Source organism: Sphingobium sp. DC-2, assembly GCF_000722555.1.
GTDB classification, from domain to species: Bacteria; Pseudomonadota; Alphaproteobacteria; order Sphingomonadales; family Sphingomonadaceae; genus Sphingobium; species Sphingobium quisquiliarum.
Window position 1 is genome coordinate 1 of the sequence record NZ_JNAC01000051.1, and the last position, 55587, is coordinate 55587.

57 protein-coding genes and 2 pseudogenes are annotated in these 55587 nt (G+C 62.9%); 22 read left to right on the forward strand and 37 right to left on the reverse strand.

Going from position 1 to position 55587, the window contains the following annotated elements:
* Positions 1-71 precede the first annotated feature (71 nt).
* Positions 72-451, forward strand: a pseudogene (locus ET21_RS0110740) (FAD-dependent oxidoreductase).
* A 54-nt stretch (positions 452-505) separates the two neighbouring features.
* The gene (locus tag ET21_RS0110750) at positions 506-1279 is read left to right on the forward strand and encodes a hypothetical protein (protein WP_162180701.1); all 774 of its coding nucleotides are present in this window, start codon (positions 506-508) and stop codon (positions 1277-1279) included.
* An 11-nt stretch (positions 1280-1290) separates the two neighbouring features.
* On the opposite strand, the gene ET21_RS0110755 is transcribed toward ET21_RS0110750, so the two are convergent.
* Positions 1291-1674 carry a hypothetical protein gene (locus ET21_RS0110755; protein WP_021239059.1) on the reverse strand — a complete coding sequence of 128 codons (384 nt, stop codon included), beginning with the start codon at positions 1672-1674 and terminating at the stop codon, positions 1291-1293.
* A gap of 20 nt (positions 1675-1694) precedes the next feature.
* On the reverse strand, positions 1695-2234 hold the full coding sequence (locus ET21_RS0110760) for a cupin domain-containing protein (RefSeq protein ID WP_030539674.1): 540 nt from the start codon (positions 2232-2234) through the stop codon (positions 1695-1697).
* Between the two features lie 207 nt (positions 2235-2441).
* Here ET21_RS0110760 and ET21_RS25775 point away from each other — a divergent pair, with 207 nt between their 5' ends.
* Complete coding sequence (locus tag ET21_RS25775) at positions 2442-3308, forward strand: SDR family oxidoreductase (protein ID WP_051768111.1); 867 nt, start codon at positions 2442-2444, stop codon at positions 3306-3308.
* Between the two features lie 58 nt (positions 3309-3366).
* On the opposite strand, the gene ET21_RS0110770 is transcribed toward ET21_RS25775, so the two are convergent.
* The 10 genes and pseudogenes from ET21_RS0110770 to ET21_RS0110815 all read right to left on the reverse strand — a co-directional run bounded on the left by ET21_RS0110770 (position 3367) and on the right by ET21_RS0110815 (position 12076).
* Complete coding sequence (locus ET21_RS0110770) at positions 3367-4542, reverse strand: MFS transporter (protein ID WP_030539676.1); 1176 nt, start codon at positions 4540-4542, stop codon at positions 3367-3369.
* A 130-nt stretch (positions 4543-4672) separates the two neighbouring features.
* Positions 4673-5728 carry a Rieske 2Fe-2S domain-containing protein gene (locus ET21_RS0110775; protein ID WP_030539677.1) on the reverse strand — a complete coding sequence of 352 codons (1056 nt, stop codon included), beginning with the start codon at positions 5726-5728 and terminating at the stop codon, positions 4673-4675.
* 61 nt (positions 5729-5789) lie between these two features.
* On the reverse strand, positions 5790-6194 hold the full coding sequence (locus ET21_RS0110780; protein ID WP_021239068.1) for a pseudoazurin: 405 nt from the start codon (positions 6192-6194) through the stop codon (positions 5790-5792).
* Between the two features lie 38 nt (positions 6195-6232).
* Positions 6233-6751 (reverse strand): annotated as a pseudogene (locus ET21_RS0110785) (hypothetical protein); the annotation flags it as partial.
* A gap of 37 nt (positions 6752-6788) precedes the next feature.
* Positions 6789-6956, reverse strand: a complete 168-nt coding sequence (locus ET21_RS0110790) for a cytochrome c (RefSeq protein ID WP_202807125.1) — start codon at positions 6954-6956, stop codon at positions 6789-6791.
* Positions 6935-7222: a c-type cytochrome gene (locus tag ET21_RS27050; RefSeq protein WP_081856676.1), complete on the reverse strand. Its 288-nt coding sequence runs from the start codon at positions 7220-7222 to the stop codon at positions 6935-6937. The genes ET21_RS0110790 and ET21_RS27050 overlap by 22 nt, the downstream gene beginning before the upstream one ends.
* The gene (locus ET21_RS0110800; protein ID WP_030539680.1) at positions 7222-8838 is read right to left on the reverse strand and encodes an FAD-binding oxidoreductase; all 1617 of its coding nucleotides are present in this window, start codon (positions 8836-8838) and stop codon (positions 7222-7224) included. The genes ET21_RS27050 and ET21_RS0110800 overlap by 1 nt, the downstream gene beginning before the upstream one ends.
* A gap of 8 nt (positions 8839-8846) precedes the next feature.
* Complete coding sequence (locus tag ET21_RS0110805) at positions 8847-9443, reverse strand: hypothetical protein (RefSeq protein ID WP_156029107.1); 597 nt, start codon at positions 9441-9443, stop codon at positions 8847-8849.
* A 44-nt stretch (positions 9444-9487) separates the two neighbouring features.
* On the reverse strand, positions 9488-10339 hold the full coding sequence (locus tag ET21_RS0110810; protein WP_051768113.1) for an SDR family oxidoreductase: 852 nt from the start codon (positions 10337-10339) through the stop codon (positions 9488-9490).
* A 27-nt stretch (positions 10340-10366) separates the two neighbouring features.
* A complete protein-coding gene (locus ET21_RS0110815) occupies positions 10367-12076 on the reverse strand; it encodes a CocE/NonD family hydrolase (RefSeq protein WP_030539683.1) in 1710 nt (569 codons plus the stop codon).
* A 217-nt stretch (positions 12077-12293) separates the two neighbouring features.
* Here ET21_RS0110815 and ET21_RS0110820 point away from each other — a divergent pair, with 217 nt between their 5' ends.
* The 4 genes from ET21_RS0110820 to ET21_RS0110830 all read left to right on the forward strand — a co-directional run bounded on the left by ET21_RS0110820 (position 12294) and on the right by ET21_RS0110830 (position 14776).
* Complete coding sequence (locus ET21_RS0110820) at positions 12294-12836, forward strand: helix-turn-helix domain-containing protein (protein WP_081856677.1); 543 nt, start codon at positions 12294-12296, stop codon at positions 12834-12836.
* 145 nt (positions 12837-12981) lie between these two features.
* A complete protein-coding gene (locus ET21_RS26570) occupies positions 12982-13893 on the forward strand; it encodes an NAD(P)/FAD-dependent oxidoreductase (RefSeq protein ID WP_051768114.1) in 912 nt (303 codons plus the stop codon).
* Positions 13869-14567: an NAD(P)/FAD-dependent oxidoreductase gene (locus ET21_RS26575; protein ID WP_051768115.1), complete on the forward strand. Its 699-nt coding sequence runs from the start codon at positions 13869-13871 to the stop codon at positions 14565-14567. Before ET21_RS26570 ends, ET21_RS26575 begins: the two co-directional genes overlap by 25 nt.
* The gene (locus ET21_RS0110830; protein ID WP_030539685.1) at positions 14564-14776 is read left to right on the forward strand and encodes a hypothetical protein; all 213 of its coding nucleotides are present in this window, start codon (positions 14564-14566) and stop codon (positions 14774-14776) included. Before ET21_RS26575 ends, ET21_RS0110830 begins: the two co-directional genes overlap by 4 nt.
* 115 nt (positions 14777-14891) lie before the next feature.
* Here ET21_RS0110830 and ET21_RS0110835 read toward each other — a convergent pair whose 3' ends face one another.
* The 3 genes from ET21_RS0110835 to ET21_RS0110845 are packed head-to-tail and all read right to left on the reverse strand — an operon-like array spanning position 14892 to position 17850.
* Positions 14892-15524 carry a glutathione S-transferase family protein gene (locus ET21_RS0110835; protein WP_030539686.1) on the reverse strand — a complete coding sequence of 211 codons (633 nt, stop codon included), beginning with the start codon at positions 15522-15524 and terminating at the stop codon, positions 14892-14894.
* Positions 15521-16666, reverse strand: coding sequence for a CaiB/BaiF CoA-transferase family protein (locus ET21_RS0110840; protein WP_030539687.1), 1146 nt, complete (start codon positions 16664-16666; stop codon positions 15521-15523). The genes ET21_RS0110835 and ET21_RS0110840 overlap by 4 nt, the downstream gene beginning before the upstream one ends.
* The gene (locus ET21_RS0110845) at positions 16666-17850 is read right to left on the reverse strand and encodes an acyl-CoA dehydrogenase (RefSeq protein WP_030539688.1); all 1185 of its coding nucleotides are present in this window, start codon (positions 17848-17850) and stop codon (positions 16666-16668) included. The genes ET21_RS0110840 and ET21_RS0110845 overlap by 1 nt, the downstream gene beginning before the upstream one ends.
* 96 nt (positions 17851-17946) lie before the next feature.
* Between ET21_RS0110845 and ET21_RS0110850 the strand changes: the two genes are divergently transcribed.
* Both ET21_RS0110850 and ET21_RS26580 read left to right on the forward strand, forming a co-directional pair.
* Positions 17947-18852: a LysR family transcriptional regulator gene (locus tag ET21_RS0110850; protein ID WP_051768116.1), complete on the forward strand. Its 906-nt coding sequence runs from the start codon at positions 17947-17949 to the stop codon at positions 18850-18852.
* Between the two features lie 18 nt (positions 18853-18870).
* A complete protein-coding gene (locus tag ET21_RS26580; RefSeq protein WP_051768117.1) occupies positions 18871-19935 on the forward strand; it encodes a transposase in 1065 nt (354 codons plus the stop codon).
* Positions 19936-19953: 18 nt separating this feature from the next.
* Here the strand turns inward: ET21_RS26580 and ET21_RS0110860 are convergent, their stop codons facing one another.
* The 3 genes from ET21_RS0110860 to ET21_RS0110870 are packed head-to-tail and all read right to left on the reverse strand — an operon-like array spanning position 19954 to position 21799.
* A complete protein-coding gene (locus tag ET21_RS0110860; RefSeq protein WP_030539691.1) occupies positions 19954-20496 on the reverse strand; it encodes a carboxymuconolactone decarboxylase family protein in 543 nt (180 codons plus the stop codon).
* The gene (locus ET21_RS0110865) at positions 20493-21236 is read right to left on the reverse strand and encodes an alpha/beta fold hydrolase (RefSeq protein ID WP_037470740.1); all 744 of its coding nucleotides are present in this window, start codon (positions 21234-21236) and stop codon (positions 20493-20495) included. The genes ET21_RS0110860 and ET21_RS0110865 overlap by 4 nt, the downstream gene beginning before the upstream one ends.
* Positions 21233-21799, reverse strand: a complete 567-nt coding sequence (locus ET21_RS0110870; RefSeq protein WP_021238994.1) for a VOC family protein — start codon at positions 21797-21799, stop codon at positions 21233-21235. The genes ET21_RS0110865 and ET21_RS0110870 overlap by 4 nt, the downstream gene beginning before the upstream one ends.
* Positions 21800-22085: 286 nt before the next feature.
* Here ET21_RS0110870 and ET21_RS0110880 point away from each other — a divergent pair, with 286 nt between their 5' ends.
* Both ET21_RS0110880 and ET21_RS0110885 read left to right on the forward strand, forming a co-directional pair.
* Complete coding sequence (locus ET21_RS0110880) at positions 22086-23306, forward strand: acyl-CoA dehydrogenase family protein (protein WP_051768118.1); 1221 nt, start codon at positions 22086-22088, stop codon at positions 23304-23306.
* Positions 23307-23358: 52 nt separating this feature from the next.
* A complete protein-coding gene (locus ET21_RS0110885) occupies positions 23359-23742 on the forward strand; it encodes a nuclear transport factor 2 family protein (protein ID WP_156029110.1) in 384 nt (127 codons plus the stop codon).
* 134 nt (positions 23743-23876) lie between these two features.
* Here ET21_RS0110885 and ET21_RS0110890 read toward each other — a convergent pair whose 3' ends face one another.
* Positions 23877-26543, reverse strand: coding sequence for a TonB-dependent receptor (locus ET21_RS0110890; protein ID WP_030539695.1), 2667 nt, complete (start codon positions 26541-26543; stop codon positions 23877-23879).
* 382 nt (positions 26544-26925) lie between these two features.
* Here ET21_RS0110890 and ET21_RS26585 point away from each other — a divergent pair, with 382 nt between their 5' ends.
* Positions 26926-27852 (forward strand): AraC family transcriptional regulator, encoded by a 927-nt coding sequence (locus tag ET21_RS26585; protein ID WP_156029113.1) that lies wholly within the window; start codon positions 26926-26928, stop codon positions 27850-27852.
* Positions 27853-27865: 13 nt separating this feature from the next.
* Entirely contained in the window at positions 27866-28396 is a 531-nt protein-coding gene (locus ET21_RS0110900) for a VOC family protein (RefSeq protein WP_030539697.1), read from the forward strand.
* A gap of 48 nt (positions 28397-28444) precedes the next feature.
* Here the strand turns inward: ET21_RS0110900 and ET21_RS26590 are convergent, their stop codons facing one another.
* Positions 28445-29059, reverse strand: coding sequence for a TetR/AcrR family transcriptional regulator (locus ET21_RS26590; protein WP_162180702.1), 615 nt, complete (start codon positions 29057-29059; stop codon positions 28445-28447).
* 171 nt (positions 29060-29230) lie between these two features.
* On the opposite strand from ET21_RS26590, the gene ET21_RS0110910 reads away from it, so the two are divergent.
* Positions 29231-30187 (forward strand): mycofactocin-coupled SDR family oxidoreductase, encoded by a 957-nt coding sequence (locus tag ET21_RS0110910; protein WP_081856679.1) that lies wholly within the window; start codon positions 29231-29233, stop codon positions 30185-30187.
* Positions 30188-30369: 182 nt separating this feature from the next.
* Positions 30370-31137, forward strand: a complete 768-nt coding sequence (locus ET21_RS0110915) for a Crp/Fnr family transcriptional regulator (protein ID WP_030539700.1) — start codon at positions 30370-30372, stop codon at positions 31135-31137.
* A 1-nt stretch (position 31138) separates the two neighbouring features.
* Here ET21_RS0110915 and ET21_RS27055 read toward each other — a convergent pair whose 3' ends face one another.
* The 3 genes from ET21_RS27055 to ET21_RS0110930 form a co-directional block, all read right to left on the reverse strand.
* Entirely contained in the window at positions 31139-31510 is a 372-nt protein-coding gene (locus tag ET21_RS27055) for a response regulator (protein WP_030539701.1), read from the reverse strand.
* On the reverse strand, positions 31507-33852 hold the full coding sequence (locus ET21_RS27060) for a PAS domain S-box protein (RefSeq protein WP_081856680.1): 2346 nt from the start codon (positions 33850-33852) through the stop codon (positions 31507-31509). The genes ET21_RS27055 and ET21_RS27060 overlap by 4 nt, the downstream gene beginning before the upstream one ends.
* A gap of 110 nt (positions 33853-33962) precedes the next feature.
* On the reverse strand, positions 33963-34736 hold the full coding sequence (locus ET21_RS0110930) for a Crp/Fnr family transcriptional regulator (protein ID WP_030539703.1): 774 nt from the start codon (positions 34734-34736) through the stop codon (positions 33963-33965).
* Positions 34737-35406: 670 nt separating this feature from the next.
* On the opposite strand from ET21_RS0110930, the gene phbB reads away from it, so the two are divergent.
* Positions 35407-36129: an acetoacetyl-CoA reductase gene (gene phbB, locus ET21_RS0110935; RefSeq protein WP_021238981.1), complete on the forward strand. Its 723-nt coding sequence runs from the start codon at positions 35407-35409 to the stop codon at positions 36127-36129.
* A 28-nt stretch (positions 36130-36157) separates the two neighbouring features.
* On the opposite strand, the gene ET21_RS0110940 is transcribed toward phbB, so the two are convergent.
* The 5 genes from ET21_RS0110940 to ET21_RS0110960 all read right to left on the reverse strand — a co-directional run bounded on the left by ET21_RS0110940 (position 36158) and on the right by ET21_RS0110960 (position 40084).
* Positions 36158-36502, reverse strand: coding sequence for a Rap1a/Tai family immunity protein (locus ET21_RS0110940; protein ID WP_237751540.1), 345 nt, complete (start codon positions 36500-36502; stop codon positions 36158-36160).
* A 26-nt stretch (positions 36503-36528) separates the two neighbouring features.
* Complete coding sequence (locus tag ET21_RS0110945; protein WP_030539705.1) at positions 36529-37227, reverse strand: hypothetical protein; 699 nt, start codon at positions 37225-37227, stop codon at positions 36529-36531.
* A gap of 84 nt (positions 37228-37311) precedes the next feature.
* Entirely contained in the window at positions 37312-37614 is a 303-nt protein-coding gene (locus ET21_RS0110950; protein WP_030539706.1) for a hypothetical protein, read from the reverse strand.
* Between the two features lie 238 nt (positions 37615-37852).
* Positions 37853-38989 (reverse strand): FAD-dependent monooxygenase, encoded by a 1137-nt coding sequence (locus ET21_RS0110955; RefSeq protein ID WP_030539707.1) that lies wholly within the window; start codon positions 38987-38989, stop codon positions 37853-37855.
* Positions 38990-39016: 27 nt separating this feature from the next.
* Positions 39017-40084: an aromatic ring-hydroxylating dioxygenase subunit alpha gene (locus ET21_RS0110960; RefSeq protein ID WP_021238976.1), complete on the reverse strand. Its 1068-nt coding sequence runs from the start codon at positions 40082-40084 to the stop codon at positions 39017-39019.
* 118 nt (positions 40085-40202) lie between these two features.
* Between ET21_RS0110960 and ET21_RS0110965 the strand changes: the two genes are divergently transcribed.
* Positions 40203-41165 carry an AraC family transcriptional regulator gene (locus tag ET21_RS0110965; RefSeq protein WP_030539708.1) on the forward strand — a complete coding sequence of 321 codons (963 nt, stop codon included), beginning with the start codon at positions 40203-40205 and terminating at the stop codon, positions 41163-41165.
* Between the two features lie 10 nt (positions 41166-41175).
* On the opposite strand, the gene ET21_RS0110970 is transcribed toward ET21_RS0110965, so the two are convergent.
* The 3 genes from ET21_RS0110970 to ET21_RS26600 are packed head-to-tail and all read right to left on the reverse strand — an operon-like array spanning position 41176 to position 43598.
* Positions 41176-42243, reverse strand: coding sequence for an aromatic ring-hydroxylating dioxygenase subunit alpha (locus ET21_RS0110970; RefSeq protein WP_030539709.1), 1068 nt, complete (start codon positions 42241-42243; stop codon positions 41176-41178).
* Positions 42244-42297: 54 nt separating this feature from the next.
* On the reverse strand, positions 42298-42954 hold the full coding sequence (locus ET21_RS28770; RefSeq protein WP_030539710.1) for a TetR/AcrR family transcriptional regulator C-terminal domain-containing protein: 657 nt from the start codon (positions 42952-42954) through the stop codon (positions 42298-42300).
* Positions 42951-43598, reverse strand: coding sequence for a TetR/AcrR family transcriptional regulator (locus ET21_RS26600; protein ID WP_030539711.1), 648 nt, complete (start codon positions 43596-43598; stop codon positions 42951-42953). Before ET21_RS26600 ends, ET21_RS28770 begins: the two co-directional genes overlap by 4 nt.
* A 130-nt stretch (positions 43599-43728) precedes the next feature.
* On the opposite strand from ET21_RS26600, the gene ET21_RS0110985 reads away from it, so the two are divergent.
* From ET21_RS0110985 to ET21_RS27065, 3 genes are read left to right on the forward strand one after another with little or no spacing between them, the layout of a single operon-like run.
* On the forward strand, positions 43729-44310 hold the full coding sequence (locus tag ET21_RS0110985; protein WP_030539712.1) for a hypothetical protein: 582 nt from the start codon (positions 43729-43731) through the stop codon (positions 44308-44310).
* A gap of 28 nt (positions 44311-44338) precedes the next feature.
* Positions 44339-45961: an FAD-binding oxidoreductase gene (locus ET21_RS0110990; RefSeq protein ID WP_030539713.1), complete on the forward strand. Its 1623-nt coding sequence runs from the start codon at positions 44339-44341 to the stop codon at positions 45959-45961.
* 4 nt (positions 45962-45965) lie between these two features.
* Positions 45966-46349, forward strand: coding sequence for a cytochrome c (locus ET21_RS27065; RefSeq protein ID WP_081856683.1), 384 nt, complete (start codon positions 45966-45968; stop codon positions 46347-46349).
* Positions 46350-46375: 26 nt separating this feature from the next.
* Here the strand turns inward: ET21_RS27065 and ET21_RS0111000 are convergent, their stop codons facing one another.
* Positions 46376-46609: a hypothetical protein gene (locus tag ET21_RS0111000; protein WP_021238968.1), complete on the reverse strand. Its 234-nt coding sequence runs from the start codon at positions 46607-46609 to the stop codon at positions 46376-46378.
* 274 nt (positions 46610-46883) lie between these two features.
* Between ET21_RS0111000 and ET21_RS0111005 the strand changes: the two genes are divergently transcribed.
* Positions 46884-48038: a S9 family peptidase gene (locus ET21_RS0111005; RefSeq protein WP_030539716.1), complete on the forward strand. Its 1155-nt coding sequence runs from the start codon at positions 46884-46886 to the stop codon at positions 48036-48038.
* A gap of 49 nt (positions 48039-48087) precedes the next feature.
* Here the strand turns inward: ET21_RS0111005 and ET21_RS0111010 are convergent, their stop codons facing one another.
* Positions 48088-49158 (reverse strand): VOC family protein, encoded by a 1071-nt coding sequence (locus ET21_RS0111010; RefSeq protein WP_051768122.1) that lies wholly within the window; start codon positions 49156-49158, stop codon positions 48088-48090.
* A 105-nt stretch (positions 49159-49263) separates the two neighbouring features.
* Complete coding sequence (locus ET21_RS0111015) at positions 49264-50301, reverse strand: aromatic ring-hydroxylating dioxygenase subunit alpha (RefSeq protein ID WP_030539718.1); 1038 nt, start codon at positions 50299-50301, stop codon at positions 49264-49266.
* Positions 50302-50431: 130 nt separating this feature from the next.
* Between ET21_RS0111015 and ET21_RS25800 the strand changes: the two genes are divergently transcribed.
* Positions 50432-50872 carry a helix-turn-helix domain-containing protein gene (locus ET21_RS25800; RefSeq protein ID WP_030539719.1) on the forward strand — a complete coding sequence of 147 codons (441 nt, stop codon included), beginning with the start codon at positions 50432-50434 and terminating at the stop codon, positions 50870-50872.
* 21 nt (positions 50873-50893) lie between these two features.
* Here the strand turns inward: ET21_RS25800 and ET21_RS0111025 are convergent, their stop codons facing one another.
* From ET21_RS0111025 to ET21_RS0111035, 3 genes are all read right to left on the reverse strand, one after another.
* The gene (locus tag ET21_RS0111025; RefSeq protein ID WP_081856686.1) at positions 50894-51916 is read right to left on the reverse strand and encodes a LysR family transcriptional regulator; all 1023 of its coding nucleotides are present in this window, start codon (positions 51914-51916) and stop codon (positions 50894-50896) included.
* 12 nt (positions 51917-51928) lie between these two features.
* Positions 51929-52858 carry an NAD-dependent epimerase/dehydratase family protein gene (locus tag ET21_RS0111030; RefSeq protein WP_030539721.1) on the reverse strand — a complete coding sequence of 310 codons (930 nt, stop codon included), beginning with the start codon at positions 52856-52858 and terminating at the stop codon, positions 51929-51931.
* A gap of 101 nt (positions 52859-52959) precedes the next feature.
* Positions 52960-55413, reverse strand: a complete 2454-nt coding sequence (locus ET21_RS0111035; protein WP_030539722.1) for a TonB-dependent receptor — start codon at positions 55411-55413, stop codon at positions 52960-52962.
* Positions 55414-55587: the final 174 nt, after the last annotated feature.

A 55587-nucleotide genomic window follows, 5' to 3' on the forward strand; every position in this document is an offset into this window, starting at 1 on the left:
GGCGGCGTGACTCAAACCAACCAGCCTCCGGCAAACCCGGCGCGGTTCAGGAGCCCGGTTCACCGGAGGATATCGCCGCCGCGCTCAAGGAAGCGGGACGGCGCGGCGTTCCCGTCACCGTGCGCGGGCTGGGCCGGTCCGTCTATGGCCAGACGGTCGCGCGGCCCGGCGGCGTGCTGATCGATATGTCCAGCCTCAATCGGGTTCATGCGATCGAACGCGACCAGTGCGTCGTGGATGCGGGCGCAACCTGGGCCACAGTGGTCAAGGCGGCGCTGGCCCAGGGCCTGGTGCCGCCTGTGCTCATCGACTTTCTAGACCTGACAGTCGGCGGCACGTGTCCTGGGGCGGCATGGGCATGACGTCCCGCCGCTACGGCCTTCAGGCCGACAATGTCCTGGAACTGGAGGTGGCGACGGCCGACGGGATGCTCCACCGCTGTTCGCCCTAGCAGGAGAGCGATCTGTTCCATGCCGTGCTGGGAGGAATGGGCACGGTGGGCGTGATGACGAAGGCCACGCTGGGCCTGATCCCTGCGCCGGAGCGGGCGCTACGCGTTCAGATTCCCTACCCCGATGCCGCGGCGATGACCGCCGACCTGATGCAGTTGGCCCATGATGACCGGGTCGACGCCTTTCAGGGGATCGTCGCCGCGCCCGATGGTCAGTGGGTGCATCTGATCGAGGCGACGGCCTTCTACAGCGGCGAACGCCCGGATGTTGGCTGGGTGTGCGAGGGGCTGAACGGCATGATCGCCCACGCCAATCCGATCGACAGCAGTTTCGAAGACTTTCTGTTCCGGCTGGGGGATATGACCACGCTGCCTTGCCAGGCAGCCGGTCCGCATGCCCATCCCTGGTGGTCGACCCAGACATCCGCAGAACGCGCGCCCGCTTTCGTCGAGGAGCTGGAGCAGTTTTTCGATCCCGCCACGGCCGGTCCCTTCGACCTGTTCATCGTCTATCCGATGCTCACCGGACGATCGCGAACGCCGTTGCCCAGCCTGCCGCGTCAGGATTGGTCAGTCGTGGTCGCGACCTTCTGGTGCGTAAGCTTCGACCGGCAGGACCAGCTTGCGGCGGTGCTGGCCGAAAACCGCCGCCTGTTCGAACAGGCGGCGGCTGTGCATGCGCCGGGCAGCGTGGACCCTGTGGCAGCGGTGGATTATTCCCCGGCGGAATGGGCCGCGCATCTCGCCGATGCCTGGCCTGCATTCGATGCGGCCAAGCGCAAATATGACCCTCAGGGCGTGCTCGACAAGGCCAGGCGCATATTCTGAACGCGGGCGGATCAGGTCCTGAAACGCGCCGAAAGCTTTTCGACATGCGCTGCGAAGGTCAGAAAGCGCTCACGCACATGGTTCGCCGACAACAGATAATCCTCGATCCCCGTATCCAGAGTTGCCGCAGGCCAGCTTGCCTGATGATGGGCAAGGATGGTGCGCATGTGGAAAAGCGCTTCCTTCATGTCGCGCACCTCGCCCGGAGCCGCCGGGTTGGCCAGCGCCCTGCTCAACAGCATTTCAAGATCGCAGATCAATGTGATCAGCCGCCGCCGCTGCCGCACGAGTTCCAGGCGCCAATTGCCTTCGCGCTGGTGGATGATCTCGCGGATCTTGTCGTTCGAAACGGCCAGTTCGCGCGCCTTGTCCAGAAGTTCGGTGATGCTGTTCATGCCGATGGGCCGTGATCCGCCTATGCCGCCGCCGTGAAAGGGCGGGCTCCGATAAGGATGAAGATCATTCTGGCGGGAACGTCGCCGCGATTGCGCCACGCATGGCGCGTGCCGTTTTGAATGATGACGTCGCCCGCACGCAAATGTTCGGTCCGGCCTTCATCCAGTTCAAGCCAGATCTCGCCGGACATGACGATGCCGTAATCCACCGAATTGGTGGTATGCATTCCAGGATCCTCCACCTCGAACGTTTCCGCGACCCCCGGCGCCCAGCGAAGATTTTCCTCCGCAGCGGCTACTGGATCGAACGATGGCGACATCATGACGTGATCGGGCGGAATGACAAGCATTTCAAACAGCGTGCCACCTGGCTCAGGGATCAGCGAGGTGCCCCTGACAGGCTCGCTGAGAGGCATGTTGAGGTCCGGCACGGCAGGCGTGCGCCAAAGCAGCGTCAAGTTCATGCCCGGAATATGCTCGAACTGATGCCCTTCCGCCTCTCCGGCGGCCCAGAAGACCGAACGTCCATCGGCGGTCCGCTGCGTAACGACTCGTTTCATGCGCCTCTCCTTTCCCAAGCGATCATATGCGCCTTTGCGGCTGCGCTTTCCGGCCGGGGAACGAAGCCCTTGGCTCAAGGGCGGATTTCCCCGGACGATCGTACTATGTTCTTGCCATAAATACCGTACGATCGTACTAATTTTCTGTCAACCGGCGCGATTCCGCCGGTCTCTGAACAGATCTACGTAAAGGGAGAAGATCGCATCATGCCTCAAAGTGATATCGTCATCGTGGGAGCGACCGGAACAACCGGCAGCGCCCTTCGCGCCGAATTGCGCAACCGCAACGTCGCGGCGCGGGCGCTCGTCCGTTCCGAAGCGAAGGGCGCGCAGATCAGGGACAGCCTGCTTGAACCCATCACCGGGGATATCGGCGATCCCGCCTCGCTCGACGGCGCGTTCCAGGGGGCGCGCGCGCTGTTCGTGGCGCTTTCTCCCAGCGCGGACGCGCTTGCATTGAACCGCAATCTGTTCGCTGCGGCCAAGCGGCAGGGCGTCAGCCACATCGTCCGCATTTCGGGACTGCATCCCGACCCGCAGTCGCCTTCCCTGCTCGTGCGCCAGCATACCGCGCTGGACGAGGAACTTCGGCAGTCCGGCATTGACTTCACCATCCTGCGGCCCAACACCTTTTACGACAATCTGCTGCGCCATGCCGCGCATATCCGCGAATATCGCGTGTTCCATTCGCCCATGGGCGACGCGCCGCAAAGCATGATCGACGCGCGCGACATCGGCGCCGTGGCGGCGGCCGCGCTTCTGGAGAAAGGCCATGCGAACAAGGCCTATGACCTTACCGGCCCCGAAACGCTGACCAACACGATCATTGCGGGGATATTCACCCAGGTGTTGGGCGAAACGGTGACGTTCCAGCCTGTGCCCTTCGCCGCCGCCCGCGCGGGCATGATCGCCAATGGCTTGCCGGAAGCGGATGCGGACGCCGCGATCGAGCTGTTCACGCTGGTTTCCAAGGGAGGCGAAGGGGAAGTCTACCCGGATGTCGAGCGGGTTCTCCAGCGCAAGGCGATCCGGTTCGAACAGTTTGTGCGCGACAATCTCGCCGCCTTCAAATGAACGATAACGGCGCTCACGCCCTGGCATGGCCGGGACGTGAGCGCCGCCCCCCCTCGGATCAGACGTCCGCGTTCGCGCCTGGAGTGATCCGGCGGTCGCTGAGCCAGAACAGCCCATTCACGACACAGCAGGCGAGCGCCAGCAGAGCGACTCCCTCCCGTCCGCCCAGAGCGAAGGTGCCGAAGGTAACGGGCGCGCCCAGAAGCACGCCGAGATTGGCGAATTGAAGCATCAGCCCCGAAGTCGCGCCAATGGCGTCGGGGCTGGGCGCCACATGCGGAAAGCGCGCGGCGGACATGCCGACCAGGACGCCACCGCCGGCGCAGAACAGGAACAGGCTGATCACCGCGCCGGTCAGTCCGAGGACAGGCAGATAAGCCAGCGGCCCGGCGACAGCGACGATCACCAGCGTCACCACGAAGATCGCGCGCGCGCTGACGTTGCGGGCGAGCATCACCCCCAGCAGGATGCTGCCGATCACGGAGGCGGGATAGCTGGCGAGCGAAAAGAGCCCGGCGGTCGCTGGGCTGAAGCCGAATGCGCCGATCAGGAATGTCGGGAACAGCGCGCCCAGGCCGAACTGCGCGATCGTCAGCACGGCGAGGCCCACGGACAGGCGGATGGGGCCCCGCAAGCGCAGGACGTCGATCCAGCGGGTGCCGCCATGTTCGCTCTGCACGGCCTGCGACTTCGACAGGGCGAGCACGAGCAGCAGACCGGCGAGCGCGGCCACCGCATGAATGACGAAGACGATCGGCCAGCCGGGCCCTGACGCAAATCCCGCCAGCGCCGCTGAAAGGCCGATACCCACCGGCACCGTCGTGGAAATGAGCGCCATCGCCAAAGGCTGCCTTGCCCCGGTGGTGGTGCGCGCCACCATCGCCAGCGATCCGAGCGACACGAAGATGCATCCGCCGCCTTCGATAAGGCGCGATACGGTCAGCGATGCGAAGCCGGGCGCGTAATAGTCGCCGATATTGCCCGCGACGATGATGGCCATGCCCAGCGCCATCAGGCGGCGGTCGCCAATGCGTTCGGTCAGCGAACCGCCGAGCGGCGCCAGCAGCACGGCCGCGGCGGCGATGCTGGAAATGCACCATGAGACAGTCCCCGCGTCGACGCCCATCGACGATGCGACATCGGGAATGAGCGGCAGGATCTTGCCGATCGAAGCCGCCGCGATAAGCCCGACGAAAAATATGGTGATGATGCTGGTCCAGCTTCCCGGTTTCATTATCAGGCTCCTCCCGTTGCGGCCGCTGAGGGCGGCCCATTGCTTTCGGCCTGCGCCCATCGTTCCAGCCGGACAGCGTCAGGCCGGAACGAGGCGAGCGCAGGCCGCCCCCTTTATGCAGATACCGGCGTCAGGACAGCGGCCCGGCGGACTCGCTGTCCTCGCGCGCGGCTTTGGCCATCAGGCGCTCGAACAGCGTGATGGCCTTGTCAGCGGCGTTGGGGACCATCACGATGTCATCGGGCGTGCTATCGATGATGCGTTGCTGCGCCTCGATCATCAGCCGGTCCTCCTCGAACGCGCGCCCTGCGATCTCCAAGCGCATGCTGGCGACCTCTTCCGCGCCGGGAATGGCCCTGGGCACGCCCCAGGCATAATAATAGCGCGCCGTGCCCTCACCCGTAGCGCAGACCGACTGCGCGTTGTAATCGCGCACCACCGGCTCGATCGAGGGCGTGCCGAAATCACAGGAGCGGGCGGTGTTTTCGGGATAGAATTCCATCATCATCGAAAGATGGCCCGGTACGGTATATTCATACATCAACAGCTGATCGACGACACGCACCTCCAGGCGAGTCTCGTGCGCCGGTATTATCGCGCCGGGGACCCACCATGTGACCGATATGCCGTTTTCAACCGGCGTGATCTTCGAACGGGCTTCCTTCCATGAATCTTCGCGCGCGCCGAAGCTGGCGGTGTGAACGAAGGGAAGATGCGTGAAATCGAGCAGGTTGGCGTTTATCTGGCTGGCCGCCGCGCGATAATCCATCGCGCCCTTGGCGAAGGTGAACTCGCCGCCCTCCAGCGGCAGGAAATTCGGCAGGCGTCCGGGATCGGCCCCGGCGGGGTCGCCGCCCCATACGAACACCCAGCCGCTACGTTCGGCCACGGCATAGGACTGGATGCGGGCTTGCGCTGGCACCTTGTCCTGACCCGGAATCTGGATGCACTGGCCGGTCCGTTCGAACAATGCGCCATGATACATGCAGCGAAGCATGTCGCCTTCGCAGCGTCCGCGCGACAATGGCGCGAAACGATGGCTGCACCGGTCGTCCAGCGCGACCAGATCACCCGCATCGGTGCGATACACCACGATCGGCTTGCCGATGATCTGCCGCGCCGCTGGCGTACCCGTTTCGAATTCCTGCGAATAGCCGATTGCGTGCCAGGCATTTTTCACGAACATTGGCTCTCTCCTGATTATGCGATCCGCTCCCGGTCCTGCCTTCAGCGGATCGCCAGCCCGGTCACTTCACGCGGCCGAGATATCCGTTCATCCGTTTGGCCGCGAGGCCAGGCAGGCGCACCGCCCTGGCGGCCGCGACGCTGGCGGCTGGCACATCGCCCACCTGGACCAGCGCGACCATGCCCATGCCGTAATGGGGGAGACACTTGAAACCATAGAGACCCGGCGTCGTAACCGGCACGGCCAATTCCTTGTTGATCATGCCTTTTGCCGGTTTGACGCTGGCGGGCCACATAGCTGGAATGGTTTCGGCATTGTGGCTGGGGTCAGTCGGAACAAAGCGAATGACGTCGCCCGGCGCCGCTTTCACGAAAGCGGGTTCGAACACCATCGATCCTTCCGCACCCTTATTCTTCATATGGATGACGATTGTCTTGGCCTCGGCCGGGACAGCGGCCAGCGCCATCCCAAGACACAAAATTCCGCGAGCAACGAAATTAACCATTATCTTTCCTCTACTAGAGATTGTTCGGCGTCCATCATCGCCTGCAACATGCGGCGGCCTTCGACGGCCGTTCTATCGGTTCGGATGAGCAACTCCCTGGGATTTTCCCCCACGATCGCGAGCATCTTTTCGATCTCTTCGGTCGCGAACTTGTCTTCCCCTATGACTGGCCGCAGATAGTCTTCCATCTCGTCCAATATTCCGTGATCAGTGCTGGCCATGGCGAAGAAATAGGCGCAACTCTTCGCTGTTTCGGGCATCACGGCATGAAACAGCCGGGTGCGGAGAATGGGCTTTCCATCCTCCTTGCGATAGACGACGACCGGCTCGTTCAGGATGGTGCGGCCCAGCGGTTCACGCCCCACTTCTTCCGAAAAGGCCGCGACATACCAGCAGTCGCGGGCAGCAAATGATCCTTCATTGAAGGGGTACATTCGACGCCTCCCGGCTGCCCGTCGCGATCCGTCCCGGACGCGTTGCCGTGCCCCGGAACGGATATGACAGCCATGCATGCTGCGATGGAGAAGGGAGTGCCGACATGGCGCTGTCGCCTGACTATTTCTTCGCCGTTGAGGCCCGGCCGTTGTTGCGCATCAAATAGGCGGACAGGTCCTTGAGATCCTGATCGGACACCACGGTTTTGCGGAACTGCGGCATGATCGATATGCCGTTGCGCACATAATATTCGATCACCTCATGGGTCAGGTCGGTCCTGTCCTCCAACGCGGGCGGTACGGCATTTGATATTTGACGTAGATCGCGAGCGTGCCCGGCAGATATTTCCAATGTTCGCCAGTCAGATAATCGTCGCCGCCCGATCCATGACCGTGACAGGCGGCGCAATTCGTCTGGAATATCTTGTCGCCGCGCGCGATCTGCGCGGCGGGCCCGTTTGCCGGGGCCGGAGCAGGCTTGCGCGCGCTGGCTAAACCAGCAGCGCCGAGGAACAATGTGCCGGCGATCGCAACCAGCGCGGTGTAACGAGCCATTATTTAGCCTTTCTATATCGGGCGGGCCAGATGCCGCCGCGGCCGGGCGACAGAATTCCGTTGGGATCGACCGCGTCCTTCATCGTTTCCGCGAACCGCAACAGGGCATTGTTGTTGAAAGAATAAGTGCGCGCGATCTGCTCCTGGAAGAATGCGGGCGCGCGATATTCGCCATAGCCCGCCTTCGCGGCCTCCAGGAGATAATGGCCATAGAGTTCACGCGTTTCCCGATTCTTTTTCGGGTCGTCCCTCGACAGCATGAAGATTCCCAGCATCATGAAGCTGCGGGGCTGCCATGCCATCGGCGGGTTGAAACGGGTCACGACAGAAGGAATGTTGAACCCCTTCGCCGCCTCGATGAACATCTTCTGTGCTTCGAACACAGCCTCCGCGCTCTTGGCGATCATCGTCGTGAAGCCGAGATGCCCGTCCGCGGGAACCGGCGAGCGTTCGTTTCTGGCGCCAAGGGCGAAGACGTCGAGCGCCGGGATGCCAAAGGCGCTCTTGCGGAGGAGGTTTTTCTTCTGATCCTCGGTAAAGGGAAAGCTGAATTCATTGATCAGCTTCGCGCTGCTTCCGGGAATGGCGGCGAGAATCCTTGCCTGGGATGCTTGCCACGCCGCACGGACAACATCCCGATTGCCGTAGAATTGCAACTCGACCGTCCAGGCCGGAACGCCAAGGTCAGCGGCAAGCTGGTCGAGCTGTTCATCGGGGACTGACAAGTCCCACGCGACCTTCTGCACGCGCGGGTCCATCATCTTGCCGAGCAGCGGGCTGCTATATTGCGGCGTCGTCGCCGTCCCGGTATTTTCCAGATAGTTGACGATGTCCACAAGCGGCGCAAAATCGGCGCGGCGTTTCACGGAAATGAGGCCGGAAATATAAGCCTCCGGCTCTGGCATCAGCCAAAAGCCCATCTTTGTGACGATGCCGAAATTCGCTTGCCCGAACAGCCCATCGACATAGGGACCATAGCCATAGCGATATTCGGCGAAGGTCTTGGATCCCGGCATTGCGCCCATGCCAGTGCGCATCACCTCGCCATTGGGCAGCACAACCTCCATCCCGCTGTGCGCGCCGAAATGATCGCGATAGGCCTGGAGCGTATAACCAAGGCCGTGATCGAGAGCGTTGCCTATCGGGCTTCCCCAGCCGGGATCGGGAATATCCAGCCACACCTTGAGCTTACGCTCCTGAATATAGCGGTACAGATCGAAATAGGAGACGCCCGGTTCGACGATTGCGAAATGACGCTTGTCGTCCACTTCGATGATGCGGTTCATCCGCTTGAGATCAACGATCACGCTGCCGCGCAGATTGGGCGAGGACCCGCCATAGCCCAGGTTCATGCCCGTCGAAATGGTATAGAGAGGAACCTTGAAGCGGTTGGCGATGCGCACGACCGCCTGCACTTCCTCAACGGTCGACGGGGCGACGGCGGCGGAAGGGATCAGTTCATCGGGCTCGTCCCACAAGGGCGAATAGGCGTCCCGATAGAGCATCACGTCTTCTTCGGACGTGAACACCCATTGCGAACCAACTGCCTGCGCGAACTGTTCGAGCGCCTGCTTGAAGTCAGCGGCGGAAACCTGGGGCGGCAAAGGAAGGGCCATAGCGGTCCTCAAGCTCGTGTTGGAAGAAGATGCTTCGGGCCGACGACCCAGGAAATCATCCGGCACGGATCATCATCCGGGAAGAGGCCGGGTCCCGAAGCCACGGTGCAGCGCTGATCCCCCAGCGCCGCGCCGCGCGCAATCTCGCCGAACCGCTGCGCCCAGACATGCGCGGGGCTTTCCGCCGTCAGGCTGAGGCCGGGATTGTTCCTGTTCCAGATCGCTGCCTGGCTGCGGCCGTCGATCCCCGCATGTTCAGTCGTGAACAGCACCCGAAAGCCGCTGATCCGCGCAAGTTGCTCCATGCAGAAGAAGGGGCCATGCGCCGTCACACCGGCGATGGGCGCCATGTCGTTGGACCAGCGGCGGTGAAGCTGCTTCACCCAAAAGCCTGTGATATCGCCGGTCATCGCATGAACCGTTTCACCGCGCCGGGCGGCCTCTCGCCCGAACAGGACGCTGCCCGGCAGCCGATCATCCACCACGACGCGGAAGAAGGCGGGCCGGGGATCGGCCAGCGACGCGGCGAAGGCGGGCGCCCCGCTCGCCGTGACGGCGACACCGGCCGCCACGCCGCCTTGCAGAAAGCTTCTTCTATCCGGCATCAGTTCCATCCCTCTTTCCTGTTGGCGCATGCTGTCCCCACTCGTCATGAGTGAACGGGGTCTTGCGCGAACAGCCGTTCGCAGGCGGTGATCGCGTCGCTGATCTCGGCGGCGTAGCGGGACGCCTGCGGCTGTGCCATGGCGACATGCGTGAAGATGTGCGGCAGACCCGCCTCCATCCCAGCGATGATGCGTTCCGCAACCGCGCCCGCATCTTCGCCATTCAACGGGTTGAGGAAGCCGGGCAGCTTTGCCGGAGCGCCATCACCGGCCGGGCGCAAATCCCTGGATCGCTGATCGATGTCCGTGCTCGTCAGGCCGGGATAGATTGTCGAAACGTGGATCGGCGCGCCGGTCAGACTATCGCGAAAGCCCTGCATCAGCGCGGGCAGCGCAACCTTGTTCGCGCAATAGACGCCCATGTCGAAGCCCGCGGGCGTGTTGAGCGCGGCGATCGACGCTGTGCATAATATATGTGCGGGCTTTCCATGCGCCCGCATCGAGGGCAGCAGCGACTGGATGGTGTGGAACACGCCGAACACATTGACGCCGAAGGTCCACTCCAGCTCCTCAGGCCGGACAGCGTCCATCGAAACGCCGGTGAAGCCTACCCCGGCATTGGCGAAGAGGTAGTGGACCTCTCCATGTGCGGCGAGGACCTCCTGCGCGGCCGTTTCCACCTGCTCGCGCCGCGCGACATCGACTACATGGGTGGTTACGCGCGCCGCACCTGCCGCAGCGGCGTCCGCCTGGGTTCCGGCCAGTCCCTCGCGCGAGATGTCCACCAGCGCGAGGGCCGCGCCGCGCCGTGCGAAGGCGAGCGCAAGCGCGCGGCCGATGCCGTTCCCTCCGCCCGTGATGTAAACCGTCTTGTCCCGGTATGCCTGTGTGTTCACTGATCGTCACCCATATCGAAAGCCTGGTTAAGCGGCGGGAAAGGCGGCGCTGACCGCTTCTGCCGTCATGCCCACGGTCAGCCGCACCATGGCCCCCTGCTCGCCCCCCAGCTCCAGCACCTGCGTCGACGATGGCACCGTCTCCACCAGCCAGGGATCGACCCCCGCGCCGCCGTTCGGCACGAATTCGGGGAAGTCGCTGCTGAAAATCTGCAAGGCCAGCCGGTGCCCGGCCGCAAGCCGGTATGCGGTCTGCATGGACGGTACGTGGAACGGCGTCAGTTCACCCGCGCCGGGAGCGCGCACGCCTTCGACATGGATCTGTCCGCGCGTGATCTGGCGCTGCGTCCCGTCAGGCGCTTCGTCCAGCAGGCGGACGAAGATGTCGGTGCCGTCCAACGTCGATCCGATCCGGCCGAACAGATCGACCGGCCCGGCCAGTTCGACATCGGCGCGCATCGGCGCGCTGCGGAAGCTCACCACGTCCGGGCGCTTGCTCATCTCCGCAAAGTCGGGCCATGCCATGAACAGGGATACGCTGCCCGGCCCTGCGGGCGCATCGGCAAATCCACCCACAGAGGTGATGAGATTGTTGCCGTCATGCTCCCACTGCACCTGCGACGGCGCGCCCGGCGCGAGCGCGATCGTGCCCGCCCCGTCCTGCGCCTGATCCAGATATAGCTGCACCGCGCGGGAGGGCTCCGGCGGCCAGCTTCCGCTGGCCTTCATGGACCCGTGGCAGACTTCGTAGCGCACGCGCGGGACGGGCGGGCCGCCGCGTAAATAGTGATTGAAGAAGGCAATTGCGGGCGGCATCATGCGGTCGAGCATCGCCTGGCGCACCGCCGGATTCATCCAGTGCAGATCGGCTTCGGTCATCGGCGCCTGATCGAGACTGTAGCCGTCATGGTCGATCGCTTCGAGCTGGAGATGCAGCTTGCCGGCCCAGGCCGGTGATGCGCTCAGGCGGTCGATGTCGGCCCAGGACTGGCCAGCGGAAAAATCATACCACCCGACAGTGTAGAGCGTCGGAACCGGATGAGACAGAAGTTGCGCCGTGGACAGGCCGCGTTCCCGGAAATCTTCCTTGAACGACGCATCGAAATCAGCGGAACGGTATCCGATTTCATCAAAGAATTCATCGAACAGCTTCGAGAGGGGCAGCTTCTTCACGTCCAGCTTGTAACCGAACAGGTCGTTTTCGACATAGGCCTGCCCATAATACCAGCGCGACAACAGCGGCTCGACTTCGCGCGATCCGTCGCGATAGCGCAGATTATGGGCGAGCTGCGACCCTGTAACCCGCGGCGCGATCGCCTTGAGCGCGGGATGGCCGGAGGATGCGGCGGCCAGCGTCACGAAGCCATAATAGGAAATGCCCCACATGGCGACCGAGCCGTTATTCCACGGCTGACGCGAAACCCAGTCGATCACATCATAGCTGTCGTCCGCCTCGTGCTTCTGAAATTCGGTCGCGCCTTCGGACCGGAACTTGCCGCGCACATCCTGCACCGCCACCGAATAGCCCGCCTCGACAAAGCGCCGGGCGACCTGCGGCAGGCCGTGGATCGGACCGCATTTGTCATAGGGCGTGCGGATGAGGATGGTCGGCGACGGCTTCGTTTCATCTATGCCATAGAGATCGGTAGCCAGCTTGACGCCGTCGCGCACCGTAACCGGCTGGCTGACTGCGTCATCAGGTAAGGGGGACGGGCCAAACCGCTGAAATTCCATCATATCCTCTCTTCATTGGCCGCATGGGCCCGCCGTGAATCGCTTGCGATCCGGCAGGGCTTGCCTTGCCTTATTCGTACGACTGTACTGTTACCGCGTCAATATGCTTTGTACGGTTGTCCTATAAATGCGATCGTTATAGGCTGTCCCGGATGGATCCGCGGGAGAGTGGCGCGAAGCCCATCGCAGCCGCGTTCCCGGACGTGACGGCGCGACGCGGGTGCCGGAGAATGATCAGGTGGAGAGGACGCTGCACATATCGGCACATCACGCGGATGCCGCGCTCGGCAGCCTGATCGGCGAGTTGCATAGCAGCCTGATCGACCACGATCCCGCGCGGCGGGACAGGCTTGATTCGATCCTGTCGACTGTGTTCGGCCATTCCCTTGGGCAAGGGTCGCATATGGTCGAGTTACTGCAACTGGTAGGCGACAGGTGGTCGGCGCTGATCCTGACCCTGCTGGGCGCGGGCACATTCCGCCCTTCCGAACTGCAACGCGTCGTCAACCTGCTGTCGCGGCTGGGCGGCGCCAATGACATCTCGCATCGCGTGCTGACCGCGAAACTGCGCGTCCATGAGCGGATGGGCCTGCTGGAGCGGACCGTCCGCCCGACCGTGCCGCCCAGCACCTATTATACCCTGACGCCCCTTGGCCGCGAACTGGTCGAATGGATCGATGGCATGGAGCGATGGTGCTTCCGCAACGAAGCCCGGTTCCATGCCGCGCAACAGAGCTTTGACGACGCCGATCCCGGCGAGTGAAGCGCTGCATATGCGCGTCACGACGAGGTGGTTACCTGAAGGTGCGTTACCCACCTGAAAGTGCGGTCTTCCCGGCGATTGCCCTCCCCATCTAATAGGCGTGCGAGGCCATCCGCACGAAAGCGCCTGCCAGCTGAGAGGGTTTATGAGCAATATCTACGACATCGCCGTGATGGGCGCCGGGCAGAACACGCTTGGAACCGCGGCTTACCTTGCCAAGGCGGGCAAGAAGGTCGTCGTTCTGGAACAGCATGACTTTATCGGCGGCGGCACGGTGACGATCGAGCGCGGACATCCCGGCTTTACCCATGACCTTCATTCGGTGCACCATTATCTGATCCAGCCCAATCCGCTGATCCGCAATGACGAATTGAACCTGCTGTCGAAATTCGGTCTTGAATATGTGCATCCCGGCGCGTTCCAGACGACGATCCTGTCGGACTTCAGCACGCTGGAAGTGTTCGACGATCTGGACCGGACCTGCCAGTCAATCGCGCGCCATTCGGAAAAGGATGCGGAGGCCTATCGCGATCTCGCCATGCTGGGCGCGCGCGTTCTGCCGATGCTGATGGCTGGCATGTACACGGTGCCGCTGCCGCTGCATGTGACGCTGGGCATGCTGAGCGGAAACGAGGACGGACGCCGCATCATCGACATGATGTTTCGCAGCCCGCTGCAAGTCGTGGATGAGTTGTTCGAAAGCGATCATATCAAGATTCACATGATCCGGTCGGCGACCGAACATACGCTGGGCTTTCCCGACGACATGGGCAATGGGCTGTGCGTATTGCTGACAACTGCGCTTCAGCATAATTTCAAGGCAGGCATGCCGATCGGCGGCAGCGGCGCACTGGCGGCGGCGCTGGCGCGATGCATCGAATATCATGGCGGCACGATCATCAAGAATGCGAAGGTGGAGAAGGTGCTGACCAGCGGCGGACGGGCGACCGGCCTGCTGACCACCGATGACGAGGAATATGCCGCGCGTGACGCAGTGGTCGCCTCCATCCATCCGCGCAACCTGGACAGTTCGTGGATGGCATCCCGGATACCGTAGTTGCACGCGGCAAGCGGACCATCCAGAGTCCATACGGCATCATCAAGATCGACGGCGGGTTGAAGGAGCCGCTCAAGAAGAACATGCCGTCGCACATCAGCGAGGACAGCATCGTCAAGTGGATCTTCGCCGACAATCTGCGCGATTTCCTCAAGGCCTTCGACCCGATGCGCCATGGTGAGATCAATTATGAGCGCCCGCTGCTCGCAGGCAGCGACATGCAGATCCCCGGCCGGTCGCCGGAGGACAACCCGTTGCTTTACCTGCTCCAGCACGTCCCCTACAAGCTGGCGGACGGCGGCGCGCAAAAATGGGACGAGATCAAGGAACGCGTGGCCGACAACATGATCGAGAAGGCGGCCTACTTCATGCCGAACCTGACGCCGGACAATATCCTGTTCCGCGTCGTCGACAGTCCGCTGGACATGGAGCGCCATTCACCCAACAGCATGGTCGATGGCGACGCATGCGGCCTGGGATTCCATCTGTTCCAGTTTGGCGGCATGCGTCCGACGCCGGAACTGTCCAACTATGCCGTGCCCAATGTCGAGGGATTGTATCTGAGCGGCCCGTTCATGCATCCGGGCGGCGGCGTGTTCAGCATCGGCCGCCCGGTCGCGATCAAGATGTTCGACGACATGGGCATCGATTTCGACAAGGTGGTGGCGCAGTGAAGCTGTTGGACGGGACCGGTGCCGAACTGATGCAGGTCGGCAAGCTGGAGCGCGATGGCTCCGACCTGCTGATCAAGGGCAAGATTTATGGGTCGATGCCGATGACCGCGCGGCTGACGCCGCAGGAGGCGCGAGGCCTGCTCAAGCTACTCGACGCGCGTACGGCGCTGTTCCTGGTGAGCCTGCTGTTCCGCCAGGGCAAGGCCTGACACGCTCCTGCGGAGGCAGGAGCCCAGGTCCGGGACCGGGTTGCTGCCTCTATATGGTTTCGGAAAATGGGTTGAAGCGGGATGGTGCAGGCAGAGGTCTGGCGCGGCCGGGCATTCAGTTCGCGCCGCGCCGTTCGGCCTCGACCGCGCGCGCGACGGGCGGTTCCTGCAACATCCGCCGCGCATGATCCGCGAAGGCGCGATAGGGGGACAGGTCCAGCGGCCCGGCCATGGCGCGGTTCCATATCCAGAAGAGATAGCCATCGAGCAGCGACCATTGATCGAGCCACCAGCCGCCCCCCGACAGCCTCTCCTCGATCAGGGCGAACTCGTCCGGCAGCAATTTGGCCGCATATTCCGCGACCAGCCGCTGGCATTCCGCATCGTCCGTGATCCGTTGCGGCACGAGCATGCGGGTCAGCAGCGGATGAATGCCGGAGGAGAACCACGCCAGATCGCTCAGCACCGGCACCCCTTCGGCCGTGCCCAGATCGGGAAGAAGCCGCTTTTTCGGGGCGCGGCCAGCGATCCACGCCAGAATGGCCGCATTCTCCGTGATCGTCCCCTGCGGCGTGACGAGCACCGGCACCTTGCCGCGTGGATTGACCGCCAGATAGCCGGGCTCCCGCTGCTCCCTGGCCACGAGATTCAGCCAGATCGCGCGATAGGCGATACCGGCCGCTTCCAGCGCGATCAGGGTCACGAGCGAGCAGGCGCGTGGCGCGGCGTAGAGAGTGACTTCGGTCATGTGAAGGTCCTTCGATGATCATGCGCATCGTCAAGCTGCGGCGAAGCCGCCCCGCATGCAAGCGGTGCGCCGGAGAAGTGGAGCGGCGTCACCAGCCCCGGCACGCTGCCGCCGCCTTCACGCGTGAAGGACCGCACGATGCCGCGCGCCGCGATCTGCGGGTCGGCCAGCGCCTCCGCGACGCTGTTGATCGGTCCGGCCGGGACGCCCGCCGCCTCCAGCCGCGCGAGCAGATCGTTGCGCTTCGACAGCTTCGTGGCCGCCGAAATCATGTCGAACACCTCCGCCCGCGCCGCGACGCGTCCGGCATTGGTGGCGAGGTGCGGGCCGGGCGCGATCCCCAGCACGGCCGATACGCGCGCGAACTGCGCATCGTTGCCGGTGGCGAGGATGAACCATCCATCGGCCGCAGGATAGACGTCATAGGGCACGATATTGGGATGCGCGTTGCCCAGCCGCTGCGGCGATTTGCCGGAGATCAGGCAGTTCATCGCCTGATTGGCGAGCGTCGCCACCATGACGTCGAACAGGGCAGCGTCGACATGCTGGCCGCGCCCGGTGCTTTCCCGCTGGATCAGCGCCGCCTGGATGCCGGTGACGGCATACAGGCCGGTCATGATGTCGGCATAGGCAACGCCGATCTTTTGCGGAGGTCCTGCCGGATCGCCGGTCAGGTCCATGATCCCGCTCATGCCCTGGACGATGAAGTCATAACCGGCGCGCGCGGCATAGGGACCGGTCTGGCCGAAGCCGGTGATCGAGCAATAGACCAGCCGGGGATTGAGCGCGGCAAGATCGTCAAAGCTGAGGCCATATTTTTTGAGGCCGCCGACCTTGAAATTCTCGATCAGTACATCGGCTTCGACGGCAAGACGCCGGACTTCCGCCTGGCCCTCCGGCGTGGTGAAGTCGATCGCCAGCGACCTCTTGCCCCGGTTCGCGGCGTGGAAATAGGCGGCGTCGCGAGTGCCGTCGCCATTCTCCACGAAGGGAGGGCCCCAGCGGCGGGTGTCGTCACCGGAAGGGCTTTCCACCTTGATCACGTCCGCGCCCAGATCGGCGAGGAGCTGGCCCGCCCATGGCCCGGCGAGAATCCGGGCCAGTTCCAGCACCTTGATGCCCGCGAGCGGCGGCCCCGCCATCAAAAGGCCGCGATGCCGGTGATGGCACGACCCAGGATCAGCGCATGAATGTCATGCGTCCCTTCATAGGTGTTGACCGTTTCCAGATTGACCAGATGCCGCATCACCGGGAACTCTCCGGATATGCCGTTGCCGCCATGCATCTCCCGCGCGGCGCGGGCGATGTCCAGCGCCTTGCCGACATTGTTGCGCTTGACGATCGAGACCATCTCCGGCGCGAACCGTCCTTCGTCCATCAGGCGGCCGATGCGCAGCGATGCTTGCAGGCCAAGCGTGATTTCGGTCAGCATGTCGGCAAGCTTCTTCTGATAAAGCTGCGTCGCGGCGAGCGGGCGGCCGAACTGCCTGCGGTCGAGCCCATATTGCCGCGCGGCGTGGAAGCAGGCTTCCGCCGCGCCCATCGCGCCCCAGCTAATGCCGTAGCGGGCGCGGTTGAGGCAGCCGAAGGGACCTTTCAGCCCCTCGACTTCGGGCAGCAGGGCGTCCTCGCCCACCTCGACATCGTCCAGCACCACCATGCCGGTGATCGATGCGCGCAGGCTGAGCTTTCCTTCGATCTTGGGCGCGGACAGGCCCTTCATCCCCTTTTCGAGCACGAAGCCGCGAATGGCGCCGCCATGCGCGTCGCTCTTGGCCCAGATGATGAAGACATCGGCGATCGGCGAATTGGAAATCCAGGTCTTCGCCCCCGACAGCACATAGCCGCCCGCCGTCCTGCGCGCGCGCGTGGTCATCCCGCCGGGATCGGAACCCGCGTCCGGCTCGGTCAGGCCGAAGCAGCCGATCCATTCGCCGCTGGCCAATCTGGGCAGATATGTGCGCTTCTGCGCTTCCGACCCATAAGCGTGGATCGGGTACATGACGAGGCTCGACTGCACGCTCATCATCGAGCGGTAGCCGGAATCGATACGCTCCACTTCGCGCGCGACCAGGCCATAGGCGACATAGCTGGCGCCGACGCCGCCATATTCTTCCGGGATGGTCGGGCCGAGCAGGCCGATCGCGCCCATTTCGCGGAATATCTCCGGGTCGGTATGTTCGCTGGCGAAGGCTTCGGCGGCACGTGGGGCCAGCCGGTCGAGCGCATAGGCGCGCGCAGTGTCGCGCACCATCCGCTCATCGTCGGTCAGCTGATCATCGAGCAGGATCGGATCGTCCCACGCAAATGCAAATTTGTCCGGCATCAATTCACGCTCCCATGTTCGGGGCGATGTTGAACTTCGCCGCTGATCGGTTAAACATTAGAAATTGCATTCTATGATCTTTATGGAGATCAATGCTTGATAGACAGTCGGCAGCTCCGTTGCCTGATCGCCGTGGCGGAGGAGGCGCATTTCGGGCGCGCGGCCTTACGGCTGGGGCTCGCTCAATCCGCCTTGTCGGGGCAGATCAGGCGGCTGGAGGACAATCTGGGCGCATGCCTGTTCGAACGCGGACGCCGCGCGGCGGTGCGCCTGACCCCGTTCGGCGCGATCTTCCTGGAGGAGGCGTGCGCCACGCTCGACCGCATGGACCGGGCGGAACGCATCGGCCGGGCGGCGGCGCGGGGGGAGGCAGGCCCGGCGCGACTGCACTATGTCTTTTCCGCGGCGCTGTGCGGAATATTGACCGAAGCGCTGAAAGGGGTTGCCGGGCGGCTGCCGCTGCTCCACGTCAACTGCGTGCCCATGGAAACGCCCGAACAACTCGCCGCACTGAGCGACGCGCGCGCGGATGCGGGTTTCCTGCGCCCGCAGGACGATTATCCGCCGGGCGTGTCGGCGCGCATCGTTCATAGCGAGCGCATGATCATCGCGATGAGCGCGGCGCATCGCCTCGCCCGGCAGGAGCGTTTGCGCTGCGCCGATCTGGCCGGGGAGACGTTCATCATCCCGCAGGCGGCGCGGAGCATGGGATTGCCCCGCTTCGTGCAGTCCCTGGCGCAGGCAGGCGGCTTTGCGAGGCCCCCCTTCATCGATTGCAGCGATTTCCTGACGGCCGCCTGCATCGCCGCGAGCGGAGGCGGCGTGGTGCTGGCGCCGCGATCGCTGACCAACATGAATATCGGCGGCCTGTGTTTCCGCCCGCTCGACGATTTCGAGGCGGGCGTGGACCTGGCGCTTGCCTGGCGCGAGCCGCGGCCGCCGATCGCCGCCGTGATCCTCGACGTACTGGGGCAGCCGTCGCCCGATCGTCCGCATGGCTGACAGGGACACGGACAGGGGATGATTTCCGCCACACTCTGGAAGGAGATAGAGCCGCTTCTGCCGCGCAACGGGCGCGCCGCCGATCGCGTGTACAAGCGCGCGGAAGGCGGCGGCCGCAAGCGCAATGACGACCGGCTGATGTTCACGGCGGTGCTGGAAAAATTCGCGACCGGGCAAGCATGGCGCGACCTGACCGGCGATGTCTATGGCAGCGGCAGCGCCGTGCACGCGCGTTTCCGGCAGTGGGAAAAGGCCGGATTGATCGAAGCGCTGGAACGTCAGGGACTGCTCGACCATCCTGAACTGAGGCCCTTGCGCGATGCGGTGGCCATCCGCCGCGCGTCGGACATGCAAGCCGCGAAGAAGCGAAGGGAAAGCGCGCAATTCCCCCTTCTGCCGATTGCCAGCGCAGAACCGCTGCCCATCACCGCGCGCGGCCGCCGCATCCGGCTGGAGATCATCGCGGCGGCGCAGAGACTGTTCCATCGCAATGGCGGCGAGCAGGGCGGCGGGTTCGAAACGACGACGGCGGAAGCGATCGCAGCGGAGGCCGGAGTGTCGACCCGCACCTTCTTCCGCTATTTCCAGAGCAAGATGGATGTCATCTATCTGGATCTGAGTTACGGCCTGCGCGACCTGGGCATGGAGCTTGACCGCCGCCTTCCCCATGACGAGCCGGTCGAGCAGGTGCTGATCGCCTGGTTCACCAGCACGCTGGCGATGACCCACTCTGAAATCAACCGCGACCGTATGCGCCGGGCCTATCGTTCGCCCAATTTCCTGGCGCGGCGCGGACTGTTCATCATGGAAAGCCAGTCGATCATCTTCGAACGGCTGAGCCGTCAGCAACCCTATAGCGGCCACGGGCCGATGTGCAGGCTGATATCGGGCATCCTGGCCAGCATGCTGGACATGATCAACGAAGCCTGGGCCCAGCGCGGCGCGGTGCCGGACGAGGAGATGCTGACCGACATGCAGCAGGCCTTTTCGGCCATCGGCGAGGTTGACCTGGCCCACGTGCTGGACAAGGCCCTGCGCGAACATGCGCTGACGCCACCCACGCCGATCCGCAAATTCCTCTGAACGCCTGGCCCTTGCAGCCTACAGGCGGGTGAAGCCGGGCTCGTCATCCAGGTCGAGCGGCCCGGTGACGCACGCCGTCATCTTGTACCAGCCCACGGTGAACAGCACCGCCAGCGCAGGCCCGGAGCCAAGATGGCGCTCCACGTCCCGCCAGACATCTTCGCTCACCTGCGCCGGGGCGCGCGCCGTTTGCCGGGCGAGCCGCAGCACCGCCTTTTCCCTCTCATCGAAATGGCTGGAATGTTCGAAGCCCCAGATCGCGGCCAGCTTGTCCTTGGGCACACCCATGCGGACGGCGATATTCCAGTGCCGGTCCTCTTCATAAGAGGAACCGATCGTCAGGCAGGTCATGATGATGACCAGTTCGCGCAGCTCCGCATCCAGCCCGCCCGCGTCGCGAATGGCGTTCGCCATGGGAATGAAGCGGTCCAGAACGTCCGGCAGATTGGCTATGGCGCGGAAGATGTTCGAATTGGGGCGCTGCCGCTCCCGCTCCAGCATGTCCCACACATGCTGATGGTCCGGTTGCGTTTCCCGTGATTGCAATTCGATACGCGTCATGAACGAGCCCCGTTGTGAACGATGTTTTCCAGAATGTCCGCCACCTGCGCGGGATGGGTCACCATCGCGTCGTGCCCGGCGTTGATTTCAATATAGGTCCAGTCATCCCTGCCCTTTGCATAAGCGGCGCTTTTCGCGACGGCCGCAAGCTGCGGCGCCATGCAGGCAATGTAGGTGGCGGGGACGCCGTTCCCCAGCGGATTGTTCAGCACGAGCGCGGTCCTTTCCGGCCCGAACGGCTGGGGCGTCATGCGGCGGTCGACCCAGGCGGCAAGATCGGGATCGGCAATGCCGAATTCGGCCGCGGACGGACCAGTCACGCTGATACCGCCGTCATGCTGCATCGCCTTGGCAATGCGCGCCTCCCGCATTTCAGGCGTCATGCCTTCAAGGCGGCTTTGATTGTCAAAGGCAAAGCCGCCGTCGAGATGAACGAGATGGCGCACACGTTCCGGCATGCGGTCGACAACGCCATTGCAGACGCGCGACCCATAGCTGTGCGCGACCAGGATCACATCCTCCAATTCCTCGACAAGGATGACGTTGACGATATCCTGGACGAACGTTTCCATGGTGAGATGGGCGGACAACAGGTGGCGGCGTTCCCCCAGTCCGGTCTGGGTCGGCGTGAAGACGTCGAACCCGCTGGCGCGCAGCCGCCGCGCGACATCGCGCCAGCACCAGCCGCCATGATAGGCGCCGTGCACCAGAAGGAAGGGGGGCGGATTCGCGTGGCTCACGCCTCCTGCCCTGCCCGCTGCCTGATCTTTTCATTGATGCTGGACGACCAGTCGGCGAAGGGGCGGAAGCTGGGGTCGGCCCGCACCATCTCCTCCGTCCTGCGCATGATTTCCTCGTCTGACAGGCTGAGGTCAAGCGGATCGCCGTGCGGCTGGGAGATGTACCAGGGCAGGTCCATATAGATTTCCAGGCCGTTGCCTTCGGGATCCTCCGAATAGAGCGAGATCGAAGTGCCGTGGTTGATCGGCAGCAGCTTCGTCACGCGCTCCTGCTTCAGCCGGTCGTGGATGTCGCGGATCTGGGGGAGCGATTCAACCGCGAAGGATAGCTGGTTGACGGTGCTCGGCCCCCGCTCCATGCCTTCGGGCCACTGCAACAGCACAAGCTGGTGGTGCGCACTTGCGTCGGCGCTGAGAAATACGATCGGCGCATTGCCATAGCGCGCGACCTCACCTGTGTCGGTTTCGACCATGCCGAGCACGTCGCCATAGAAGCGGCGCATGCGTTCAATATCCGCAACATAGACTCCGACATGCTTGAGTTGAGGGGGTGAACCCGCCATGCGCTCTCTCCGTAACCAGGTGAACCGGCGCCCGCCGCTCACGATTTTTTCAAAATCCCATCGCCACTTTATTTATGGACGATATGTGGCAACGCTCTCGTCCTGTTCATCATTTACTGCCAAACCGTACGGTTGTCCAGCGACAGTTCGGCTATTGTCGGGCATTTTCACGCCCCGGCGGGCATGGCCTTGCATATGCCATTAATGTCATCCATGTTTTGAAACAAGAATCGGCGCAACGAATCGCCGATCCGGGGAATGCCCCGATCAAAGCTGGAGAAGATCAATGACCGCCACATCAGCCGCCCGGTCCGTTCCAACCGAAGCGAACGGCTTCATCTCCATGGCGGAGGGACTGAGGACGGACTTGCGCGCCAGCGCGCCGGAAACCGAAGCACTCGGCCGGATTCCCGACGCGATCTTCGACAAGCTCGATCAGGCAGGCGCGTTCCAGATGCTGAGCCCGGCAAAATATGGCGGCGCGCAGGTCGATTTGCAGACCTATCTGCGCACCATCGTCGAAACGGCGCGCGGCGACATGGGCGTCGCCTGGGCGCTGAACATCATCAACATTTCCAATTGGGGGGGCGCGATGATCCTGCCCCGTGAAACCGCCGATACGATCTTTTCAACGCCGGGCGGGGCAAGGCTGGCCGGCGTATTTTCCGCCCGTACGCTCAAGTCGCGCCAGACGGCCGCCGGACTGCATGTGGAGGACGGCATCTGGGCGTTCAACTCCGGCATCAATCACGCGAATTGGGACATGCTGGGCGTACCGATCAAGGATAGCGACGACCAGGTCATTGACGAAGGCCTGGCCCTGATCCCGTGCGGGGAACTGGAGATTCTGGACGATTGGGACGTCATCGCACTGCGCGGGTCCGGCAGCAATTCGGTCAGGCTGCGCGACTATGTCGTCAAGCCCGATTATATCGGCGCCTTCGGCAAGATGCGCCGGGAAGGCTATGTGTCGCCGAACGTGGAAAATGAGCTGCTGTACCGGATATCGGGAACGGGCTGGGGCGCATTGGTCCTGACCTTCCCCATCATCGGCGGCGGGCTGGGCGCGATCGATCACTTTCTGGAAAAGGTCGAAAAACGCGGCATCCAATATACCCAGTATCTCAGGCAGGCGGATGCGCCGGTCATCCATCAGCATCTTGGCCGTGCGACGGCGAAGGTCAACGCCGCCCTGACGATCGCGTCCAGCGCCGCGCACCTGCTTGAGGAAACCGCCCGGCGCGGCGACACGCTGACCCATATGGAAAGTTTCGCGATCAGGCGCGATTGCGGCATGGCGGCGTCGATGGTGTGGGAAGCGGTGGACCTCCTCGCCTCCGCATCCGGCGGGTCGTTCATCGCATCCTCCCATCCGCTCAACCGCGTCTGGCGCGATGTCCGCGCAGGGACGCAGCATGGCGCGATCAACATCGATACGGTGATGGAGGCCTATGGACGGCAGCTTTGCGGCTTGCCGTCGAACATGACGATGCCGGGCACCGAATAAGGTGCGGGATGGGAATGCCGGGGGCGGCGGCGCTTGTGCGCCTGACCTGGGCATGATGCAAGATCTGGAAACGATATTGGAGCAGCGCGGGGGAGAGCGCCGCGCCGCCCTCATCGCGCAGGACCGGCGCGCGTTGGAGGACTTGCTCGCGGACGATCTGATCCACGTCCATGCCTCTGGCGCGGTCCAGAACAAGGGGGAGTTCCTGACCTATGCGCTGGAGGTCATGCGGTTTGTGGACATCGCCCAGCATGAAGCGGCCGTGCGCCCGGCCGGAGACAATGGCGCGATCGTCAGCGGCGCGGTGACGACATCCCTGATGCGGCGGGCCACGGGCGAGCAATTGACCAGCCGCACCTTCGCGACGCAGGTCTGGCGCAGAGAAAGCGGCGGGCTATGGCGGCAAGTGGCCTATCACGCGACGCGGCTGCCTTAGCCTCTAGGAGAAACAGGGCCTTCTGATGGGAAGCTACTGCGGTTCGTTCAGAATGGGGCCGCCGCAGCACAGGAAAGGAGCGGAAGCCGCCTGGCTACGCTCCTTCCTTGTCATCCGGCGATGAATGCCTTGCCTTATTGCTCGCCGAAGCGGTAGCGGATCGACAGGCCGTACATGCGCGGTTCGCTGTAGATGCTGGTCGAATAGCCCAGATTGTTGCTGTCGCCGTTCGAATTGCTGATCCGGTAGGTTTCGTTCGTCAGGTTGGTGACGAAGAAACGCGCGTCCAGCGAAGTGCCCATCATGCCGTTCCATTCGACTGACGCGTTGAAGACGTCATAGGCGTCGACATAACCGCCCGGCTCGCTCGCCACGGTCGATGCGGGCGCGGTCCAGGACTTGTCGGCATGGGTGTATCCGCCCGAAAGGACGAATGTGCCGACCGAGCGATCCATTTCATATTCGTAACGCGCGTTGATCGAGAACTGGTTCTTTGGCGTAAAGGGGAAAGGCGTGCACGACAGGTCCACGGTCGTGGGCGGAGCGCCCGGCCCTTGCGGGATCGGCACCGGGCCGTTGCACGAGTCCTTCACCCCCTGCTGCGGGCCGGTGACCGGATCGGGCGGCACGTCCAGGAAGTAGCGCTTATATTTGGCGCTGGTGTAGGAATAGCCGCCGGACAGCGTGAATTCCTTGGTCAGACGGGCCGTCAGTTCCAGTTCCACGCCCCTGACCCGCGCTGTGCCTGCGTTGAACGTGCGCGCGCCCTGGTCGATGCCGGTCGTGTTGCAGAAGGGATTGGCCGGATCGGGACAACCGTTCGCGACATTTTCCGAGAAGGTGCGCTGGATGCCGTCATAGTCCAGATGATAGGCCGAAATATTGGCCCGCACCGGCACGGCGCCCAGGGTGAAGTCGGTCTTCGCGCCGACTTCATAGCTTTTCACATATTCCGGCGCGAAGGTCAGGCCTGCCTGCTGAACGGCCGCATAGTTGAAGCCGCCCGCCTTATATCCCTTGGTGACCTTGCCGAAGAGGAGGACGTTGTTCATCACCTCATAATCAAGGCCAAGGGTCCAGGTGGTCGCGCGCGTCTTTTCGCTCGCCGCGCCAATAGGCAGGACGACATAATCCGGCGAGATGCGGCTGCCGGAATAGCTATCCTCCGTCCGGCGGATACCGGCGGTCAGCTTCAGGCTGTCCAGCGACGGGCTGAACGCCCCGAAATCCAGCGTGCCCTGCGCGTAAAGCGCCTTGCTCTTGGTCGTGATGGCGAAGAAGCCGCCACCGTTCGCGGCCCCGTTATAGGACCCGGTCGCCTGCAATCCTTCCGGCTTCTGCTTGGAATAGAAGGCGCCCAGCACGAAGTTCAGGCTGCCATCCAGCAGCCTGCCTTGAAGCTGCGGTTCTTCGGTGATCAGGCTGACATTGGTGACGTGGGCGACGTCACCGGCTTGCGCCCCATAGACATTGCCGAAACGCGTGATCGCCGATTGCTGCACGACACCGGGCACCTGTGCGAGCACGGGAAGGAAGCTGCCGTCCAGATCCCAGCTATAGGACTGCTTCATCCGCTGATAGCCAAAGACATTGCGGAAGGTGAGTTGATCCGAAATGTCGATGGTGAGGATGTCGGTGATGGCCCAGTTCGTCAGCCGGTAGAATTGATCATTGTTGAGGATCACCCGGCGGGGACCGCGCGCCTTCTGCGCCGCCAGAACGGCTTCGGAAATTGTGGAGTCGGTCGCATCGAAGGGAATGCCGGTGCCGCTGCCATTGCCCCAGCTATTGGCGACCAGGTTGATGAGGTTGCTGCTGGTCGTATTCACGCTCGTCAGCACCTGGCCGGAACCGTTATTATGCGCCTTGGTATAATAGCCGACCAGATAATTTTCGACGCCATCGACAGGGCGGAAGGTCAAACCGGCGCGGACGGTCCAGTAATGACGGTCGTCATAATCCTTGCCGCGGTAGCCATTGTTCGTATCGGCCGGGCCCGGCAGGCCGTTGACGCCGGAATTGAGCCGGTTGCCGGGCAGCACCTGTCCGGGCGCCTGACCGATGAAGAAGGGCGGAGGCTGCGTGAAATCCTGGAACGGCAGGGTCGTGACGACGCCTGCCGGGCCGACATCCTTGGTATAGCCGTCGCGGTCGACCTTCTTCCCCGCGACGCGCAGCAGCAGCTTGTCGGCCACGAGCGGGACGTTGAGGACGGCCTCGAACTCCCGGTCGTCATAATTGCCGATCTGGGCCTGAACATAGCCGCCAAAGGAATCCTTGGGCTTTTGTGGACCGAGCAGCAGCGCGCCGCCGGTGGTGTTCTTGCCGAACAGCGTGCCCTGCGGACCACGCAGCACCTGAAGCGATTCCAGATCGAAGAAGGTGCCCGGCCCGCCCTGGTTCGCGATGATCGAACCCTGGATCAGCGGCACTTCGGCGAAATAGTTCACGACGCCCACCGGCGCGAGATAGCTTTGGCCCTGACCGCGAATGGTGATCGTCTCCGCATCGCGCTGCGTGCCGTTGGAGGCGACGTTGAGCGAGGGGATGCGGCCGAGCAGGTCGGTGGGGCTGGAGATATTCTGCTCGCGCAGCGTCTCGTTATTGAGCGCGGTGATGGCGACCGGCACGCTCTGGATCGCTTCCTCACGGCGGTTGGCGGTGACGATGATGTCGGCGATGCCCGTGTCGGCCGGGGCGGCGGCGCCCGCTGCGGGCTGCTGCTGCGCCAGAGCAGGCGAGGCGGCGGCAAGCGCGATCGACCCTGCGGTAGTTAAAAACAGCGTGCGAGACTGAAACAAAATGCCTCTCCCTTTTCCCAATGTCCGGTTTTTTGCCGCCCGTTGGTCCGGGCGGTCGATCAGGGGAGCCTATGCAGGCTGCATCCGCTTGGCAGCTACGCAGATGTGACAAGTTTTTGCATTTGTGCGAAAATCGCATGTGCCGGAGCAGGCCAGCCCGTTGTTGCAGCCGCACCTGGAAAGGCGGGAGCATATCCTGTGAACATGCTCCCGCGCTCTCCCCCTTATGATGCGGACAATATTCCCCCGCCGGGTGGGGAGGCAAGTTCGTCTCTGTGCTTATCTTTCTCTTCTGTTACGCATTTACATGCATTTGGGCCGAGATTCATGTTTATCATGACGGTAAAAGCCATTAAACAATACGCAACGATGGGAGAGGGAAGTGGCTGTTTCACCTGGGTTGTGGACGGTTCAGTCTGCGCATAAGGCGCCGCTCGCGACGGTGCAGCTGCGCCACTATGATTTTCCCACGCCCCATGAGGTGATAGAGGATGAGGACCGGCCCATCCTGTCCTTCACCTATCCAAGGGCAGACGGCCCGGATGGCAAGGGCCGCTTCGTGCCCGCGCTCGACACATGGTCCGACCTTGGCGCGGTGATCCTCCGGCCGCCGGGGCATCCGCTGCATGCTTATGGGAAGGGCGGGCCGTCCCGGATCCTGATTTGCGAATATGATGCGGCGTCCTTCAAAGGGCTGACGGGGCTGAACGATTGGGACCCGGCCCGCCTGCGCCGCTGCATCGACATCAGGTCGAACAGCATCAGCCGCAGCATCAGGCGGATCAGTCAGGAACTGGAACAGCCGGGATTCGGAAGCGAGATGCTGATCGAATCCCTGCTGCGAACGATGCTGGTCGATCTCGCCCGGCTGTTTCAGGCGGACGCGCGCGAGGAGGATGACGGGGCCAAGGGCGGCCTGACCGGATGGCAATTGCGCAAGATCAGGGAAATGCTGCATGAAACGACGGGTGACTGGCCATCGGTCAACAGCCTAGCGGATGCGTGCGGCATCAGCCGCTGCCACCTGTCGCGCAGCTTCCGCCAAGCGACCGGATCGACGCTGGCGGACTATTCCGCGATGATCAGGATATTGCGCGCAAAGACTCTTCTGGCGCAGCAGCAGTTGCCGATCGGAGAGGTGGCGAAGCAGATCGGTTTCAGATCGGCGAGCAGCTTTTCCACCGCGTTCAGGCGGGCCACCGGCCTGTCCCCGGCCAGCTTCATCCGGGCGCAGGGACATGCCGGACCGGCAGTTTACAACCGCGCAATAACCGGACGCGACATGGCGGGAGAGCGAATATTATCATGACAAGGCTATCATCATGACTCAGGCAAAAATGGGCCGGATCGATCAGATCGGCATCATCGTCGAGGATCTGGACGCGGGCGTCCAGTCATGGATGACGCGTCTGGGCATCGGGCCGTGGACCCTGTTCCGCAACGTGACGATGAGGGGCCAGTATCGCGGAGCCGACACGCTCGTCACCTGCGACGTCGCCATGGGCTATCAGGGGGAGACGCAGGTCGAACTGATGCAGATCACCAATGACGCGCCCTCGCCCTATCGGGACGCATCGGGCGCGCTGTTGACCGGCATGCATCATATCGCCTGGGTCGTGGACGATCTTGATGCCGCAGTCGCTGGCGCGCAAGCCGATGGAATGACGCTGGCATTCATGGCGTCCAGCCCCGGCACGCGCGTCGCCTATCTGGAATCGGAAGGCCAGCCCGGCATGATGTACGAGTTCATCGAAAGCCCCGCGACGCGCGAACTGATGGATTCAGGGATTGCCGCGACGCGGACATGGGACGGCACCAATCCGGTGACGGTGATCGACATGAAAGCCAGCTGATGAGGACTGTGGCCGCACCCGAAGAATGATGGCTTGGGGAAGATCGGGTCAGGAGGATCGGCAGCCGTGCCAGTAAAGATCGCACAGCGCTTCTATGCGTTCCTTCGTGTACCAGGCGCGCAGCGACGATATGCCCGGCTGCGAAACAAGGCCGATATAGCGGCCGAGCAGGACATTGATGAAGGCTTCGGCCAGAAAGGAAAGCCGGTCATCGGACGCATCCGGCAATTCCCGCGCGAAATAGGCTTTCAGGGGCGCGCTGATGTGGATTTCGGTGATTTCAGCGGTGATCTGCTGCAACTCCGGGAAGGACGCGCCTTCTCGCATCAGCAACTGGTTGAACTGGAGCGCGTGGCGTTCGAACGCGCCTTCCACGATCGCTTCGGCCCTTCGGATCAGGCCCTCGCGCCCCGGTCCGGGGTCACCGAGCGGCAGCAATTTGCCGCGCCGTTCCGCGATGCTTTGATAGACCGCGCGGAACAGGCCAGCCTTGCCGCCGAACTGCGCGTAGATCGTCTTTTTCGCCACCCTGGCCTCCGCGGCGACAGCCTCGATCGATGTCGCGCGATAGCCCCGGTCAAGGAACATTTCCGCCGCGACGCCCAGCAGGTCGCCCGTCAGCACACGCGATTCTTCCTTTGTCGGCCGCCCCGTCCTTTTCATGCCGCTCATCTCACATTGGGCGGGCGCGAAAGCAAGCATGCTCTTGCCTGTATGGAAACGCGATCGTAGACTTTTTACCGCAGAGGAATCGCCTGCGGAGACAGGGCCCTGTAGAGATAGGGCGATGACCGGCGGCTGATTTGAACGCCGCCATTAAGGGAGGATGAAGCCATGGCTGAGGACGACCCCAGCATCTCGCGCCGCCAGTTCGTTGCGTCGGCAGGTCTGGTGGCCGCCGCGTCGGCATCCAGCGGCGCGGCCGAAGCCGCAGCGCCGCAACGGCCCGCCGGGCGCTTTGCCGGAAAAGTGGCGTGGATCACCGGCGGCGCGCGCGGCCAGGGCCGCAGCCATGCCCAGCGCCTTGCGGCGGAGGGCGCCGACATCATCCTGTCCGACAGCATGGCTTCGCTGCCGACGATCGACTATCCGATGGCCACGCAGGCCGATCTTGACGAGACGGCGGATATGGTGCGCGCGGCGGGGCGGCGCGTGCTGGCGCTCAAATCGGACGTGCGCGATCCCGCCGCCGCTGCGGACGTGGCGCAAAAGGGCGCACGGACGTTCGGCAGGATCGACCTTTTGATCGCGAATGCCGGGGTGTACGGCACCTCTCCGCTGGCGTCGATGAGCGATGCCCTGTTCGACGACATCCTTCGCACCAACCTTTACGGCGTGTTCCACAGCATGCGCGCGGTTCTGCCCGGCATGGTGGAGCGCCGGTCGGGCCGGATCGTCGCCGTCGCATCGCTCGCCGCCCGGACCGGCCAGCCTAACACGGCCGCCTATTGCGCGTCCAAATGGGGCGTCATCGGCATGGTGAAGGCGACCGCGCTCGAAGTCGCCAGAAGCAATGTCACCGTCAATTGCGTCTGCCCCACCGCGGTCAACACGCCGCTGCTCAACAATGCCGCCGCCTGGAAAAGGGCCCTGCCCGGCGACCCGGCGCCGACGCAGGCGAAATTCGAAGCGAAGATGCGCGAAAACCCCTTCGCGCCGCAGGGTGTGCCGTGGGTCGAGCCATCGGACGTCAGCGACAGCGTGCTGTTCCTGCTGTCCGACGAAGCGCGGCATATCACCGGTTCGGCGATCGATGTCGCGGCGGGGAGCATGGCTGGCAACGCCGCCTGACCGCGACTGCGCCTGTACCTTCGCGCCTGACCCGCACCACAGGGCGCACATCCGCTCAAGCAACCGGGAGACCGGCTGAACGGCCCGTCGCATGCCTGTCATCCATGTGAGACCGTTTCGGGTTTCGCGCGTTGTGCCGGTATCCCCACCTTGCGGGTGCCGCTGCACAGTTGGACAGGATCATGAGTTTTGCTCCAGCCACTGAAACCTTTCAGCTTTTCCTGAACAAGGTCCAGGTGCGTTCGCCGCTGTCGGCGGAAGAACAGGAAGCGGTGCTGCGCCTTCCCGCGCGGCCGCGCCAGATCGCCGCGCATGGAGAGATCGTGCGGCTTGGCGAGCAGGTCAGCCACTCATGCCTCGTCGCGAGCGGGCTCGTGTCCCGCTTTTCGCAGATGGAGGATGGAAGACGCCAGCATATATCCTTTCACATCGCCGGGGACATGGTCGATCTATATTCGCTCATGCTTCCGGCCGCGCCATCGGCGCTGGTGGCGCTGACGGCGACGACGATCTTCGAAATACCGCATACTGCCTTGAGCGAACTGGCATTCCGCTTTCCCGCTCTCGCGGCGGCCTTCTGGCGGGAATGCGTGATCGACGGGAATATCGTGGCGCAGTGGCTGGTCAGCGCGGGACGGAGGGATGCGCGCGGCCGTCTTGCCCATCTGCTGTGCGAAATGGCGGTCCGGTCGGCCCAGATCGGCAAATATGTGGATGGCAGCTTCCCCTTTCCGATCACCCAGGAACAGATTTCCGACGCGCTGGGGCTGACATCGGTGCATGTGAACCGGTCGATCAAGGCGCTGCGCGAAGAGGGCCTGATCCAGACATCGCGCGGGATGGTGACGATCATCGATTGGGAAGCGCTCAGCTTCGCCGGAGAGTTCGACCCCGCCTATCTGCATCTGCCGCCATTGCCACGCACTGCGGTGCGGGCGGTGACCGTCTAAGTCACTCTCCGCGCAGCATATGCGCCATCGCCTGCACCACCTTTGTGGCGGACATCGGCTTTTCAAAGCGGGTCACGCCTGCAAATTCGTCAGGGATGATGCCGGGGTCATAACCCGTCACGAATGCAAAGGGCACATCCTCCCGCGCAACCGCGCGCGGCAGATCGAAGGACGGGCCGTGGCCCAGATTGACGTCGACGAAGGCGCAATCCGGCCTGGCGGCAAGCAGCGCCCGCTCCGCTTCCGACGCATCGCCAAAGGGCCCCACCACGGTCGCCCCCGCCGCTTCCAGCGCAGTCTGCAAGTCGGTCGCAAGGAAATAGTCATCCTCAACGACCAGCACCCGCGCGCCTTCAAGATTGCGTACGATCATCGGCTCACTCCACTGGTCTGAAGAATGCTGTCCCCCGGCCTGAGCGGGAATTCGATCAGGCTTTCCAGCCCTCCGGGCTTGAGGTCGAAACTGCCCGTGCCGCTCAGGTCATAGGGGATGCGCCGCGAAATCAGTTCCGCGCCGAAACCGCGCCGTCGCGGAACGGCATCGACGATCGGCACCCCATGTTCCTTCCAGTGCAGCACCAGCCAGTTCCCGCCTTCCCGCGCCTCCCCCCGCCAGCGGACCATCAAATGACCGTCAGCACGCGAAAAGGCGCCATATTTGGTCGCGTTGGTCGCAAGTTCATGCACCGCCAGCGTCAGCACCTCGGCCGCCTTGGGCGACAGTTCGATCGCTGGTCCCTTGAGCGTGAATTGAGATTGCTGCGCGGCCTGGACGACCAGTTCGTCCCGGATCATTTCCTCCAGGTCGACGCCCGCTCCCGCGCTGCGCGTCAGCAGGGCCTGCGTTCGGGCAAGGGCGCTGATCCTGCCCTGCAAATGCTGCACATAATCGCTGGTGGACCGTTCGCCATCGTCGGAGCGGCTGACGATCGAGCGAAGGACGGCAAGGATGTTGCGGACCCGGTGCTGCAATTCGGCGAGCAGGATATTCTGCCGTTCCTCCGCTTCGCGGGCGCGGGTGATGTCCTGACCGATGCCGCCGATCAGGACGATGCGCCCAGCCGCGTCGCGAATGGGAAAATCCGTATTGCGCAGCCAGCGGACCTCGCCATCGCTGGGCCGTCTGATCCGGTAGTCGAAGGTGACATGCTCTCCCGCCAGCACTTTGCGGATGGCGTCATCTGCCTGCGCCCGGTCTTCCGGCTCGATCAAGCCGACCCAGTTGCGATAATTGTCTCCGGTCAGCGCTTCCTCGCGCGTGATGCCGTAAATGCGTTCGAACGCAGGCGTCAGATAGGTCCATTGCAGCGTGTCGATGCTGCGAATCCACAGCACATCCTGCGACGCTTCGCCGAACCGCCGCAGCCGCTCCTCGCTTTCCCGCAGCGCCGCTTCGGCCGCCTTGCTCTCGGTGATGTCGCTGATGACGCTGACGCATCCGGTGACATTGCCCGCTGCGTCGCGGGTGGGAGTGGTCGCGACGTTGGTCCACCGCTCGCGGCCATCTTCGCCGCGATAGACCATCTCCTGTCCCGGCACTACCCTCTCGCCCCGCAGCGCACGGGCTCCGGGAAAGTCCTGCGGCGCGAGCGGCCTGCCCTGCGCATCCCATGCCTGCCAGAGGCCCTTATGCGCCGGATCGCGCGACGGGATGATCCCGGAGGGCAGGAAGCGCAGATAGTCGCTGTTGCCGATCACCACCTTGCCATCGAGGCCGATCACAGCGACCCCGGCGGGAACGCTTTCGAAGGCTGCGGCGAGGCGCGCCTCGCTCTCACGCAGCGCCTGCTCCGTCCGTCCTCGCTCGACAGCGTCCCAGGTGCGTTCGGCAACCTCCTCCGCCAGGGCGATCTCTGTCTTGGTCCACTCATGCGCCGCGCAGTGATGAAGGCCGATCGCCCCCACCCAGCGGCCGTCCTTGACGAGCGGAATTCCGACGAAGGCGCGAAGGCCAATGGCATCATAGGCTTCAAGTTCGGCCGCGCTGACGCGCGGGTCGCGCGCGACATCCGCCACGGCGACGGTCTTTCCGAGGTTGAAGGCTTCCTTCACATGCGGCCCGAACTGGTTCATCAGGCCGCGCCCGGCACTCGCGGGCACGCCGTCCGCATAGCCGCCACCGGCTTCGAAATATTCGCCGCTGTCATCCGCCTCATAATATTGCGCGCGGCTGAGGTGGAGATGTTCGCCCAGCGCGCGCATCGCCTCCGCCTTGATCCTGGAAGAATCGCTGAGCGGCCGCAGCGTGTCGGCCAGCCTGAGAAGGAATGTCTGGCGCTCCTCGCTCTCGCGCAGGGCCAGTTCGGTGCGCTTGCGGACCGTCACATCCTCGTAGAGCGCATAGGCCCGGTCGCCGCCCGCGGGATAAGCGAACACCTCGAACCAGCGGTTCAGGGATGCGACCGGATATTCCAGCCGCTCCGCCTGCCCGGTCCGCGCCACGCGATCGAAGGCTTCCGTCCACAAGCCCTCCAGGCCGGGGAAGATCTCGCTCGCGGTGCGCCCCCTGGCTTGCGCCGCCGGAACGCCGAAAAAACGTTCGAAGGCCGGGTTCAACTCGATATAGCGCTGGTCGACCGCCCGCCCGCTTGCATCGCGGATAAGCTCCAGTTCGCAATAGCCCTGCCCCAGCGAGTCGAAGAGGCCGCGATACCGGTCCCGCTCGGCCTCCGCCCGCGCCAGGCGGTTTTCAAGTTTGGCTTGCGTCGCGGACATAGATGACCCTCGCACATCAGCTTTGCGGCGCAGATTACATAGATCAGATCGCCTGCCTGGTTCCAGAAAACGCGCGAAACCGCGGCTGGCTGCACGGAATTCACGACGCGCTAGGCGCTTATTCCGGCAGCGCCCGGCGCCTGAGGCGAACGGACGGGATGGATCGGCCGCTGCGCATTCATGATCTGATCGTAGCGGCTTTCGGCGACGCCGTAGAAAGGGCCGCAATAGCTTTCAAGCCCGTGCCGGTCGCGGATGGTGACAAGGCCCCGCTGCGCCCTGATCCACCCCTCCCCTTCCAGAATGTGGATGGCGTGGGTGATGCTGGCGCGCCGGACGCCCAGCATGATCGACATATTTTCATGGGTGAGCGGCAGGTCGTCCAGCCCCACCCGGTCATGATACATCAGCAGCTTGCGCGCCAGCCGCGCCTGCACATTGGCCCGTACGCTCGCGCTGACGTTCAGGCTCATCTGCGCGATCTGGGTCTGCACATAGCGCAGCAGATAGGTGAGCAGCCCGTCGCTAGAGCGGGTTGCCCGCAAAAGGCCGGACCGGGTGATGACCAGTGCGCGTCCCGCAATCTGCACATAGCTGTCGCGCTGGGGCAAAAGATCGGCCACCAGCGAACTGACGCCCACCATCCCCTCGCGCCCGATCAGGCCCACCTCGACCGGCTCCCGCAGATCGCCGGTTTCCAGCAGGGAAATCACACCGGCCTCGATGAAATAGATATTTTCCGAACGATGGCCCGTCCGTTCCAGATAGGCCCTGGCTGGCAATTCTTCGCTGTGCAGATCGGGCCATAATATTTGCCGGTCTTGCGGAGCCATGCCTGCCAGCAGGTAATTGCCGGTACGTGCAACACTGGCGTTGCCTTGCATGGCTCAGAGCCCCTCCTGTAGCGGCGGTGCCCGTCGAAATCCTCGGCGGCATCTCTCTTTTTCAACTGCTTATAACCACTCCGGCCGCGCAATCGTTCCGGTGCCGGAGCGGAAAAATATGGGCGTAAAAGGGGTACTCCGGCTGGGGAAATCACCCGCGCCTGTATAATAAAGCGACGGTTGAATGTACGATTTCGTACAAAGTTTTGATCTTCCCGGAAGGTCGTTCCTGTGCGTAAAACAGCATCAGAGTTTAGACGATGCTGACAACAAATATGGCATCAGTCGATATCTTGACGATTAGAGAGGATGTCTGCCGTTGTCTGTCAGGAATAGAAAGAGCGGTAGATTGTATAGCAGAGCAAGACAATTTCCCGGCCTAGTGCACAGGTCATGGTCATCCTCAGATTCCGATCTTCAGCGGCAACCATTGACTGGCGCTGCGGCGAGAGCGCTGCAAGAGCGGTTCTGGGCCGTGGCGGATGGCGCCGCTGACTAGGCGGACAAGGCGGTTGGGCGCGGCCAACGCTTTGGTTTCAGCGTGGCGGCGGTCAGATCCTCACACTTTTTCAGGTGCGACCCGGGAGCCTTCTTGCGAAGGCTCTCCAACTTGGGCCGGCAAATTGCCGGCCCCATTTTTTTTGCCGCTATATTGTACGGAGCGTTGGATATGAGCAGAGTTGCAATTGTCACTGGAGGCACGCGCGGCATCGGCGAGGCGATCAGCCTTGCGCTCAAGGAAATGGGCTATCAGGTCGCCGCGAATTATGCGGGGAATGAGGAAAAGGCGAAGGCCTTTTCGGCGCGGACAGGCATTGCGGCCTTCAAATGGGATGTCGGGGATCATCAGGCTTGCCTGGACGGCTGCGCTGCGGTGGCCGAGGCATTGGGTCCGGTGGATATTATCGTGAACAACGCAGGCATCACGCGTGACGGCGTGCTGTTCAAGATGAGCTTCGATGACTGGAACGAAGTCATGCGCATCAACCTTGGCGGCTGCTTCAACATGGCCAAGGCGGCCTTTGGCGGCATGCGCGAACGCGGCTGGGGACGAATCGTCAACATCGGATCGGTCAACGGGCAGGCGGGCCAATATGGGCAGGTCAACTATGCGGCCGCGAAGTCCGGCATTCACGGCTTCACCAAGGCGCTGGCGCAGGAGGGCGCAAGATATGGCGTGACCGTGAACGCGATCGCGCCCGGTTATATCGATACCGACATGGTGGCGGCGGTGCCTGCCCCGGTATTGGAGAAGATCGTCGCCAAGATCCCCGTGGGCCGCCTTGGCCAGGCGCAGGAGATTGCGCGCGGCGTTGCGTTTCTGTGCAGCGACGATGCCGCATTCATCACGGGCAGCACTTTGTCGATCAATGGCGGCCAGCATATGTATTGATGCGCGGCGGCTGAATGGCGATCGGGCCCTATTTTCTCTTGGGGCAGGGCCAGGCCTTGCGCGTCGCTGCAAAGACAAGTGCGGAAGCGGACTTGTTCATGCCGGGCGGATCGGTGCTCAGATATTTGACGGTTATGTCGCGCAACTTGCTGACGGTCACCTTTGCGGGGATGCAGCTTTTGAGCTTGTTGACCTCTCGCGTCGTATTGAAGGCATCGACCGCCCCAGCGATGTACGCGACGCATTCATAGGTCTTTTCGAAATAGTCGGGCGAACCGGCTTTGGCCAGGCAGACTTCGGCCAGCTCCTTGCCTGAATAGAAACCCGCCGGTGCAGGCGCAGCAGAAAGGCCAAGGATGGCAAGGACCGCCATGTGAATTGCCCTGGACTTCATTTCGCTCATCCCGCCCTGGCGCTGAGGAAAGGTTGGACGCGTATCAGCGGAAATACCTCTTCCAGCGGCTTGGTGTCGGGCAGAATATAGACATAGCCGCCCTTGCGCAAAAATAGCGGGCGAAGATGGCCATTATAGAATTTCAAGGGCACGTTGATGCACCCGAAGGTGATCCGGTTGTCCTCTATCGTGGGGGACAGCATGCGATTGCGCCGCCGCTCCTTCGGATTGCCCTTCGGGATCGGATGCAGCGCGACGGAGGTGGTATAATCGACCCAGAGCACTTTCTGGCGCCCGGCGGCGAGGCCGAATTTCGCCAGAAAGCGGCCGGCTGGCGTCGTCTTTTCCGCCGGGCCGATCTCTGCAAGGCTCTTTTTGCCGACGCCCGGCGTGGCGTCGTCGCCCACGGCGATGCCGATCAGGACGGGAGCGGCGGCGACATTTTTCCCCTTCGCATCGAAGAGGAAGGCATGGGCGGCATTTTTGTCGATGACGATATAGGGTAGCGACCTGTTGTCGCCGCTGGCGGCGATCCAGTCGAGGACGCGCGCGGCGTCCGCTGATCGCGGCACATCCGGCGGGGCGATGGTGCTGCTCCCCCGCGCGGCGCTGCGCGATGCGGCAGTCTTGACCTTATCCGCCGCCAGCGCCGGCATGGCGCCACAAAGCGCCAATGAAGCCAGCGCCGCAAGGATCATTTTCATCAGGGATTCACTCGAAAATGACCGGCGCCTGATAAAGCGCCGGTCCATATCCGCTGCACGACCGGCAGCGAAGGATGATGGCTGTCAGTTACGGGCGCGCTTGCGCCGGTTTTCCTGCATCCTCTGTTCCACGCTATCCACGCGGGCGTTGATCTGATCCAGACGCTGGCCGTTATTCTGCGCCTGGGCGGATGCGGACTGCGCCTCCGCCAAGGCCTGTTTCGCCGTGCCGTCCGTCGCCTGCAACCGGGCGTCGAGGGCATCGACCCGCTGGTTCACCGTGGCGACCTGCTCACGCACGAAGCCCTTGGTCGCGCAGCCCGTCAGGCCCAGAGAACCGGCCAGTATCACGAATGCAGGGATTATTTTATTTAAAGGCTGCGACATCAAATTCTCCCAATCAGTTGCCCCCCCTGCCTTTTCCCAAGCTGAGCATTTCCGTGCTGACAATATATTTCGGTTTAACGGTGCATCCCGCCAGTCGAACGGATGAATTCACCTGTCGAAAAGGGGAGAATGGACATTGGCCGCAGGTGAACACTGATGATGGCGGCCCCGGACCGCCGAAGACTGGCCGCACTCCGTCATCTCATCCGCCAGCGACTGGCATGAGCCCTTCCCGCGGTCAAACGGGTTCGGCCAGACGCGCCGCGCTGCTGCGCATCACCGCCGCTACATCGACCTCCTCATGCGCGTCGGTTTCCAGCCGAGCGAGCTGGCAGCTTGCCTCCACCACATGGCGGGCGCGGCCGTAGCGACGGGTAATGAAGCGGGCGAGTGCGCCTTCAATGCCTCCCTGCGCGCCGTCCAACTCTTCGGCAAGGACGACGGCGTCCTCGATCCCCATCGCCGCGCCCTGCGCCAGCACAGGCGGGTTTGCATGCACGGCGTCGCCGATCATCACCAGCCGGCCGCGTCCCCATGGCTTCGGCGCGATCAGCCATTCCAGCGGGCGGAAGCTCACATCGGCAGGGTTGACGATCTCTGCGGCCAGTTCGGCCACCAGCCCGCCATAGCCGTCAAGTTCCTCACGCATCTGCCGGTCCAGCGCCGCCGGATCCCGCCAGCCGCCGTCATCGGATTGCACGATGTAGAGATAGGCCTGATCTTCGGACACCGGGCATATGCCGACCGCGCCATGGCGGCCGCCCAGGAAAAGGTGGGTACAGCGCACCTCAGCCGGACGGCGCACCGGCACGCGCCAGCAGGCCTGTCCGGTGAGCTTTGGCTCAAGTTCCGGCATCAGCGCCCTACGCGTTGCCGAGTAGAGACCGTCCGCAGCGACGATCAGTTCATAGTCTTGACGGGAGCCGTCGTTGAACCGGACGTCCACCTTGTCGCCTCTGTCTTCCCAGCTTTCCATCGTCGTTGCGCAGCGGATGCGCGCCACCTGCCTTGCGGCTTCGACGAGGATGGCGTGGAAATCGGCTCTGCGGATGCCCGTTCCCCCCGGCCACTCAGGGCCGCCGATGCGCGGCAGGGGATTGTCCAGCATGAAAGACCCGTCCGCATGCATCATGCGCATGATGTCGGCAGGCATCCCGGCCGCGACACATTGTTCCGCCACGCCGATGCTGGCGAGCGCGCGCATTGCATTGCCGACCAGCGTCAGGCCGACTCCGCCGCCATCCTCCACCTGCGGCTTGCGTTCGACGACATCCACCTGCCAGCCCCGCTGACCGGCCGCCGCCGCGGCCGTCAGGCCCGATATGCCCGCGCCGATCACCAACAGGCGCCTGCCCGCATCCCATCCGCTCGTCATTGCTTCCCGTCTCCCTGGTGAAGCGGCTTACTCGGCGGCGATGGCCGCACCTGCCCGTTCGGCGGCGACCTGGGCGGCAATGATGCGCCGCGTCCTGATCTGCCCCTCGTCAGCGCGAATGGACACTTCAGGCGCGCGCTCCGGCCCAAGTTCGTCATAGAGCCGCTGAATATCGTCCAGCGCGACCACATCCTCCATCAGCAGGAAGCGCAGATCGTCGAACAGCGTCTCATGCCTGTTTTCATAGTCGTTCGCGACACAGACAAATTGATAGCATTTGGTCCGGCTGACGGGCGTGATGCCGAAGATCAGCCTGTTGTCGCGCCGTGTGCCGCCTTCCCCCGTTTCGATGAAGCGGGTGCGCACGACGCACAGATTGGGGGCATAACTGGTCAATTCCAGCGTCCTGTCCGCCCTTTCCGTCTGGAGGTGCATGGTCTTTGCCACCATTGGAGCGATAATCTCATCCTTGAACTCGCGGATCATCGACACGCGCGATCCATCGACTTCGCAGACGAAGGGATGAGAGGCGACATTGCCGGAATCGATCAGGCCATGATGCAAATAGGTGATGTGCGTGGCATCGACCAGATTTTCCAGAGAGAAGAGGTAGTTGGAATTGGCTTCGAGCTTCACGCCATAATAGGAATAAAATCCCTTTGCAGTGAGGCCCAGTTCCTCATGATCCGGAATCAGTCTTTCGTCCATCGCCGCGGGGTCCCCTGCCCACGCCCATATCCATCCGCCGATTTCCTTGAGCGGGTAACGATGCACGGACAGCGCGGAACTGACTGCGCCGCCGGACGGGATCAGGCAGGACCGTCCATTCTTGCCGAACTGAATACCATGGTAGGAACATTGGATATTGTCGCCGATCAACGTGCCGCCCATGGACAGGCGCATGCCCCGGTGCGGACAGCGGTCGAACAGCGCAACCGGCTCCCCGTCCTCCGTACGGTACAGCACGACAGGATCGCCGAACAATTGGCGATGCATCGGCTCGCGCGTGACTTCGTTGGAAAAGGCGGCGACATACCAATGGTTGCGGGGATAAGGCGCATTTCCTGGCTGCATGTCGATGCCGTTGATGATCATGGCGCTCCCTCTCCGGTTGATTTGTCGTTTCCGCCGCATCATACAAAATGAAAATAGCTGAAAAACCGCTGCATCGTCCGAAACAAGGCTATAATCGTCCAGCGGGAGAGGAGTGGCCGTGGATCATCTCAGCAAAGCGCTGGCCGACACCCATTTGCGCGGATCGCTGCTCGCGATGCTGGACTTCGCCGCGCCATGGAGCGTGGATTTCGAAACGGCGCACTCCGGCGCGCCAACCCATTATATCGTGTCCGGCGAAGCGTGGCTCGACCGTATGGGAGAGCCGCCCCTGCGGCTTGTACCGGGCGATCTGGTGATGTTCCCCCGCTGGGACCGGCACATCTTGTCCTGCACGCCGAAGACCGAAGGAACGCTGACGATCCGCGAAGTCGTCGCGCGCAGCAAAGGCGTGCGCTGGACGCCGGGCGAATGGCTGGACCATCCGCTTTCTATTTCCATCCCCGGCGACGGGCCGCGAACCACCCTATTGTCTCTGGTTTTCGAACTGGATGAAAACACGCCTCATCCGCTGCTGCTGGCCCTGCCCCGCCTCATCCATCTGCGCGCGGCGGACACGCAGATAGGGCCCTGGCTGCAACAGTTGATGCAGTTCCTGATCGCGGAGGCGGAGAGCCAAAGGGGCGGCTATGCCGTCGTGTCGAGCCGGATCGCCGATCTGCTGTTCATGCAGATCGTGCGATCCGAATTGCTGACCCGTCCTGAACAGGTGGCGGGATGGCTGCGCGCGCTGGTGGACCCCGCCATCGGTACGGCGCTGGCGGCGATGCACGACAGGCCGGGGGAAAGATGGACCCTCCCCGCGCTTGCCCGCATCAGCGGCCTTTCGCGATCCGGCTTTTGCGCCCGGTTCCGCGAACTGATGGACGTGACGCCGCACCAGCATCTTCAAAGGCTGCGCATGGAAGCGGCCGCCGCCCGGCTCTCCGCAGGTGCGCGGGTCAAAAGCCTGGCGGACGAATTCGGCTATGCCACGCCCTTTTCCTTCAACCTGGCCTTCAAGCGTCACTTCGGCATGACGCCCAGCGCCTATCGCAACCGGCACCAGCTGCTGGAGATGTGATCGGGTGCGGTCAGGCGGCCGGTGCTTCTGCGGCGGCCTCGATTGGCGAGGCAAGGCGGCGCTCCGCATCAATCCGTTCGTACAATATCTTGCGCGCCCTCGCTCCCGCGGCGTCACCGGGCAGCCAGCCGATCCGCGCGTCGCGCAATCCGCCGCTGCCCAGATTGGCCTGCTGCGCCTGCAACATCGGCAGATCTTCCGTGGCGAAGGGAACCGAAAGAAATTCGACCTGCTCACGGGCAAGCTGCGCGCCGTATTCGCCCATCGCGCGCGGGAAGGAGATGGAGTAGAAATAATGCGTGCTGCCCGCGCTTTCAGGCGTGAACAAATGGGCCGTCGGGGTTTCGCGGCCTTCCTTCTGCGGCCGCCCTGATGGCACTGCGCCTGCGAAGATCGCCATGTTGGCGGGCATCGTCCAGCGGACATGAATCCAGCGGTCCGCTGGCTGGCCCGGCTCCACCCCCATGCGGGCGGACAGGCGCTCGTTCATGATTTCGCCATGGACGGTGCGGTTCGACCAGACGACATCGCCTTCCACCTGGCAGGCATATTCGCCCTGTGACACCTGGTCGCTGCCCAGCGTGTCCGGGTGCAAAAATTCGATATGGCTGAGGTCAAGGATATTCTCGATCTCCAGCTCGTAGCCTGCCTTGACCCCGATATAGCCTTTGCCGACGAAGAACGCGTCCGGGTCGTTGAAGCCGAAGTCGGGGATCAGCGCCGGGTCCGCCGCCTGCGAATCTCCCATCCAGATCCAGATCGCGCTGTGACGCTCCACCACGGGATAGCTTTGCACCTTCATGGTGCGGGACGGCGGCCCAAAGGGATTATGGACGCATTGCCCCTGCGCATCGAAGCCCAGACCATGATAGCCGCAGCGCAGGCTACCATCCACGATCCTGCCAAAACTGAGCGGCGCCAGCCGGTGCGGGCAAAGGTCACGCAGCGCTACGGGTTTGCCCGCCGCGTCGCGGTACAACACCACCGCCTCGTCCAGCAGCCGCCTGCCCAGCAGCGCTCCTTCGGCAATTTCATGATCCCAGCAGGCAACATACCAGATGTTACGCAAGAATGTCATAACCGCTCTCCCAACCTTTATGTGTACTATCGGTACACATCATTGGAGAGCCGGTCAATCCATGGCGCCATCCAGGAAGAGGCGGGCGGTCTGCACCGCTTCCTCCCTTATCTCCTCGTCGGAGGGCGGATCGGGGAGGATGCCGTACAATGCACGTTCGAAGAGATTGCTGCGCAGCATATGCGTCAACCGGCTGACCGCAGTGGGCAGGTCGATGTCGCGCCTCAGGCCCTTGCCCCGCCACGGCTCAAGGAAACGGACCAGCTCATCGACGATGACGCCATGGCCATTGGCATAAAATGCCCGCGCCAGTTCCGGCGGATAACCCGCGCCCGCTGAAACGGCGCGGTAGGTGCGAAGGACTTCAGGTTGCAGATAGAAGCGCAGAAGGCCGGAAAGCGCCTGCTCCAATCCCGTGCGCAAGGATGAAGGGTCCGCGGAACGCGCCTCTTCGAACAGTTCGACCATTCTCTGCCGTGCGCCAGACGCCAGCGCCTCGGCGAGCAGGCCATTGCGGTTACCGAAATATTTGACCACCGTGGCTTTCGATCCTCCTGCGTGGCGCAATATTTCGTTGAGGCTGACATCGTGGAAGCCTTCCTTTTCCAGCAAAGCGCGCGCCGCCTCCAGCAGCGCAGCCTTGCGGGCTTCCGCGGCTTCCCGCTTGGCGCTGCCCCGCTTTCCTGCCTGCTCCCTAGCCGGCGCAGTCATAATCCGTCCCGGCCGTCCTGCCGGGCAGCAGCCGGTTGCAGGCCGGTGTGGAGGATGTTCAATCCATCGCGCAGCCCGGATGCGAAGTCCTGGGCCGATATCCGCTCATTCACCCAGTCGCGCAGATAATACCAATAGGCTGAGAAGGCCATCATCGCGGCGTTCATCGTTGGCAGGCCGGGATCGATCAGGCCCTGCTTTTTCGCTCTCTCCACAATCAATGTCAGGCAATATGCGATCGGTATGTTCTCGACCTGCGCGCCCAAGCCCGGTTCACGGTAAAATCCCACTTCCCGCAGGACCGCCTTCGCCAATTTCCGATCGGCATGATGGTAGGCGAATATTTTCTGGAAGAAGGACAGAAACTGCTCGATCAGCGGCGCGCTTTGGTCGATGGTCTCGAAAGCCGCCATCACGACCTCCTTCATCTCCTCAACGAACGCCAGGATGAGCAGGTCTTCCTTCTTCGCGGCATAGAGGAACAGCGTTCCTTCCGCGACACCCGCCTCTCGCGCGATCTGGGCGGTCGTGGTCTCCTCAAAGCCATGGCTGTGGAACAGCTTGCGCGACGCCGCAATGATGCGTTCCAGCTTCTCCTGCTTGTTGCGCTCGCGGCGGCTGAGGGATTTGCCCGCTACCGTCATTCTCCTGCTTCACCTGTGTCCCGGCCCGATCCTTGTTGTGGCTAACCATCATGGCAGGGCAGGGTCAACGGGCTTGACTCCGCCACGCCTCTCATTAAAAATGAGTACACTCATAAATATGGAGAGAGCGATGGTGACTCGGCGCAGCTTTCTATACTCGGCGGCGGCCGCCATCGCTGCGCGGGAACTGGGTATCGAACCGGCTTTGGCGGGTGATCTCCCGGCCGAACAGCAGGTGAAGATCGCCCTCTATGACAGCCGCTTTTCCGCCGCACGTGACTTTGGCGATGAAGCGGCTGCCCATGGCCTGCGCACGTTCGGCTTCGCCAATGATATGTCGCGCCTCTGGCGCAGGACGCTGGCTCCTACTCTTCGCGAACGGCCGCAGGCGATAGCCGGTCTGACGCATGTGGGCGCGCTTTTCTGCCTTGAGCGGATGGCGTGGGACCTTGGGATGCGCGTCATGCTGCGCATCGAGCATTTCGAGGATCAGGGCGGAAACTGCCGCCATATCGCTGCCGCTGGCATCCCTGCCGCAATGACCGGCCTGCTTGACACCGGCGGAGCAAGCTATGGGCGCCAGGCGGCCGGGCTTGCCGTCGCGCCCCGCTCCGCCTGGCGGGATTGCACCCATGCCGCGCCCGCCGGTGTCGCCGGACAGACCGGCGATCCGCTCGCCACCTGGGTGATCGCGCCAGTCCGGCGCGCCTGACCTTTTCCTCCATTTGACGGAGCCCCCTATGACGCGACCGCCCGATGTCACTCCGACCCAGTGGCAATCCGCCCTCACCGCCTTCCGCAATGCGGTGGGCGCGCAATGGGTGTTCAGCAGCGACGAGGACGCGGGCCTCTATCGCGACGCCTATTCGCCCTACTGGAATGAGCCGGAGGAGCGCATGCCCAGCGCCGCCGTAGCGCCCGCATCCGTGGAGGAAGTGCAGGCGGTCGTACGGATCGCCAATCAATTCGGCATCCCGCTCTACCCCATCTCCACCGGCAAGAATCTGGGCTATGGCGGGTCGGCGCCAACCATGTCCGGCAGCGTCGTCGTCGACCTCAAGCGCATGAACAAGATCATCGAGGTCAACGACAAGCGCAATTACGCCATCGTCGAACCCGGCGTCTCCTATTTCGATCTGTACGACCATATCAAGGAGCGCAAGCTCAAGGTGTGGATCGACGTTCCCGATCCGGGGTGGGGCGGCGTAATGGGCAATGCGCTGGATCGCGGCGTCGGCCACACCTGGTATCTTTATCGCGACCATTTCTGGTCCCATTGCGGCATGGAGGTGGTCCTGCCCAACGGAGAGGTCATGCGCACCGGCATGGGCGCGATGCCGGGATCGAATGCATGGGGCGATTTCCGCAGCAATTTCGGCCCCTATGTCGATGGCCTCTTTTCGCAGGCGGGCTTCGGCATCGTCACCAAGATGGGTTTCCATCTGATGCCGGAGCCCGAACATTTCCTGCACAAGAAGATCTACCCTCCCCGGCGTGAAGACATCATCCCCCTTGTCGATGTCGCCAACGAGCTGGAAGACCAGGGCATGATCGGCATGGCGCTTTATGAATCGCCCATGTTCTCCGCTCAGTTTCAGGACCCGGCATTGCGCGCCATCGGTCTTGCACCTGATGTCTGGAATGGCAACGCCATCAATCGCTATGCGGCGGAAAAGGGCGTCGCGCCATGGGAATTGGGCGTCAGCTTCTATGGGCCGGAAGCCGTCAACGAAGCCAAATGGCAATATGCGAGGTCACGGTTCCAAAAGGCAATACCGGGCGTCAGGTTCGAAGATTATGAAAGCCTGCGCTTCCCGCTGACCGCCGAACAGGAAGATGCGGTCAAGCATAAGGTGCTGGTGGGCGTGCCCAACATGAATGTCTTCACCTTGAGCGCCCGCAACCGGACCAACCCGGAACCGGCCGACGGTCACCTTCTCTTTTCCCCGACTTTCGCGCGGAGCGGCGAAGAACTGCTGAAGGCGCAGCGTATCTTCACCGAAGGCATGCGCGACATGAAGGTGGATTATCCCATGGCATATGGCCCCTTCTCCGCGCCCTTCACCTGGAATTTTCGTGCCTTCGTCCTCGCCACCGGCATGCCGACATCCCGCTCCAACCCTGAGGTCAATAAATTGTCGCGTGAAACCATGGAAAAGCTGATCACCCTGGGGGCTCAGCATGGCTATGGCGAATATCGCACTCCGCCCGCCTTCCAGGATCAGGTGATGAGCACCTATAATTTCAACAATAATATCCTGCGGACCTTCTGCGAAACGCTCAAGGATGCGGTCGATCCCAGGGGCATCATCGCGCCCGGCCGGGGCGGCTTCTGGCCCCGCACCTACCGGAAGGGAGCCTGAGCCCATGAAAAAGATGCTTCTTCTGGGCGCAGCATGCCTCCTTTCCATCAGCGCTGGCGCAGGGCATTCGAGTAAGCGAACCGCCAATGCGGTCGAGCGCGGACACGCACTGTTCGAATATCATTGCGCGTCGTGCCACGGCCCTGGCATTGGCAATCCCGGCCACCCGTGGCGCACAGGCACCGAAGCATTGCAGGTCAAATATAGGGGCGAACTGCCCGCCCTTCTCGCCGAAAGGAAGGACCTGACGCCGGAAACGGTGGCCTATTTCGTGCGCAATGGCGTGTCGATCATGGCCCCCTATCGCAAGACGGAGATCAGCGATGCCGATCTTGCGGCCCTGGGCGCTTATCTCAGCCGCAACAACCCGGACTTTGCCAAGAAGTAGCGATGAGCCGCCAGGGAACTGCCGCCCTATCCCTTGCGGAATAGCAGGGTTAGCAGGAACAGGATTGTCCTCCAATCAAGCATCTTCAGCCCTGCCCGGGCCTGAGCCGGGGTGAGGCGGGCCTTCATTGGCATAGCGCCCATGATCTTGCCGGTGACGACCAGGTCATTGCCGTCACGCTCCACCTTGCGGACGTTCATCAGTTCCTTGCCCTGACCGTCCAGTATCAGCATCTCGTTCGCCTGTTCCTTGCCAGCCAAGGCGGTCCTCCTCCTGCATTGCCGCAGACCTTCGCGAGGTTGCTCATGCCTTTCCGCGCGGTCAGCGCCGCTTCGCATCCACTCTGCGGGGCGAGGCGGAAGGGGTAAAGTAGGCACATGAATGTGCCTTCGATCGCAGCGGGAAGAGGGGGCATGCGGCCCATGGATAGCTTCCAGCGAAAATTTGGATTTGATCGGTGGCAGGTGCGGCGCTTCTAGATGCTGGATGCGCGGTCCGTTCGTGGCGGATGCCGCGCGCTGCACAGGAGCGGATATGTTCGAACCCTTCCCCGGTAATTATGTCTGGAACCTCGCCACCAACCTCGCGCTCGTCGCGGGCGGCAATCATGGGGAGATCGACGCAGCCAACCGGCCTGTCATGGAAGCCGCCCGGCAGGGATCGGATGCGGGCACGGCCCTGCTGTTCGACAGCTGGATCAGGGTGGCGGATCAGGTCGCTGCCAATGCCGCAGCCGACGAGGAAAAGGGTTATCAGCTTTCCGCAGGCACCAAATATCTTCGTGCCGCTGGCTATTATCTGGCGGCGGAGCGGATGCAGAGCCGCGACTATGCGCCCCGGTGGGCCGCCTACCAGAAGGGCCTCGATCTTTACCGCAAGGGGGTGGCACTGCGCGGGCTGCATGTGGATTTGGTCGAAATCCCCTATGAAAACGGCACGAGCTTCCCGGCCATCTTCGTCCATGACGGATCAGGCACGCCGCGTCCCGCGCTTGTGTCATGCAACGGCCTCGATTCCATGAAGGAACAGGTCAACCTGGCCGGTCACGGCGCAGTGAATCTGGAACGGGGCATCAACACGCTGTTCGTGGACCAGCCGGGGACAGGGCAGGCGCTGCGGCAGCGCAATCTGGCGGCCGTCTACGATGCCGAACGCTGGGGCACGCCCGCGCTTGAATATCTGCTGGGCCGCAGCGACGTCATCCCGACCAAGATCGGCATGTTCGGCCTGTCGCTCGGCGGCTATTATGCGCCGCGCGTGGCGGCCAACGAGCCGCGTTACGCCCTGTGCGCCGTCATGGGCGCGAACCATGTCTGGGGCGAGCGGCAGAAGGAGCGGCTGGCATCCGAAGGGGAAAATCCCGTACCGCATTATTGGGACCATGTGATGTGGGTCTGGGGCAAGGATAATCTGGACGACTTCATGTCTTATTGCGCGAACATCACGCTGGACGGCCAGATCGAGAAGATGAAGATGCCCTTCCTCGTCACCCATGGCGAAAATGACCGGCAGATACCGGTGCACAACGCCCATCGCAGCTTCGATCAGGCGGTCAATTCAGCCAAACGCCACCTGCGCATCTTCACCAGGGCCGATTTCGAGGTCGAACATTGCGGCGCCGACAATGGCACGGTGATGCGTGACTATATCGCCGACTGGTGCGCGGAAACCTTCGCGGAAATGGGCTGAGGCGTCAGCCTGCCCGATCTGGAAACACCGCGCGGTGATGGCACGCCCATTAAAGGGCGTGCTCGTCATCCTCTGTAATCTCCGCCAGCTTTCCCGTGACCGGACGCTTGCCCGGCTTCGTCTTGCGATAAGGTTCGAAGCTTGCGCGATCGGCGTCGAACGTCATGTCCCAGGGAACATTGTCCCCACGGAAGATCGGCGGCGCATTATGCGCCCATAAAAGCGATCCGAAACGAAAGTCCCAGGCGCGCGGAATCCAATTGTCGTCCAGATAATCCGTATCCGCATGATATTCCGCCTCGCCCGCCTTGCCGGGCATGTCGCAATAATAATAAATGGCGGATGAGATGCGGTGCCGCGAAATGCCGCCGGAACTGTTCATGCTGGCATTCTTCCAGCCCTTGTCCGCCAGTATATTCGCCCCCAGCATGACTTCGTCAATGTCGTCGCACCCGAATGCGATGTGCATGAACTTGAAATGATCCGGTGCGATGGGCAGGTCGCAATTGACCCAGAAGATCGAATGATGCTCGAACGTTCCCGGCGCGCGGGCGAAGATTCCCGTGCCTTTGCTGTGATCGATATAGCGAAAGCCCAGATGGCGTTCGTAAAATTCGAAGCTGCCGACATAGTCGGCCGAAAAGAAGACGACATGGTTTATCGTCTTGGGAATGGCGCGTGTACGCCAGATGCGGTGCTGGTTGAAGCGCGGATAGGAACCGGGCGTGTTCACGGGGCTGGCGTGACTTACGACCTGCCGTTTCGCCCACACCCGCAGGGCGATCGGCTGGCCGTCGGGGCAGACGCACCGCACCGTCCCGTCAGCATCACGCCGCACCTCGACCTCCGTGGCGAGGCTGGCGGCGATCCGGTCAAGCTCCTGCGCGTTCAGAACGCCCCAGACGGTTTCCTTGAGGCCGTCGCCGGGAAAGGGATCGGGCGCGGGCAACCGGGGGTCCCCATGGCGGTAAAGCACGACCCGCGAGCCCGACGCTACCTGAAACACCGCCTCATCCGCCCCTTCATGATGCAGGGGCAGTCCGAAATCCTTCCAGAACCGGACATGCTCAGCCAGATCGGCAACGCCAAATACCGCGCTTTCAACACCCAAGATGGTCATACCGGCTCCCTCTTCCTGCGCGGATTATGGATTGCCGGACGGGCGAGATAAAACGCATTTCATGGCGCTTGGCTATCGGCAGCGCAAATAGCTTTCCACGCCCGGTCAGGCAGCAACCAGGCGTTGCGCCTCATCGGCGATCATCCGGTCAAGCGCCCGGCGCACCAGCACCGCGCCCTTGTCCGACGGCAGCATGGCGGGCCGCAGTGACCAGAAATCCCGCCCGGCGATGCGCTGGGTCTGAGCGATAGAAATGGGCGCGTCCTCGTTCGAGAAAGCATCGACCAGCGCGGCGCGGACCATCGGCGCTGTCTCTGGATGCGCCTTGGTGCTGCTGTTGCAATTCATGAAGAAATAATGGGTCGATGTTTCGGTTTCCGGGGTCATGACGTGGCAGCCCCGCGCCGTCTGGTTCCAGCGGCCGCTTTTAAGGCTCCCCGTGCTGCCGACATTCACATCCTGCACCATGATCGACGGCGCGTGCCAGGCGATGCGGTTCAGAAAGTCGCCCACGCCATCCGCATGACCCGTAAAGCCGCGCATCATCGGCGGCACCACTTCATCCTCCGCCGTCCAGGTGATGGTGATGGCGCCGCCATCCTGTTCCACATCCGCCTTCGCGATCGTGTTGATGCCGCCGCCCAGCGTCGATGCGTGCAGATAATCGGCATGGGTCAGGTCCATGATGTTGTCGACCATCACGCGGTAATCAGCCTGCGAATGGAGCCGTCCCTTAACCCGCGCCTCAGGCGCTGTCTCGTCGATGAAGGTCAGGTCGGTGATCAGCGCCGGGTCCGCCAGTTCCGCCTCGCCCAGCCACAGCCACAGCGCGGCATGCCGCTCGACAAAGGGATAGGATCTGACGCTCAGCGCCGCGCTGATCGGACCATGCGGATTGTGGATGCATTTCCCGTGCCCGTCGAACCGCAGCCCGTGATAGGCGCATGTCACCCGCCCTTCTTCATAGCTGCCCATGGACAGCGGAACGAAGCGGTGCGGGCAAAGATCGGCAAGTGCGGAAACTCCGTCATCTTCGCCTCTCATGAACAGGACATGCTCTCCCGCGATCTGCCGGGCCAGCATCGCCCCTGGTTGCAGTTCATCCGCCCACGCCGCAAGATACCAGCAGTTCTTCAGAAACATCCCATCCTCCGCCTTGACTGATCCGCGCCGGGGATAATTATTGATATCCGCCTTGCGTCTTGCATTATCCGCCCAAAGCGGGATCAATCGGAAGAGGGCACTTTTATGTACCGCTATCAAGGATGAGGATATGCCGCAGGATGGCCGGGGGGAGGCTTCCACGAGCGAAAGGATCGACGCGCTGGAAGCGGAGATGGCGAGGCACGGCAGCAGCCGCGACGGGCCGGTCCGCACGATCTTCGCGCTGCTGGGCGACCGCTGGACCAACCTTATCGTCCTGCTGCTTTGGATCGATGATTTTCGCCATGCCGAACTGCGGCGGCTGCTGACGCGGCTCAGCCCGGAAGGCAGCATTTCCCAGCGGATCATGACCTTGAAACTGCGGCAGCTGGAGCGCAACGGCCTTGTCAGCCGCAGCATCAGCGGTGACGTGCCGCCCAAGGTCAGCTATGCGCTGACGTCGCTGGGCCGGGAACTGGCATCGCACATCCACATGATGATCGACTGGACCACGCATCATCAGACGGTGATAGAAGAGGCGCGCGCCTTATGGCGGGAGGAAGCGGACTGATTTCCCCCGGAACAAGCGCTATCAGTTCGATTGCCTGCGCGGGCTTTTCGCATGATCCGTGAAACCGGCGGTCAATTCTTCGCGGGACATGCCGCCCAGCCGCGCTTCATCCAGCATGATGACATCGCCAGCCAGCATTCCTGGCTGATGCACATAGGCGGCCAGCCGTTCCACGACCCAGCGTATCGCCGGATCATTGTTGCTTGAAATATGCCACTGGATCGCTTCCCGGATGGGCGGGATTTGCAGTGGCAGCTCCCGCATCACGATCGGCAGATACTCCGCCATTCGCACCGCCAGCCGCCGCTGAACCGTCCCGATCCTGTTCGTGCCCAAGATGAACCCGGCCTGCGTCATGAAATTGGGCGCGACAATCTCTATCCGGCGCTGCCGTTTCTGGCGGCGCACGAACCAGTCTTCGAACGCGGACACCCTGCCCCGGCCGAACCGGGCGGTGACATGCCCCAGGCCCAGATAACGGTCGAGCGTCATGGGCTCCGCCATCGCCGGGTTGTCAGCCCAGCCGATCACCACATAATCGTCCTCGAACAGGATCTGACTGGGGTGATCGGGCGAAATGCCGTAGTCGATGGTGATCAGCAGATCGACGAAACCGCGCTCCAGATTTTCGATCATGCTGTCTTCTATCGGTATCACCTCGAACCGCATGTTGGGCGCGCCGCTCTGAATTTCGGAAATGGCCGACGCCAGCAGCACATCGGTCACATAATCCGACGCGACGATGCGGATCGTGCGATCGGATGTCGCAGGATCGAACGGCGGCGGTATGGCGATCGAGGTGCGGATCTGCTCCAGAACCGCGCGCACCGGCTCCACCAGGCTTTCGGCGCGCGCGGTCAGCACCATCTGCCGCCCCTTCATGACCAGCAGCTCGTCACCGAAATAGTCGCGCAGGCGTCCTAGCGCCGAAGAGGTGGCCGATTGCGACAGGAATATGCGATCGGCGGCCAGGCTGACGCTGCGTTCGGACAGCAGCGCATCCAACGCTACGAGCAGGTTAAGGTCCAGCCGTTCGAACCGCATCGCTCCATCTCCTCATCCGCCCGCGATGACCGCCAGCGCATTTTTGACAAGTGTAGCAACACTGCCGTCATGCGCAAAGCCCGCCCGGTCCGCCGCTGGCGTCGCGAGGGGCGGCTGGCGGCCAAACCCCGCCTCCAGCGCTTCGTCGGGGCTGTAGCGCACCAGCGCCGCCGATACGCCGCACTGGCGCGCAATCTCCTCCGCCAGCGCACCGATCGAGACGCGCAGGGCTGGCAAGGTCACTGCCCGTGTGGGTGGAAGCAGACCGGCGTCCATGGTCAGAGCATGGATGAAATTATCCGCGCAGCGATCGACCGACTGAGCCCATATGGCCGCTTGGGGCGAGACCGGACAGATGAAGGGTTCCCCGGCCCGCATTGCATGGAACAGGTCGCTCATGAAGGCGGATTTCATGCCGCTGGGACCCTTTGGGCGAGCGAGAATGCCCGGCAAACGCAGGGTTACGCCTTCCACTTCGCCGCGATGATGCATCATGGCAACGGCATCTTCCATCATCGCCTTGTGGCCGCCATAGATCATCCGTGGCGCGAGCGGCGTCGTGTCGTCCACCCCTGCCTCCGGCAGCGGGTCGCCCAGCACGGCGATCGAACTGGCATAGACGACGCGCGGCCGCTTCCCGGCGGCGGCGGCTTTCAGCAGCAGATCATACATCGCATCTATGTTGACGCGGCGGGATGCGGCCGGATCAGCCTCCGCCGCGCCGCCGGGCACCGTCGCGAGATGCACCAGCGCGCTGCATCCGTCGCGCAACGCTTCGCCCCTCACCTCCGGCGCGCAGATATCACCCGCCACGATCCGCGCGCCTGCCGCTATGCCGTGGACCGAGCTGTCCATCGCCACGACATCCTTCCCCGCGCCGACGAGCTTCGCCACAAGATGGCGGCCGACAAATCCGCCGGCGCCGGTAATGATGATGGGCATGCGATGTTTCTCCATTACCGCCGCACATATTCAGGTTGCCGCAAACCAAGCAAGACAGGGCCGCTCACGCGGTCCTGCCTTGCCTCCCCCTCTCTTCGCCGTCAAAAGTCGGCGGAGAAGCGCACGCCATAAGTCTGCGGCGCGCCATAATGGTAGACGGCCGCGCCAAATGGCGAGAGCTGCGGATAGATCACGCGGCGCTTGTCTTCCAAATTGTTGAGGAAGGCGGTGAGCGCCCAGGACCTATCGCTATCCCGCAAGGTCAGCGCAATGTCCGTCTGCCAATAGCCGCTGATCTTTTCGAAATCGAGGAATTCGAAACCACCATAGGCCGCACTGCGGTAAGCGCTATTGACCTGACCCGCCAGTTCAAGCGCGGAACTCAGCGGCACCACCTGCTCACCGCCTAGGTTGATCGTCCATTCAGGCGCGTTGAGCAGCGGACGGCCGGAACAGTCGAAGTCCTTCACCGGCGCGCCGCCTGCAACCTGCCCCGTCAGTGTGAAGGGACAGTTGAAATTGTCGAACGGCGCGGCGGTATAGAGGTGCAGTTCCTTATAGGTCGCCTTCAGATACTGAACCTTGGCCGTCAACGTCGTATATCGTATCGGCCGGGCCATCAGGTCGACGTCGATACCCTTGACTGTTGCCCTACCGGCATTTTCCGTTGAGTTGATCAAGGTTCCGCTGGGATCGACGGTGAAGTAATTAATCTGCTGATCCTTATACTTCCAGTAAAATCCTTCGATATTCAACTGGACCTTGTTGTTGAAGAAGCGGTTCTTCGATCCGATGGTGTAGGCGGTGATATATTCCGGCCGGTAGACCGGACGTCCGTCCGTCTGCTGCAACCCGCCCGCGCGATAGCCGCTTTCCACCGTCGCATAGAGCAGGCTGCTGGGGCCAAGGTCGAACTCGGCCGAAGCCTTCCAGGTCACGCGGGAAAAGGTCAGATCGCCGACTGTCGGGCTCAATGTGTTGATCACGGCGCCCAGTCCGTTCAGCAGCGGAAAGACTTGCGGGTTGGGCTGAGACGTGGAGCCCGGTGCGATCCAGCCGTTGCTCACGAGCCAGTTCACGACATCGGCGCGCGAAGTGTAGTTGGGAAAATGCGGCAGCGCGCCAGGCGCGGCGCAGCCCGCGGCGAAGGAGGCAGGCGGCGCCAGACCGGGTCCGCAACTGACGATGAAGTTGCTGATGAAGCCGTCCATTTCCTTCTTGTCATGCGTATACCGCAGCCCGCCGACCAGACGGAAACGATCGCTGACATGGCCGGTCAGCTGGCCGAACGCCGCCAGGCTCTCCGTCTTCTGGGTGAAAATCTGGATCGGCAGGATAAATTCCTGGTTGAACTCATCATTGCCCTTGATCTCCTCGTTGAAATAGAAGGTGCCGACTATGTAGTCGATAGGTCCGCTGCTGCCAGCCAGCCGCGCTTCCAGACTCTTCTGACTGGTCTTTTCGTCATAATATCCTGTATTGAAAGCTGGACCATTGAAGTAGCTGAGCGCCTTGGAATGCCGGTAGGCCGGGATGACGGTCACGGTGCCAATGCTGGTCTTCCAGTTGATCTCGCCATTCACGCCCCAATAGCTGGCGTCCAGGGACGGATATTGGTTCAACGGATCGGCAAAGCCGAAACCTGGCGCGACAAGCAGCGTCTGCCGATAGGCATTGGACAAAGGCGTGAGGAAACCTTCCGACGGGTCGATACCCGACAGGCTGAAAACATAGCCGCCCGTACCGTCCGGCGTGTAGGCCCCGTAATAGTTGCCGCCCGGCCCTACCCCGCCGATCTTGGTATAATCGGCCGCCAGACGTATGGAAAGGTCGCTGCTGGGCTCAAATAGCAGCTGTCCGCGTAGGGCGCTGCGGTCCAGGTCGTCCGTGCCGTCGCGGTTGAAACCGTCACGCCGCTGGCGCGAAGCAGCAATGCGCAGCGCGGCATTTTCGCCGATCCCGGCATTGACATGCGCGTCCACCGCCACCGCATCATAATTGCCGTAGGACAGATTGAAGCCACCACTGAATTCGCCCAGCACCGGCTTTGCGGGAATGACGTTGATCGCGCCGCCCGTGGCGTTCCGGCCATAGAGAATGCCCTGCGGCCCCTTCAACACTTCGACGCGTTCCAGATCGTAGAAGGCCGCGCCGAAAGCCCCCGCCGCGCGGCCCAGAACCACGCCGTCATAGTTGGGCGTTACCGCCGGATCGAAATAGCTGGCCACGGTGATGTTTCCAACGCCGCGAATAAAGATGGACGTCGACGTGCCACCGCCGTTGGTGATGGAGATGGAGGGCGCGGTCTTCGTAATATCTTCCGCCTTCAATATGCCGCGATCCAGCAGCGTGTCCGCGCTGACCGCATCGATCGCGATCGCGGCCTTCTGCGCGCTTTCCGCCCTGCGCTGGGCCGTGACGACGATGTCCGCCAGGCCACCCTGCGATCGTGCATCGGATTGCGCTGCGGGAGCGCCCTCCTGCGCCTGCGCCCAGACGGGCAAAACCGCAGAGATCGCCGCTATTGCGGTCGCACTGAACAGCCAGTTACGCATAACCCTCCCCTTTCATTGTTTTCAGCAAATGGCTGGCGCCGGGTCTGTGCCGCCTGTTTGCCGCCCCGCATTGGCGCGGGGTCCATCTGGAAAAACTAACCTGTGAGGGCTTATCGGCAAAATCGGCAGATTGGATGTGTTCTATCCATGCAGCGGGATGACCGCTCCATCCCG

Excerpts from the sequence above, each read along its gene's own strand:
- ET21_RS0110750 (WP_162180701.1), top strand. The coding sequence starts at position 506 with ATGACGAAGGCCACGCTGGGCCTGATCCCTGCGCCGGAGCGGGCGCTA.
- ET21_RS0110755 (WP_021239059.1), bottom strand. The coding sequence starts at position 1,674 with ATGAACAGCATCACCGAACTTCTGGACAAGGCGCGCGAACTGGCCGTT.
- ET21_RS0110760 (WP_030539674.1), bottom strand. The coding sequence starts at position 2,234 with ATGAAACGAGTCGTTACGCAGCGGACCGCCGATGGACGTTCGGTCTTC.
- ET21_RS25775 (WP_051768111.1), top strand. The coding sequence starts at position 2,442 with ATGCCTCAAAGTGATATCGTCATCGTGGGAGCGACCGGAACAACCGGC.
- ET21_RS0110770 (WP_030539676.1), bottom strand. The coding sequence starts at position 4,542 with ATGAAACCGGGAAGCTGGACCAGCATCATCACCATATTTTTCGTCGGG.
- ET21_RS0110775 (WP_030539677.1), bottom strand. The coding sequence starts at position 5,728 with ATGTTCGTGAAAAATGCCTGGCACGCAATCGGCTATTCGCAGGAATTC.
- ET21_RS0110780 (WP_021239068.1), bottom strand. The coding sequence starts at position 6,194 with ATGGCGCTGGCCGCTGTCCCGGCCGAGGCCAAGACAATCGTCATCCAT.
- ET21_RS27050 (WP_081856676.1), bottom strand. The coding sequence starts at position 7,222 with ATGGCTCGTTACACCGCGCTGGTTGCGATCGCCGGCACATTGTTCCTC.
- ET21_RS0110800 (WP_030539680.1), bottom strand. The coding sequence starts at position 8,838 with ATGGCCCTTCCTTTGCCGCCCCAGGTTTCCGCCGCTGACTTCAAGCAG.
- ET21_RS0110805 (WP_156029107.1), bottom strand. The coding sequence starts at position 9,443 with ATGCCGGATAGAAGAAGCTTTCTGCAAGGCGGCGTGGCGGCCGGTGTC.
- ET21_RS0110815 (WP_030539683.1), bottom strand. The coding sequence starts at position 12,076 with ATGATGGAATTTCAGCGGTTTGGCCCGTCCCCCTTACCTGATGACGCA.
- ET21_RS26570 (WP_051768114.1), top strand. The coding sequence starts at position 12,982 with ATGAGCAATATCTACGACATCGCCGTGATGGGCGCCGGGCAGAACACG.
- ET21_RS0110835 (WP_030539686.1), bottom strand. The coding sequence starts at position 15,524 with ATGACCGAAGTCACTCTCTACGCCGCGCCACGCGCCTGCTCGCTCGTG.
- ET21_RS0110840 (WP_030539687.1), bottom strand. The coding sequence starts at position 16,666 with ATGGCGGGGCCGCCGCTCGCGGGCATCAAGGTGCTGGAACTGGCCCGG.
- ET21_RS0110845 (WP_030539688.1), bottom strand. The coding sequence starts at position 17,850 with ATGCCGGACAAATTTGCATTTGCGTGGGACGATCCGATCCTGCTCGAT.
- ET21_RS26580 (WP_051768117.1), top strand. The coding sequence starts at position 18,871 with ATGATTTCCGCCACACTCTGGAAGGAGATAGAGCCGCTTCTGCCGCGC.
- ET21_RS0110860 (WP_030539691.1), bottom strand. The coding sequence starts at position 20,496 with ATGACGCGTATCGAATTGCAATCACGGGAAACGCAACCGGACCATCAG.
- ET21_RS0110870 (WP_021238994.1), bottom strand. The coding sequence starts at position 21,799 with ATGGCGGGTTCACCCCCTCAACTCAAGCATGTCGGAGTCTATGTTGCG.
- ET21_RS0110880 (WP_051768118.1), top strand. The coding sequence starts at position 22,086 with ATGACCGCCACATCAGCCGCCCGGTCCGTTCCAACCGAAGCGAACGGC.
- ET21_RS0110885 (WP_156029110.1), top strand. The coding sequence starts at position 23,359 with ATGATGCAAGATCTGGAAACGATATTGGAGCAGCGCGGGGGAGAGCGC.
- ET21_RS0110900 (WP_030539697.1), top strand. The coding sequence starts at position 27,866 with ATGACTCAGGCAAAAATGGGCCGGATCGATCAGATCGGCATCATCGTC.
- ET21_RS26590 (WP_162180702.1), bottom strand. The coding sequence starts at position 29,059 with ATGAAAAGGACGGGGCGGCCGACAAAGGAAGAATCGCGTGTGCTGACG.
- ET21_RS0110910 (WP_081856679.1), top strand. The coding sequence starts at position 29,231 with ATGGCTGAGGACGACCCCAGCATCTCGCGCCGCCAGTTCGTTGCGTCG.
- ET21_RS0110915 (WP_030539700.1), top strand. The coding sequence starts at position 30,370 with ATGAGTTTTGCTCCAGCCACTGAAACCTTTCAGCTTTTCCTGAACAAG.
- ET21_RS27055 (WP_030539701.1), bottom strand. The coding sequence starts at position 31,510 with ATGATCGTACGCAATCTTGAAGGCGCGCGGGTGCTGGTCGTTGAGGAT.
- ET21_RS27060 (WP_081856680.1), bottom strand. The coding sequence starts at position 33,852 with ATGTCCGCGACGCAAGCCAAACTTGAAAACCGCCTGGCGCGGGCGGAG.
- ET21_RS0110930 (WP_030539703.1), bottom strand. The coding sequence starts at position 34,736 with ATGCAAGGCAACGCCAGTGTTGCACGTACCGGCAATTACCTGCTGGCA.
- phbB (WP_021238981.1), top strand. The coding sequence starts at position 35,407 with ATGAGCAGAGTTGCAATTGTCACTGGAGGCACGCGCGGCATCGGCGAG.
- ET21_RS0110940 (WP_237751540.1), bottom strand. The coding sequence starts at position 36,502 with ATGGCGGTCCTTGCCATCCTTGGCCTTTCTGCTGCGCCTGCACCGGCG.
- ET21_RS0110945 (WP_030539705.1), bottom strand. The coding sequence starts at position 37,227 with ATGAAAATGATCCTTGCGGCGCTGGCTTCATTGGCGCTTTGTGGCGCC.
- ET21_RS0110950 (WP_030539706.1), bottom strand. The coding sequence starts at position 37,614 with ATGTCGCAGCCTTTAAATAAAATAATCCCTGCATTCGTGATACTGGCC.
- ET21_RS0110955 (WP_030539707.1), bottom strand. The coding sequence starts at position 38,989 with ATGACGAGCGGATGGGATGCGGGCAGGCGCCTGTTGGTGATCGGCGCG.
- ET21_RS0110960 (WP_021238976.1), bottom strand. The coding sequence starts at position 40,084 with ATGATCATCAACGGCATCGACATGCAGCCAGGAAATGCGCCTTATCCC.
- ET21_RS0110970 (WP_030539709.1), bottom strand. The coding sequence starts at position 42,243 with ATGACATTCTTGCGTAACATCTGGTATGTTGCCTGCTGGGATCATGAA.
- ET21_RS28770 (WP_030539710.1), bottom strand. The coding sequence starts at position 42,954 with ATGACTGCGCCGGCTAGGGAGCAGGCAGGAAAGCGGGGCAGCGCCAAG.
- ET21_RS26600 (WP_030539711.1), bottom strand. The coding sequence starts at position 43,598 with ATGACGGTAGCGGGCAAATCCCTCAGCCGCCGCGAGCGCAACAAGCAG.
- ET21_RS0110985 (WP_030539712.1), top strand. The coding sequence starts at position 43,729 with ATGGTGACTCGGCGCAGCTTTCTATACTCGGCGGCGGCCGCCATCGCT.
- ET21_RS0110990 (WP_030539713.1), top strand. The coding sequence starts at position 44,339 with ATGACGCGACCGCCCGATGTCACTCCGACCCAGTGGCAATCCGCCCTC.
- ET21_RS27065 (WP_081856683.1), top strand. The coding sequence starts at position 45,966 with ATGAAAAAGATGCTTCTTCTGGGCGCAGCATGCCTCCTTTCCATCAGC.
- ET21_RS0111005 (WP_030539716.1), top strand. The coding sequence starts at position 46,884 with ATGTTCGAACCCTTCCCCGGTAATTATGTCTGGAACCTCGCCACCAAC.
- ET21_RS0111010 (WP_051768122.1), bottom strand. The coding sequence starts at position 49,158 with ATGACCATCTTGGGTGTTGAAAGCGCGGTATTTGGCGTTGCCGATCTG.
- ET21_RS0111015 (WP_030539718.1), bottom strand. The coding sequence starts at position 50,301 with ATGTTTCTGAAGAACTGCTGGTATCTTGCGGCGTGGGCGGATGAACTG.
- ET21_RS25800 (WP_030539719.1), top strand. The coding sequence starts at position 50,432 with ATGCCGCAGGATGGCCGGGGGGAGGCTTCCACGAGCGAAAGGATCGAC.
- ET21_RS0111025 (WP_081856686.1), bottom strand. The coding sequence starts at position 51,916 with ATGCGGTTCGAACGGCTGGACCTTAACCTGCTCGTAGCGTTGGATGCG.
- ET21_RS0111030 (WP_030539721.1), bottom strand. The coding sequence starts at position 52,858 with ATGCCCATCATCATTACCGGCGCCGGCGGATTTGTCGGCCGCCATCTT.
- ET21_RS0111035 (WP_030539722.1), bottom strand. The coding sequence starts at position 55,413 with ATGCGTAACTGGCTGTTCAGTGCGACCGCAATAGCGGCGATCTCTGCG.